The 57,671-nt window shown below is 60.9% G+C and carries 47 protein-coding genes and 1 pseudogene (1 of these 48 running past the window's edge); 23 read left to right on the plus strand and 25 right to left on the minus strand.

Annotated features, from left to right (window positions below):
• Window positions 1-437 precede the first annotated feature (437 nt).
• Entirely contained in the window at window positions 438-2,330 is a 1,893-nt protein-coding gene (gene mrdA / locus JBE38_RS27045) for a penicillin-binding protein 2 (RefSeq protein ID WP_205345551.1), read from the plus strand.
• A 22-nt stretch (window positions 2,331-2,352) separates the two neighbouring features.
• Here mrdA and JBE38_RS27050 read toward each other — a convergent pair whose 3' ends face one another.
• Window positions 2,353-2,751: a GFA family protein gene (locus JBE38_RS27050; RefSeq protein ID WP_090372473.1), complete on the minus strand. Its 399-nt coding sequence runs from the start codon at window positions 2,749-2,751 to the stop codon at window positions 2,353-2,355.
• Between the two features lie 101 nt (window positions 2,752-2,852).
• Between JBE38_RS27050 and JBE38_RS27055 the strand changes: the two genes are divergently transcribed.
• The 5 genes from JBE38_RS27055 (at window position 2,853) to JBE38_RS27075 (ending at window position 7,838) form a co-directional block, all read left to right on the plus strand.
• Window positions 2,853-3,320, plus strand: coding sequence for an SRPBCC family protein (locus JBE38_RS27055; protein ID WP_090372204.1), 468 nt, complete (start codon window positions 2,853-2,855; stop codon window positions 3,318-3,320).
• Between the two features lie 118 nt (window positions 3,321-3,438).
• On the plus strand, window positions 3,439-5,796 hold the full coding sequence (locus tag JBE38_RS27060) for a DNA polymerase II (RefSeq protein WP_205345552.1): 2,358 nt from the start codon (window positions 3,439-3,441) through the stop codon (window positions 5,794-5,796).
• 73 nt (window positions 5,797-5,869) lie between these two features.
• Window positions 5,870-6,448 (plus strand): GNAT family N-acetyltransferase, encoded by a 579-nt coding sequence (locus tag JBE38_RS27065; protein WP_205345553.1) that lies wholly within the window; start codon window positions 5,870-5,872, stop codon window positions 6,446-6,448.
• A 16-nt stretch (window positions 6,449-6,464) separates the two neighbouring features.
• The gene (locus tag JBE38_RS27070; protein ID WP_198763182.1) at window positions 6,465-7,097 is read left to right on the plus strand and encodes a glutathione S-transferase family protein; all 633 of its coding nucleotides are present in this window, start codon (window positions 6,465-6,467) and stop codon (window positions 7,095-7,097) included.
• Between the two features lie 165 nt (window positions 7,098-7,262).
• Entirely contained in the window at window positions 7,263-7,838 is a 576-nt protein-coding gene (locus tag JBE38_RS27075; RefSeq protein ID WP_090372196.1) for a DUF4174 domain-containing protein, read from the plus strand.
• A 59-nt stretch (window positions 7,839-7,897) separates the two neighbouring features.
• On the opposite strand, the gene JBE38_RS27080 is transcribed toward JBE38_RS27075, so the two are convergent.
• From JBE38_RS27080 to JBE38_RS27135, 12 genes are read right to left on the minus strand one after another with little or no spacing between them, the layout of a single operon-like run.
• Complete coding sequence (locus JBE38_RS27080; RefSeq protein WP_446731258.1) at window positions 7,898-8,941, minus strand: acyltransferase family protein; 1,044 nt, start codon at window positions 8,939-8,941, stop codon at window positions 7,898-7,900.
• A gap of 22 nt (window positions 8,942-8,963) precedes the next feature.
• Window positions 8,964-10,373: a murein biosynthesis integral membrane protein MurJ gene (gene murJ, locus JBE38_RS27085; RefSeq protein WP_205345554.1), complete on the minus strand. Its 1,410-nt coding sequence runs from the start codon at window positions 10,371-10,373 to the stop codon at window positions 8,964-8,966.
• A gap of 2 nt (window positions 10,374-10,375) precedes the next feature.
• Window positions 10,376-11,803 (minus strand): O-antigen ligase family protein, encoded by a 1,428-nt coding sequence (locus tag JBE38_RS27090; RefSeq protein ID WP_205345589.1) that lies wholly within the window; start codon window positions 11,801-11,803, stop codon window positions 10,376-10,378.
• Between the two features lie 2 nt (window positions 11,804-11,805).
• Window positions 11,806-12,909: a glycosyltransferase family 4 protein gene (locus JBE38_RS27095; protein ID WP_205345555.1), complete on the minus strand. Its 1,104-nt coding sequence runs from the start codon at window positions 12,907-12,909 to the stop codon at window positions 11,806-11,808.
• Complete coding sequence (locus JBE38_RS27100) at window positions 12,900-14,117, minus strand: glycosyltransferase family 4 protein (protein WP_205345556.1); 1,218 nt, start codon at window positions 14,115-14,117, stop codon at window positions 12,900-12,902. Before JBE38_RS27100 ends, JBE38_RS27095 begins: the two co-directional genes overlap by 10 nt.
• Window positions 14,118-14,125: 8 nt before the next feature.
• Complete coding sequence (locus tag JBE38_RS27105) at window positions 14,126-15,454, minus strand: cellulase family glycosylhydrolase (RefSeq protein WP_205345557.1); 1,329 nt, start codon at window positions 15,452-15,454, stop codon at window positions 14,126-14,128.
• Entirely contained in the window at window positions 15,444-16,634 is a 1,191-nt protein-coding gene (locus tag JBE38_RS27110) for a glycosyltransferase (protein ID WP_205345558.1), read from the minus strand. Before JBE38_RS27110 ends, JBE38_RS27105 begins: the two co-directional genes overlap by 11 nt.
• The gene (locus JBE38_RS27115) at window positions 16,634-18,625 is read right to left on the minus strand and encodes a GumC family protein (protein WP_205345559.1); all 1,992 of its coding nucleotides are present in this window, start codon (window positions 18,623-18,625) and stop codon (window positions 16,634-16,636) included. The genes JBE38_RS27110 and JBE38_RS27115 overlap by 1 nt, the downstream gene beginning before the upstream one ends.
• A 14-nt stretch (window positions 18,626-18,639) precedes the next feature.
• Entirely contained in the window at window positions 18,640-19,416 is a 777-nt protein-coding gene (locus JBE38_RS27120) for a polysaccharide biosynthesis/export family protein (RefSeq protein ID WP_090372180.1), read from the minus strand.
• A 28-nt stretch (window positions 19,417-19,444) separates the two neighbouring features.
• The gene (locus JBE38_RS27125; RefSeq protein WP_205345560.1) at window positions 19,445-20,356 is read right to left on the minus strand and encodes a glycosyltransferase family 2 protein; all 912 of its coding nucleotides are present in this window, start codon (window positions 20,354-20,356) and stop codon (window positions 19,445-19,447) included.
• 1 nt (window position 20,357) lies between these two features.
• Window positions 20,358-21,818, minus strand: a complete 1,461-nt coding sequence (locus JBE38_RS27130; protein ID WP_205345561.1) for a mannose-1-phosphate guanylyltransferase/mannose-6-phosphate isomerase — start codon at window positions 21,816-21,818, stop codon at window positions 20,358-20,360.
• Entirely contained in the window at window positions 21,818-23,257 is a 1,440-nt protein-coding gene (locus JBE38_RS27135; RefSeq protein WP_090372175.1) for an undecaprenyl-phosphate glucose phosphotransferase, read from the minus strand. The genes JBE38_RS27130 and JBE38_RS27135 overlap by 1 nt, the downstream gene beginning before the upstream one ends.
• 515 nt (window positions 23,258-23,772) lie before the next feature.
• Here JBE38_RS27135 and JBE38_RS27140 point away from each other — a divergent pair.
• Window positions 23,773-24,402: a LysE family translocator gene (locus JBE38_RS27140; RefSeq protein ID WP_205345562.1), complete on the plus strand. Its 630-nt coding sequence runs from the start codon at window positions 23,773-23,775 to the stop codon at window positions 24,400-24,402.
• 9 nt (window positions 24,403-24,411) lie between these two features.
• Here JBE38_RS27140 and inhA read toward each other — a convergent pair whose 3' ends face one another.
• Window positions 24,412-25,092, minus strand: a complete 681-nt coding sequence (gene inhA / locus JBE38_RS27145; protein ID WP_205345563.1) for an isonitrile hydratase — start codon at window positions 25,090-25,092, stop codon at window positions 24,412-24,414.
• 90 nt (window positions 25,093-25,182) lie between these two features.
• Here inhA and JBE38_RS27150 point away from each other — a divergent pair, with 90 nt between their 5' ends.
• On the plus strand, window positions 25,183-26,151 hold the full coding sequence (locus tag JBE38_RS27150; protein WP_161550192.1) for a GlxA family transcriptional regulator: 969 nt from the start codon (window positions 25,183-25,185) through the stop codon (window positions 26,149-26,151).
• Here JBE38_RS27150 and JBE38_RS27155 read toward each other — a convergent pair.
• The 4 genes from JBE38_RS27155 to JBE38_RS27170 all read right to left on the minus strand — a co-directional run bounded on the left by JBE38_RS27155 (window position 26,121) and on the right by JBE38_RS27170 (window position 30,937).
• On the minus strand, window positions 26,121-27,047 hold the full coding sequence (locus tag JBE38_RS27155; protein ID WP_205345564.1) for an alpha/beta fold hydrolase: 927 nt from the start codon (window positions 27,045-27,047) through the stop codon (window positions 26,121-26,123). The two genes, JBE38_RS27150 and JBE38_RS27155, sit on opposite strands and share 31 nt — an antisense overlap.
• Before the next feature lie 49 nt (window positions 27,048-27,096).
• Entirely contained in the window at window positions 27,097-28,923 is a 1,827-nt protein-coding gene (locus JBE38_RS27160; RefSeq protein WP_205345565.1) for a glycoside hydrolase family 15 protein, read from the minus strand.
• The gene (locus JBE38_RS27165) at window positions 28,916-29,716 is read right to left on the minus strand and encodes a glucose 1-dehydrogenase (RefSeq protein WP_090372162.1); all 801 of its coding nucleotides are present in this window, start codon (window positions 29,714-29,716) and stop codon (window positions 28,916-28,918) included. The genes JBE38_RS27160 and JBE38_RS27165 overlap by 8 nt, the downstream gene beginning before the upstream one ends.
• A gap of 90 nt (window positions 29,717-29,806) precedes the next feature.
• Complete coding sequence (locus tag JBE38_RS27170) at window positions 29,807-30,937, minus strand: FAD-dependent oxidoreductase (RefSeq protein WP_205345566.1); 1,131 nt, start codon at window positions 30,935-30,937, stop codon at window positions 29,807-29,809.
• A gap of 180 nt (window positions 30,938-31,117) precedes the next feature.
• Here JBE38_RS27170 and JBE38_RS27175 point away from each other — a divergent pair, with 180 nt between their 5' ends.
• The 5 genes from JBE38_RS27175 to JBE38_RS27195 all read left to right on the plus strand — a co-directional run bounded on the left by JBE38_RS27175 (window position 31,118) and on the right by JBE38_RS27195 (window position 37,669).
• Entirely contained in the window at window positions 31,118-31,618 is a 501-nt protein-coding gene (locus JBE38_RS27175) for a sigma-70 family RNA polymerase sigma factor (protein ID WP_090372158.1), read from the plus strand.
• A 26-nt stretch (window positions 31,619-31,644) separates the two neighbouring features.
• Window positions 31,645-32,595 carry a FecR family protein gene (locus JBE38_RS27180; RefSeq protein ID WP_205345567.1) on the plus strand — a complete coding sequence of 317 codons (951 nt, stop codon included), beginning with the start codon at window positions 31,645-31,647 and terminating at the stop codon, window positions 32,593-32,595.
• A 97-nt stretch (window positions 32,596-32,692) separates the two neighbouring features.
• Window positions 32,693-35,098: a TonB-dependent siderophore receptor gene (locus JBE38_RS27185; RefSeq protein ID WP_205345568.1), complete on the plus strand. Its 2,406-nt coding sequence runs from the start codon at window positions 32,693-32,695 to the stop codon at window positions 35,096-35,098.
• Between the two features lie 216 nt (window positions 35,099-35,314).
• Window positions 35,315-36,160 carry a hypothetical protein gene (locus tag JBE38_RS27775; RefSeq protein WP_240202622.1) on the plus strand — a complete coding sequence of 282 codons (846 nt, stop codon included), beginning with the start codon at window positions 35,315-35,317 and terminating at the stop codon, window positions 36,158-36,160.
• Between the two features lie 612 nt (window positions 36,161-36,772).
• Window positions 36,773-37,669 (plus strand): hypothetical protein, encoded by an 897-nt coding sequence (locus tag JBE38_RS27195; RefSeq protein WP_240202623.1) that lies wholly within the window; start codon window positions 36,773-36,775, stop codon window positions 37,667-37,669.
• Window positions 37,670-37,720: 51 nt separating this feature from the next.
• Here JBE38_RS27195 and JBE38_RS27200 read toward each other — a convergent pair whose 3' ends face one another.
• Window positions 37,721-38,872, minus strand: coding sequence for an MFS transporter (locus JBE38_RS27200; RefSeq protein WP_205345569.1), 1,152 nt, complete (start codon window positions 38,870-38,872; stop codon window positions 37,721-37,723).
• Window positions 38,873-39,215: 343 nt separating this feature from the next.
• On the opposite strand from JBE38_RS27200, the gene JBE38_RS27205 reads away from it, so the two are divergent.
• The 5 genes from JBE38_RS27205 to JBE38_RS27225 all read left to right on the plus strand — a co-directional run bounded on the left by JBE38_RS27205 (window position 39,216) and on the right by JBE38_RS27225 (window position 46,163).
• On the plus strand, window positions 39,216-40,202 hold the full coding sequence (locus tag JBE38_RS27205) for a diaminopimelate epimerase (protein ID WP_205345570.1): 987 nt from the start codon (window positions 39,216-39,218) through the stop codon (window positions 40,200-40,202).
• Between the two features lie 307 nt (window positions 40,203-40,509).
• The gene (tssI, locus tag JBE38_RS27210; RefSeq protein ID WP_205345571.1) at window positions 40,510-42,396 is read left to right on the plus strand and encodes a type VI secretion system tip protein TssI/VgrG; all 1,887 of its coding nucleotides are present in this window, start codon (window positions 40,510-40,512) and stop codon (window positions 42,394-42,396) included.
• The gene (locus JBE38_RS27215) at window positions 42,396-43,232 is read left to right on the plus strand and encodes a DUF4123 domain-containing protein (RefSeq protein WP_205345572.1); all 837 of its coding nucleotides are present in this window, start codon (window positions 42,396-42,398) and stop codon (window positions 43,230-43,232) included. Before tssI ends, JBE38_RS27215 begins: the two co-directional genes overlap by 1 nt.
• Complete coding sequence (locus tag JBE38_RS27220) at window positions 43,225-44,019, plus strand: hypothetical protein (RefSeq protein ID WP_205345573.1); 795 nt, start codon at window positions 43,225-43,227, stop codon at window positions 44,017-44,019. The genes JBE38_RS27215 and JBE38_RS27220 overlap by 8 nt, the downstream gene beginning before the upstream one ends.
• The gene (locus JBE38_RS27225) at window positions 44,019-46,163 is read left to right on the plus strand and encodes a lipase family protein (protein WP_090372134.1); all 2,145 of its coding nucleotides are present in this window, start codon (window positions 44,019-44,021) and stop codon (window positions 46,161-46,163) included. The genes JBE38_RS27220 and JBE38_RS27225 overlap by 1 nt, the downstream gene beginning before the upstream one ends.
• Here JBE38_RS27225 and codA read toward each other — a convergent pair.
• The 5 genes from codA to JBE38_RS27250 all read right to left on the minus strand — a co-directional run bounded on the left by codA (window position 46,160) and on the right by JBE38_RS27250 (window position 51,160).
• A complete protein-coding gene (codA, locus tag JBE38_RS27230) occupies window positions 46,160-47,407 on the minus strand; it encodes a cytosine deaminase (RefSeq protein WP_205345574.1) in 1,248 nt (415 codons plus the stop codon). The genes JBE38_RS27225 and codA overlap by 4 nt on opposite strands.
• Window positions 47,408-47,482: 75 nt before the next feature.
• A complete protein-coding gene (gene codB, locus JBE38_RS27235) occupies window positions 47,483-48,751 on the minus strand; it encodes a cytosine permease (protein ID WP_205345575.1) in 1,269 nt (422 codons plus the stop codon).
• 176 nt (window positions 48,752-48,927) lie between these two features.
• Entirely contained in the window at window positions 48,928-49,551 is a 624-nt protein-coding gene (locus tag JBE38_RS27240) for an NUDIX hydrolase (RefSeq protein WP_060752416.1), read from the minus strand.
• 96 nt (window positions 49,552-49,647) lie between these two features.
• The gene (queD, locus tag JBE38_RS27245; protein WP_003190259.1) at window positions 49,648-50,004 is read right to left on the minus strand and encodes a 6-carboxytetrahydropterin synthase QueD; all 357 of its coding nucleotides are present in this window, start codon (window positions 50,002-50,004) and stop codon (window positions 49,648-49,650) included.
• A gap of 76 nt (window positions 50,005-50,080) precedes the next feature.
• Entirely contained in the window at window positions 50,081-51,160 is a 1,080-nt protein-coding gene (locus JBE38_RS27250; protein WP_198763209.1) for a patatin-like phospholipase family protein, read from the minus strand.
• A gap of 148 nt (window positions 51,161-51,308) precedes the next feature.
• On the opposite strand from JBE38_RS27250, the gene JBE38_RS27255 reads away from it, so the two are divergent.
• The 3 genes from JBE38_RS27255 to JBE38_RS27265 are packed head-to-tail and all read left to right on the plus strand — an operon-like array spanning window position 51,309 to window position 53,616.
• Entirely contained in the window at window positions 51,309-51,632 is a 324-nt protein-coding gene (locus JBE38_RS27255; RefSeq protein WP_060752418.1) for a PepSY domain-containing protein, read from the plus strand.
• Window positions 51,632-52,300 carry a response regulator transcription factor gene (locus tag JBE38_RS27260; RefSeq protein WP_205345576.1) on the plus strand — a complete coding sequence of 223 codons (669 nt, stop codon included), beginning with the start codon at window positions 51,632-51,634 and terminating at the stop codon, window positions 52,298-52,300. Before JBE38_RS27255 ends, JBE38_RS27260 begins: the two co-directional genes overlap by 1 nt.
• Window positions 52,297-53,616, plus strand: a complete 1,320-nt coding sequence (locus tag JBE38_RS27265) for a sensor histidine kinase (protein WP_161550180.1) — start codon at window positions 52,297-52,299, stop codon at window positions 53,614-53,616. Before JBE38_RS27260 ends, JBE38_RS27265 begins: the two co-directional genes overlap by 4 nt.
• 34 nt (window positions 53,617-53,650) lie before the next feature.
• Here the strand turns inward: JBE38_RS27265 and JBE38_RS27270 are convergent, their stop codons facing one another.
• Window positions 53,651-55,798, minus strand: coding sequence for a methyl-accepting chemotaxis protein (locus JBE38_RS27270; protein ID WP_205345577.1), 2,148 nt, complete (start codon window positions 55,796-55,798; stop codon window positions 53,651-53,653).
• Between the two features lie 314 nt (window positions 55,799-56,112).
• On the opposite strand from JBE38_RS27270, the gene JBE38_RS27275 reads away from it, so the two are divergent.
• Together JBE38_RS27275 and JBE38_RS28120 are read left to right on the plus strand one after the other, a co-directional pair.
• Window positions 56,113-57,432, plus strand: coding sequence for a Na+/H+ antiporter NhaC family protein (locus JBE38_RS27275; protein ID WP_205345591.1), 1,320 nt, complete (start codon window positions 56,113-56,115; stop codon window positions 57,430-57,432).
• Window positions 57,433-57,504: 72 nt separating this feature from the next.
• Window positions 57,505-57,671: pseudogene (locus JBE38_RS28120) on the plus strand (cache domain-containing protein) (its annotated part continues 655 nt past the right edge of the window); the annotation flags it as partial.

The raw sequence follows: 57,671 nt of genomic DNA on the forward strand, positions 1-57,671 counted from the left end.
GCAGTGAAACGATGCATCGCCGATGGTAGTGTGGGGTTTCCCCATGTGAGAGTAGGTCATCGTCAAGATTAAATTCCGAAACCCCATTTGCGAAAGCAGATGGGGTTTTGTTTTGGGCGATCGAAAAGTGGCAAGCTGGCTGCGGCGCGGCGCCCAGTGGGTTCAAGCTAATTGTCTTGAGCCGCGTGTGTCAGCACAATTACTCATCCCACGAGCCCCGCGCGCCTAACCTATCGGGCATCGGTCGCAAACATGGCCACCTATGGCTTGAAGCCTTTCGAGAGCCAAAGTCCGTGTTCACCTGACAAAACACATGCCGTTGGGGAAATCGATGCAAAGTGTTTCTGCATTTTTGGTATGGTGCAGCACATTTTCACAAGGATTGATCTTTATCCGCAGGATGCGGCGTCGACCCTCTTCAACGAGATGCTGTAGAAATGCCTGAAGCGATACCGATCAAAGATCACGAAAAAGAAAACCGTTTGGTCAACAAGCGTCTGTTCGCCTGCGCGCTGCTGGTGATTGGTATCACCTGTGCTCTGGTGGGCCGCCTGTATTTTCTGCAAGTGGTGCAATACGACTACCACTCCACGATTTCAGAAAACAACCGGGTCCACGTACTGCCAATCACGCCGACCCGCGGTTTGATCTATGACCGCAACGGCGTCGTGCTGGCTGATAACCGCCCCAGCTACAACCTGACGATCACCCGTGAGCGTACTACCGACCTCAAGGGCGAGTTGGATGCCATTATCAATCTGCTGCACCTACCCGCCGAAGATCGTGCAGTGTTCGACAAGGCGCTGAAACAAGCGCGCCATCCGTTTGTGCCCGTCACGCTATTTTATGAACTGACTGAAGAACAGATTGCCGTTTTGGCCGTCAACGAATTTCGTCTGCCAGGCGTGGACGTTGAGCCGCAGTTCGTGCGGCACTATCCGTTGGGCCCGCATTTCGCTCATTCGATCGGCTACGTCGGTCGCATCAACGAAAAAGAATCCAAGTCCCTCGATTCTGTGGAATACCGCGGTACCCAGTCCATCGGCAAGACCGGCATCGAGCGGTTCTATGAGTCTGAGCTGCATGGCCATGTCGGCTATGAGGAGGTCGAGACTAACGCCCAGGGCCGCGTATTACGCGTTCTCAAGCACACCGACCCGATCCCCGGCAAAAACATCGTGCTGAGTCTCGACGTCAAACTCCAGGAGGCCGCCGAAGAGGCCCTGGGCGACCGTCGTGGCTCGGTGGTGGCACTTGATCCACGTACGGGTGAGGTGCTCGCCATGGTCAGCAAGCCGAGCTTCGACCCGAACCTGTTCGTCACCGGTATCAGCTTCAAGGAATACGCCGCGCTGCACGATTCCATCGACCGTCCGCTGTTCAACCGCGTGTTGCGCGGTCTTTACGCGCCCGGCTCGACCATCAAGCCGGAAGTGGCCATCGCCGGTCTCGACAGTGGTGTCGTCACCGCTCAAACCCGAGTGTTCGACCCTGGTTACTATCAGTTGCCCGACTTTGACCACAAATACCGAAACTGGAATCACAGTGGCGACGGCTGGGTGGATATGGACGCAGCAATCATGCGTTCCAACGACACCTATTTTTACGACCTGGCCCACAAACTCGGGATTGATCGGTTGCATGACTACCTGGCGGAATTCGGTCTTGGTCAGAAAGTCTCCCTGGATATGTTCGAGGAGTCTGCTGGCCTGATGCCGTCTCAAGCCTGGAAGCGCGCCACACGTCGCCAACCCTGGTTCCCGGGGGAAACCGTGATCCTGGGTATCGGCCAGGGTTATATGCAAGTCACGCCACTGCAATTGGCCCAAGCCACCGCGTTGATCGCCAACAAAGGTGTGTGGAACCGGCCGCATCTGGCCAAGACCATCAACGGTGTGCCGCCAGTGGATGAACATCCGATGCCCAACGTAGTCCTCAAGGACCCGCGTGATTGGGAACAGGTCAACCACGGCATGCAGCTTGTGATGCACGACCCGCGAGGTATCGCACGGGCCGCGGCGCAAGGTGCGCAATACCGCATCGCCGGCAAGAGTGGTACGGCGCAGGTGGTCGCGATCAAACAAGGCGAACGTTACGACCGTAACAAAACCCTGGAGCGCCATCGCGACAACGCCTTGTTCGTCGGGTTTGCCCCGGCGGAACATCCGGAGATCGTCATTTCGGTCATGATCGAGAACGGTGAGGCCGGTGGCCGAGTCGCCGGCCCCGTGGTACGTCAGATCATGGACGCCTGGCTACTCGATCAAGAGGGGCACTTGAAACCCCAATATGCCGCGCCGGCCAAAGCCCCGGGCGACCCGCACGTCTAAGCCGGGCCAGGACAGGACAGGATCAGGCTGGTCGCGCCACGCACTCCAAACCCTCATGAGCCAGCCACGGCACATCGTGGCTCGTCCAGATATGCGAAGTGGGCCTGACGCCTGGGTCATCATCCAGCGTCGCCACTCGCACGATCACATGGGGCTGATGCCCGCGTTCCGCCATCAGATGTGATCCGCAACGCGAGCAGAAATGTCTCAGCTTGCCCGGCGACGATTCAAACGTCGACAGCAGCTCCTGACCCTGTATCCAGCGAAAGTGCTCACGCATCACCCCGGCAGTGGCGACGAACGCAGCTGCATGGGTTTTGCGGCAACTGTCACAGTGGCAATGGCTGATAGGCATGTCGAGGCTGTCCACCTGATAGCGCACAGCTTTGCAGAAGCAACTTCCGTTCAACGGGTCAGTCATAAAGTACAGCGGCCGTGTCGAGGGTAGGGGCACTATCATCGCGCATAACTCAAGGTTGCGCATTGATCGATGTCGCCTACTGTCAATGGAGGAGGTGACTTATGCTTGTATTAGATCGCATCGAACGGAAAGTCCTGCTCAACGCTTCACGCAAACAGATCTGGGAGGCCCTGACCGACGCCGAAAAGTTTGGCAGTTGGTTCGGCATCGCCCTCAAAGGCAAGAGCTTCGCCGCGGGTGAAACCATCGAAGCCCCGATTACTTACCCTGGTTACGAACATGTGATGTGGAAGGCCAGGATCGAACGCATCCTGCCGCAAACCCTGTTTTCCTTCTGGTGGCATCCTTACGCGGTCGAGCAGGACATCGACTACGACAAGGAGTCCCCGACACTGGTGGAGTTCACCCTAGAGGACCGTGCGCCGGGCATTCTGCTGCGGGTTGTCGAGTCCGGGTTTGATGCTATCCCTGCCGCCCGCCGCCAAAAAGCCTTCAAGATGAACTCCCGTGGCTGGGACGAGCAAATGAACAACATAGAGACTTATCTGGGCCAAGCCCATCGGGCGTGAACCGCACGGGTTGCGGCGGGCTGCCGCCGGCGATGCCTGAATCGCACGTAAACGTGCCGTGTAGAGACGAATGCCGAGTAGAATCACGCTCTGAAAGCGATTCCTGAGGTGCGGTACGTTGGATTTACAGCAGGGTTTTGTCCTGACCCGGCATTGGCGCGACACTCCGGCAGGCACGGAGGTCAGTTTCTGGCTGGCCACGGACCATGGCCCGCGGTGTATTCGGTTGCCCGTGCAGACCTCGGTGATGTTCATTCCTCAGGTCCATCGCAAGCCGCTGGATTGGCTGCTCAAGGGCGAGCGTGATATCGAATTGCGCCCGTTGCAGTTGTGCGACTTTCATCATCGTCCGGTGCTGGGCCTCTACACTCGCCAGCATCGCCAATTGATGGACTTGGAAAAGCGCCTGCGTGCCGCCGGTGTCGATGTCTACGAAGGCGATGTACGCCCACCGGAGCGCTACATGATGGAGCGCTTCATCACCGCGCCCGTGTGGTTCGGTGGCACACCTGAGGCAACGGGCGTGTTGGGCGATGCGCAGATGAAACCCGCGCCCGACTACCGCCCGCCGCTCAAGCTGGTGTCCCTCGACATCGAGACCACCGCCCAGGGCGATCTCTATTCCATTGCTCTGGAAGGCTGCGGCGAGCGTCAGGTGTACATGCTCGGCCCACCCAACAAAACCGCTGCGGTAGATTTCAAGCTCGACTACTGCGAGACCCGCGCCCAACTGCTCGAACGCCTCAACCTGTGGCTTGCCACCCATGACCCCGATGCGATCATCGGCTGGAACCTGGTGCAGTTCGACCTGCGCGTGCTGCATGAGCACGCCCAGCGTCTCAATGTACCGTTGTTGCTGGGGCGCGGCGGTGAAACCATGACGTGGCGCGAACACGGCAGCCGCAATCACTACTTTGCGGCGGCAGCGGGGCGGTTGATCATCGACGGCATCGAGGCACTGCGTTCGGCCACTTGGAGTTTCGAGTCCTTCAGCCTGGAAAACGTCGCGCAAACCCTGCTCGGCGAAGGCAAGGACATCTCCACACCCTATCAGCGCATGGACGAAATCAACCGCATGTTTGCCGAGGACAAGCCCGCCTTGGCACGCTATAACCTCAAGGACTGCGAATTGGTCACGCGGATTTTCGCCAAGACCGACTTGCTCAAGTTCCTGCTGGAGCGGGCCAGCGTCACTGGGTTGCCGGCCGACCGTAGCGGCGGCTCCGTCGCCGCCTTCACCCATTTGTACATGCCGCTGATGCACCGCCAGGGCTTTGTCGCGCCGAACCTGGGCGACAAACCACCCCAGGCCAGCCCCGGCGGGTTTGTCATGGACTCGCGTCCCGGCCTGTACGAGTCGGTATTGGTGCTGGATTACAAAAGCCTCTATCCGTCGATCATCCGCAGCTTCCTGATCGATCCGGTAGGCTTGATCGAAGGCCTCAAGCACCCCGAAGACAGTGCGTCAGTGGAAGGCTTTCGCGGTGCGCGGTTCTCTCGCACCCGCCATTGCCTGCCGTCCATCGTCGCTCGTGTTTCCGAAGGCCGTGAAGTGGCCAAGCGTGAACACAACGCTCCGTTGTCCCAGGCCCTGAAAATCATCATGAACGCCTTCTACGGAGTGCTCGGTTCCAGCGGCTGCCGGTTCTTCGATACGCGGCTGGCTTCGTCGATCACGATGCGTGGGCACCAGATCATGCGCCAGACGCGCAAGCTGGTCGAAGCCCAGGGTTACGAGGTGATTTACGGTGACACGGATTCCACTTTTGTCTGGCTGGGCAAGGCGCATTCCCAGGCCGATGCCGGCCGCATCGGCCAGGCGCTGGTCCAGCACGTCAACGACTGGTGGCGCGAGCATTTACACCGCGAATTCGGCCTGCAAAGTGCCCTGGAACTGCAATACGAAACGCACTTCAGCCGTTTCCTCATGCCGACCATTCGCGGCGCTGAGGAGGGCAGCAAAAAGCGCTACGCGGGCTTGGTCGTGCGCGAGGACGGCAGTGAGGAAATGGTCTACAAGGGCCTGGAAACCGTGCGCAGCGACTGGTCGCCCCTGGCGCGGCAGTTCCAGCAGGAACTCTACCGGCGCATCTTCCATCGCCAGCCCCATCAGGACTACGTGCGCGACTACGTGCGGCGCACCTTGAGCGGTGAGTTCGATGAACTGCTGATCTACCGCAAGCGCCTGCGTCGTCAATTGGATGACTACGAACGCAACGTGCCACCGCATGTACGCGCTGCACGCCTGGCCGATGACTACAACGACCGCATGGGCCGCCCGCGGCAGTACCAACGCGGTGGCTGGATCAGCTATGTGATCACGCTCAACGGCCCGGAACCGCTGGAGGTGCGGCAGGCGGCGATCGACTACGACCATTACGTCACACGGCAATTGCAGCCGGTGGCCGATGCGATCCTGCCGTTCGTCAACGACGATTTCGGCACCCTGGTCGGCGGGCAAATGGGCCTGTTCTAAAACACTTGCCGAAGCGCCGCGCAAGCCTGCACTCTTGCCCTCTGACGACCACTCGCAGACGGCGCAGCTCTCCATGACCCAGATCACCTTGACCGGCACTATCGTCGAACTCCAACCCTTGCAGCTCGAACACACAGCGGCCTTGCTCCAGGCCGCCGCCGACGGTGAGTTATGGAACCTCAAGGTTACCAACGTCCCCGGCCCGGACACCATCGAGGCGTACATGGCGACCGCCTTGGCCGGGCGTCATGCCGGTACGGTCATGCCCTTCACCATCGTGCGCAAGAGCACTGGCGAGGTCGTGGGCAGTACGCGCTTCTGGAAGATCGATCGGGTCAACCGCAAGCTGGAGATCGGCCACACCTGGCTGGCGCAATCCACTCAGAAATCGGCAATCAATACCGAGGCCAAGCTGTTGTTGCTCAGCTACGCCTTCGATGTGCTCGACTGCGTGCGCGTGCAATTTACCACCGACGAACTCAACCAAAACTCTCGCGCAGCCATCCTGCGTCTGGGCGCCGTGCAGGAAGGCATCGTGCGTCACGAACGCATCATGCCGGACGGGCGCAAGCGCAACTCGGTGCGCTTCAGCATCATCGATTCGGAGTGGCCGCAGGTGAAGGCGAACTTGCAGGCCAGACTAGTGCGATAAACCAGAGAGAACGCCCATGTATACGCTCTACGGTACCGACGATTCCGGCTCATGCATGATCGAAATTGCCCTGCAACGTTGCGCGGTGCCGTGGCACCGGGTAGAGGCCAGCTCCTGGCAGGAGGGCGAGGGCACAGAAGCCCTGGCCCGTATCAACCCACTCAAGCAGATTCCCACGCTGGTCACCCCCGATGGGCAGGTGCTGACCGAAAGCGCTGCCATCCTGATCTACCTGGGCCTGGCGTTTCCCGCGTCGGATCTATTGGCCGGCAACCGCGCGCAGATCCTGCGCGGCCTGCTCTACATAACCGCCAATTGCTACTCGGCGATCGGCATCATCGATTATCCGCAGCGCTGGCTGGGTAATGCGGATGAGGCGCTGCAGGCGCAACTGGTCAGTGGTACGCGACGCTATCTGCATCAAGCCTGGGTGGTGTTCGCCGATCAATTTGCCGAACAGTTGTTCGCCCCCGGCAATGTGCCGAACGCCCTGGGCATTATGGCGGCCGCGGTGTCGCACTGGGATGAGGCGCGTGAGGTATTGACCGCCTTGGCGCCAAGCTTCGCCCAGAGCCTGGCGCAAGTGGATGCCGACCCCATCGTGGCACCAGTGTTCGCCCGGCATTGGCCTCTGTGGGAAGTCTCATAATGTTTCCGCAATCAGAAGAAACAATGGCGCCTGACCCCATCCAAGCCCTTGCGTCGTGGGCGTCCTGTCCTACTCTTTCGTAAAGCGGTGTAGGAATCATCCTTGAATTTGACTGTCGCACACATGAAACTCAAGAACCCTGCATGGAACTCAAAGGAGGTGCGCATGCTCATCCGGTCGCTGACCCTGGCTACCTTGATGGCTTTAACGGGGCCGCTGTTGGCCGCTGAGGATATCAACCCGCTCAAGCAAGACATGGGCAAGTCCCGTCCGCTGGTGGTTGTGGAGCTTGATTCCGGAAACTCCACCTTGGCGACTCTCCAGAAACAACTGAGCGAGCCCGCCACCAAACAATCCTTCGAAGAACGCAATATGGTGTTCTACACCGTGAAGTTCGGCAGCATCGGCGCCGAAGGGGAAAAGTTTGCCAAGGAAGCCAAGGACAACAAGAAGCTCACGCCGCCGGAAACCAATGCGTTGATCCGGGCCCTCAAGCTGGGTGCCGGCAGCGGCACCAAGGTGATCCTGATCGGCAAGGACGGCGAGAAAAAAATCGAGAAGACCGTGCCACCGGATACCCTCGACTTGAAGGAATTCTTCAGCGCCATCGACCAGATGCCCCAGGCCGAAAAAGACCTTGCGGCACCGGCTGAACCGGAACCTGCCGCAGCGCCTCCAGCCAAGGGCGCCAAATCGGCCAAGCCCGGCAGTAAGCCCGCCGCGTCACAACTTGATGACTGAACATGCATGACAAGTGTGGGAGCGAGCAAACCCGCTCCCACATCGTATGAGTGGTATTTTCAACTTTTCGGGGCTTTGCGCACCGGAAACGGAAAGTAGAAGAACCGCAAGACCGCCACACGCTTGATCACTTCCCCAATCATCAGCGGTACCACCACCGCGATCACCAGGCCCAGACAGGCCGACATGAACGGATGCAGGCCCAGGCGCTCCATGAGGTCCACGGCCTTGTGCTGGATTTCCCCGTGAAAGATCAACACGATCAGCGTTGACTGGCCGATATACGTCATCATCCGGGTCAATAGAGGCGATACCATCAGCACCCGTGCCAGCGCCCAGCACATATACACGCCGATCACCGCCAGCAGACTGGTCCACAACCAGTGATCATAGCGCCGTTGCGCCAGGTCCATGGTGTCGCGGCTGTAAACAAACACGGCGGCGAACAGGGCGATGGAAATCACCAGGGTCAGCAGCGAGCCCTCATGCCTGCGCAGCCAGTCGCGCAGCAGGTAACCGTAGATAAAATAGGTGCTGCTGATCAGGGTGACTTCGAGGCTGAAGGGCAGGCCAGGCATCGTCCAGGTTTGCCCGCCTATGGTCACCGGTACTTGCCAGAACCACGGCAGTACCCAGATGCCGAGCAACAGTTGCGCGACCATCAGCAGGCAACTCGCTAGCAACGGCAACTTCAGATGCTGGATCAGGCGCAGCATTAACCAACTGAACAGAATCGCCACCCAGAAGTGCGGTAAAAACCACAACGCCTGCCACGGGATCGTGTCCACCGAGGCGTACAGCACACCGCCCACATCCGGCAACAGGGGCTGCCCGCGCAGTAAATCGCGTACGAGCACATACGTCAGCATGGTGAAGAAAAACGGCTTGAGCAGGCCATCGGCCTTGCGCACCGCCATCTCCACAAACGGCTGTTCGGGCTTGAAAAACACGCCGGACAGGAAGAAGAACAATGGCAACACAAACGAGGCGAGTATCGGATAGAGCAGGTCCAGGGAGTTGGCGACAAACCAACTATGGCCATACACGATCACCAGGATGCCGATGCCTTTGGCGATATCCATTTGAATCCAGCGTTGTTTCACGTAACGACTCCTGATCGATCATTCATGCCTTGCGCCACGGCTTCAGCCACAGCCCCATGCCCAGCAACACCACGGTGCCTGCCAGGGTACTCAGCCCCAGTTGCAGCCACACGCCTTCAATTGAAAACAGCCCCAGCGCGGCCGCGCCCATGACCAACGCACTCAGCAGCCACTGCCACGCCCAGGGCAGGGCGGCGAGCAATGCCTGGCGCTGCATCAGCAACAGTGCCGTGCACATCACCCCGGCCAATGCGGCCAGCGGAATGCCCGCCAGGCCAAACACAAAGGGCAAGGCCGCGAGCAACAGCACATTGACCAGGCTACCGAGCAACTCGCACCGCAGCGGCTGTCGCGTGTCGCCGGCGGCGTAGGCATAGCGCGCGAGCAGGGCGTTCCAGGCGCCGAACACCAGCGGTACGGCGAACCAGGCCAGCAGCAATGGCAACGGTGAATCCGCCGACTGCTTGGGCAGCAGCAGGGCGACCAGGCTGGGCGCCGCCGCGACCAGGCCGACGCCGGCCGGCAAGGTCAACACGCTGGCGGTCTCCAGGCCGCGCTTGAGCAAAGCCAGGCGCTCATCGCCCTGGCGGCGGCTCATCATGCCCAGCAGCACCTGGTTGAGGCTCATCAGTGCAATCAGCGGCAGGTTCATCAACTTGCGCGCCAGGTTGACCCACGTTACCGCGCCTTCCCCCAGCAGCGAGGCCACCAGCCGCTCGATCAGCGCCAAACCTTGGCTGGCACCGTTGCTCAGCAGCAGTGGCCCGATGCGTTGCCCCAGCTCCTGCAACGGCGTGATGCTCAACTGCCAGCGCCATGGCCGCCAGCCTTGGCGCCAGATCGACGGCAGCAAGGCCAGTGGCATCAACAGGCTACCGGCCAGGCAGGCCAAGGCCAGTGCGCGAGGTTCAGTCGCGGTGCCTGCCAGCGCGAGGTAAGTCACCGGCGGCAGGTTGAACAACAGCGAGCCCAAGCCCGCCAGCACAAAGCGCTCGCTTGCCTGCAACGGAATACTGAATAGCGCATGCAGCATCAAGCCCGGCACGCACCAAGCCACGACCTGCAAATTACTCGCCGCCAGGGCTGTCGCGCTGGCCGCCAGCCCCGGACCGAGTAGCTGCACCAGCCAGGGGGCCAACAGCGTCAACAACAGGCTGGTCATCAGCGCAATCAGCAGCAACGCGGGAAACAACACCGCCAGCCAATCCAGGCGTTCGCTGTCCTTGCGTTGCAGGTACAGCGGCAACGCAGCGGCGCTCAACACACCACCGGCCAACGACATGCGCAACGCCTCAGGCAAGAACAGCGCGATCAGGAAGGCGTCACTGCGCTCCCCGGCGCCCCAGGCCGCCACCAGCAGCCACTCGCGCGCGAACCCCAGGCACAGGCCCAGCAGGGTCGCCAGGGTCAGCCAGACGGCGGAACCGAGCATGCTTAAGGCCGCACGCCGTCAAGCAACGGTTTGCGATACGCCACGGTCTTGTCCTGCGGCAGGCGTGCCGGAAACAGGCGGCGTGCTTCCAGCACGTTGATGCCCACCATCAGCCAGAACAGCGCCACCATCACCACGGCAAAACTGAAGTAGTGGTCAAACAGACCGCTGACCAACGCTGACAGAATCCCCGCCGTGCTACCCAGCCACAGCGCGTTGTCCTTGGTCAGGCGGATCGGGCCGGCTTCCGGGCGTGCTTCACGCCACCAGCGCACGGTGACCGCTACAAACAGCAGCATGCCGACGATGCCCGTCTTGTAGATGAAGTTCAGCCACAGGTTGGAAATCCCCAGCAGGTGCGTGCCCGGCACGGGCGGATCGACCTTGAAACCAATACCGAACGGATAGGCCGCCACTGCTTGGGGGAACATGCGGTATTCATCGACACGGACCTCGGTACTGGCGTTGCTCGACGAGAAGATCGTCGCCAGGCGGTCCTGCAATGGCGGGTAGGCCATCACCAGCGCCACGGTCAGTACCGCGCCGACCATCAGCAGGCGTCCGGTGTATGGCACGCGGCGCGTGGCCATCCAGATCAACACCAACGCCAGACTGACCATTGCCCCACGGCTACTGGCCAGCAGCAACGCCGCCGCCCCCAGGCATGCCACGCCCAGGCCCAGCGCACGCTTCCAGCCGCGCTCGGTCATGCCGAAGCAAAATGCCAGCGGCAACAGCAGGGCCATGATCCCGCCGATGGCATTGGGGTGCATCCACGGCGAACCCATGCGTGACGACATCGCCTCCAGGCCGAATTTCAACATGTCAAAGTTGCCGTAATTGAGCAGCGCCAGGATCGGCGCAATCCCGGCCCCTGAGCGTGTGCGGATGAACACTGCGATGGACATCACCAGCATTGCCAGGGTGCCCAGCAGCAAGGCCATCACCAAGGCTTCGCGGCGTTTTTGATCCACCAGCAACTTGGCGGTGAGGAACACGCCCGAGAGGTTCAGCAACCAGCGCAACCAGTTGGCCACGCCGCTGCTCTCGGCCTGGATGCTGACCTGGCCGACGATGAACGGGAACACGCTGAACAGCATCAGCCACAGCAGCATCTGGTCCGTCGGCCGGCGTGACAGGATCGGCGTGTCCGGCAGGCGGGCCAGGAAGCTGTGCCACATCACGGCGCCCCAGGTCAGCGCCAGGATCGCTTCGCTCACCGTGCTGCGGATCCCCAGGTTGATGGTCGAATAAGGCATGAACGTCGCCACCAGCGCGAAGAGCAGCAAGCCCCAGAACGGAAATCGCAGGATGGTCACGGCCGCCGCGAGGCCGACCACGGCCAGGAATGCCTTGGCGGGTGAAAGTGCCAGGGCCAGCCCGCCGAACAGCAGGCCGAACAGAATCGCAACGAGGCTTGCCAGGGTTATTCTCACGTGAGTTCCTCGATCAGTTCGGCCACGCGCCGGCGATAGGCATGGTGGTTGAAACGCTGCGCCCAATGGCGATGTTGTTCGGATGAGTCTTCATCGGGCTGTTGGCTCAGGTTCACCATCAAGGCGGTCAGCGCTGCGCTGTCGGTGGGCGAAAAGCGCGCCGCCGACGGTGGCGTGATTTCATCCAGCGACGTACCGCTGGCCACGGCCACCGGGGTGCCGACACTGAGCGCTTCGATGACCGGTAAACCAAAACCTTCGGCATAGGACGGTTGCCACAGGCGCAATGCCTGCCGGTACAACCCATGTAACTGGGCATCCGACACGCCGCTCAGTGCACGAATGCCCGGCAGCGTACGCTGGGCCTCGGGCAGGTGGTCAAGGCTGCCCACCAGCACCAACTCCGGCACATTGGGCGATTGTTGGCGGGCTTTCTGCCAGGCCTCCACCAGGAACGGTACGTTCTTGCGCAGCTCGCGAGTCCCGACCAGCAGCCAGTAGCGCTGCGGCAGTTGATAGGCGCTGAGGTCTGCCGGCGGTTCGCCAAACCCGTCGACTTGATTGGGCAGCACACGAATCTTGCCCGCCGCCTTGGGGAACAGGCGTACGGTTTCATCCGCGCTGTACTGTGAGGGCGTCCACACGCGGTCGGCGCTGTGCACCGCGTAGGCAATCGACACGCGATCACTGGTTTTGTAGATCAAGGCCTTCAGACGGTTGGCGTGGTAGTTGTTCAAGGTAATCTGGAACAGGTCATGCAACAGCACCACGGTACGCATGCCCTTGGGCTTGGGGGGCAATGGCAGGCCCATATTGAAGGTGCTGATGTACACATCGATGTGTTGCTCACGCAAGGCACGCGGCAGGAACCCGGCTTCGAAACGCAGGCGGTTCTGCGGCTGATGCATCGCGGTTTTCGCGCAGCCCCAGGCCGGGCAGTGGGCCCGCAAGCGGGTTTCATCGCCCAGCGGGGCCACCGTGAAACGCTCCAGCTCGATACCCGGCAGGCTGCACAGCGCATTTTCCAGCGCATACACCTGACGGCTGATGCCCGATTGCGGCGAGGTGCCGACGGTGCGGTAATCCAGACCTACACGCATGTGGGCTCCTTTTGATTGAGCGGCGAGAGCGTCGCGTACACCTGCTCCAGCTGGCCGGCGGCGACACTCCAGTCATGGGCCCGGCGTGCATAGGCGCGGCCCGCCTCGCCCATGGGCAGTGCCGCTGCGGGATATTGCAGCAGGCGCACCACTGAATCCGCCAGGCCGCTGGCAGTCTGCCCGCCCAGATAATCCACCCCTTCGACCAGGTCCAGGCCCGATACCCCTTGTTCGGTGCTGGCCAACGGCAACCCCGCAGCCAGGGCTTCGAGTACTTTGAGCTTGGAACCGCCACCATGACGCAACGGGGCCAGGAATACCGAGCAACTCGATTGCAGCGCCAACAGGTTCGGCACAAAACCTTGCCACTCGATACGCGGGTCCTGCCAGCGTTCGCGCCAGCTGCCGGGCATGCCGAAGCCGCACACGCTCATGCGCGCATCCGGGCATTGCTCCCAGACCTTGGGCAGGATTTCATCCAACGCCCATTCGATCGCGTCCACATTGGGAGCGTATTCATAATTGCCGAGGAACAGCACACGGCGCGCCGCGGGATCAGGACGGGCACCGGCGAAATGCGCGCAATCCACGCCGTTGACCACTACGGGCACGGGCTTGCCGGCGATGTTCTCCAGCACCTGCGCGTCGCCGGCGGTGACCGCGACCACCTGGGCGGCCTGGCGCATGACGCGGCGCTCCCAGCGGCTGTATCGCCATTGGTCGTAGTGAATGAAGGGCAGCGCCCAGCGCGGCAGGCGGTCGTACGTCGCTGCGCCCAGCGCCGATTCCACGTTGTGCTCGGTCAGCACAAAGGGTTGGGATTTGCGCGCCAGGGCATCTTCATAGGGTTGGAAGGTGTAGGAGTGCTCGATCTGCACCACGTCCCAATGCTCATTGAGCAACGGGTCGAAGGTATCCTGCAGTGCACCTGACAAGCCATTGACACTGGCCAGCAGCGGGTAGGGCGCAAACAGCCCGGCCACCAGGGTTTTCACGCTGCGCAGTGGGCGGCGCGGCAGGATGATCAACTGTTCCAGGAAGGCTTCCAGCACCTGGCGATCGGTCAGCGACACGGGGTGCTTGTCATGCAGCAACAACGTGATCCTGTGCCCACGCGCGGCCAGGCTGCGCAGCAAGTGGAACTGGCGCGTCTTGCCGCCGCTGGTGGCGGGCCAGGGCGAGTAGGGCAGTATCCATAGAATGCGCATGGCGGGCTTCAATCCCATAACAGAATTTGCAGGTTCGACTTGACCGGCACGGTCAACCCATTGGTGCCGCTCACCGGGGTTTGTGTGCCGCGCAGCGGGTCGTACAGGGTCGCGCTGCTCAGGTTCGGCAGGTGTGCGTTACCGCCCTGTGCCGACCAGAAGTACCACAGCTTATGGCCGTCGGCGCGGGTCCAGCCGATGCTGAACAGGCCGTCGGGTAACTGGTCGGCGGTGGGCGGATCGCCGGGGGTCAGTTGCGGCCCGCTCACATCGAGGAAGTTCTTCAGCGCTGTGTAGGACGGCTTGGGGTTGGCGTTGATGTCGAGCAAACCGTAGGACTGGTCGCGCACGCTGGCCCGCTGGTCAAGGTCACTGAGGGTGAACAGGAAGATCTTGTCAAAGTCCATCGCGCTCATCAGCGCCACCCGGCGTACCACGTAGTCAGCCTGCTGCTGCCGGGTGATGAGGTCTTGCGCCTCTTTGGGCCCCGGGTAATTCGACCAGCCCCACTCGGTGCTCCACAGGGTTTTCACGCCCTCTGCGCGCAGGGACTGGTTGAGTGCCTGGGTCTTGGCGACGAAGTCCAGGTTGGCCGGATCATTGCCCTCGGGCAGCTGGTTGTAGGGGTGATAGGACACCACCGTATTCAGGCGGTTTACGCCCAGGGCGCTGAGGGCGCTGAGCATCGTATTGCCGTTGGGCATTTCGCTGAGGAAGGCCATGCCGGCCGCAACCACGGGTTTGTCCGGGTTGACCGAGCGCAAGGCGTTGGTGGTCGCCGTCAACAGGTTGAAATAGCCTGCGGGGTCGGCTACCGGGCGCCAGAAGCCGAGCAAGTTGGGCTCGTTCCAGACTTGCCAGGCGTCGACGCTTGGGTAGCGCTGGGACAACAGCGCCATGCGGTTGGCGAATACATCCGGGTTTTTCGGCGGGTACTGGTCCTGGTACGGCGCACCGGGCGGCGCAGTGGTGGCAAAGGGCGCCGAGCCCACCAGGTAGAACACCGATTTGAGCTGGTTGGTCTGCAGGTTGCCGACCAGTTGGTCCAGCGTCGCAACCTGATACTGACCTTCTGCAGGCTCCAACTGGTCCCAGTGCAGGTCCAGGCGCACCCACTGCAAGCCCAGGGCTTTGAGTTTGTCGATCTGCTGTTGATACAGCGCGGGGCTGAACCACAGGAATTGCGCGTTCACTCCCAGGAAATCCTTCCACACCAGCACTTTGTTGCCTTTGAGCACATGGCTCTCGGCATCGGCCTGGCGGCCCCACAGAAAAACGCTCAGGCCGAGCGCGACGATCACGAGCAGTGAGGCGAACCAAGTCCGTTTATGCGCCATAGGGTGCTCCTGCAATGGCTTGCTCAAAAAGGTCCTTGAACTTCTGCGCGGTCAACGGCCACAGGCGTGCGCGGCCGATTTGCGCGGCGCGTTCAGCCCAGTCCTGCGCCAGTGTCGGTGTATTCGCCAGACGCAACAGTTGCTCGCTCAATGCGCCCACATCGCCCTGGGGAAAGATCAAGCCATTGCCGCTGGCGACCTCCTCGGCAAACGCGCGCGCATCCGAAGTGATCGCCCCGCGCCCACACGCGGCGGCCCAGGACAGCGCGCCACTGGTGCCGCGCTGGCGGCCCAGCAGGCCGAGTTTTTTCGATTCGCGATACGGCAGCACCATCACATGGTGCGCCTGGATCGTCTGGGCAATCTCGCTGGCCGGCAGGTTCAGCCGCCAGTCGATGGAGCCCGCCAGGCCGAGGTCGGCGATCTGGCTGTTCAACTGCTCCAGGTAATTGCCGCCTGCGCCGAACGCCATTTCGGCGGCAGTGCCACCGGCCAGGGTCAGGCGCACACGGTCACGCAATTGGGGGGCTTGCTTGAAGACGGCGGCCAGGGCCTGCAACAAGTCTTCAATGCCTTTGCCACGGTAGATGAAACCGAAATACAGCAGGCGCAGCGTGTCCAGCGACGGCAAGGCTGCCGGCGCAATCGCCAGGTTGGCGTGGTTGATCACGGCCACTTTGCCCGCAGGTAAGCGCATGCGCTCGCTCAGGCAGTCGGCGCCCAGGCGGGTGAGGGTGACCAGCCGGGTCAGGTCCTGGGCGACGCGGCGTTCTTCGCTCAAGGTCAGCGGGTCTGCCAGCACCACCGCTGCCTGGGGCAGTGGGCTGGGCAAACGTTCCAACAGGTTCAGCGGGAAGGGCAAACGCTCCCGGCGCCAGACCATGCGCTCCGGGTCATGCACGGTTGCGGTCAGCGGTAGCTTGGGGAACGCCTTGCGCAACTCGCGCAAGGCCAGGAATTCTCCCAATCGCCCACCGCCCAGTTCGGCGTGGACCAGGTCCACACCTTGCCAGTCGAACGCGGCGATGGCTTGGCTGATGGCAACGCTGTTGCCTGCCACGCCGCTCAACGGTGTCACCACCGTCACCCCCAGTTGCTCCAAAGCCGTCTTGAAATGGTTCGCGTAGTCGGCGATCCCGTTCTTTTCCGGCGGCAAGGGCGCAAGCAGGGCGATGCGCATCAGAACGCCCCCCGGTACTTGGCGATGTTTTGCAGCACCTTGGCCGGTACTTCGAACTTGCGTCGGTTGATGATGATGCCGTCGACTTTGCCAAACGCCGTGTTGAGGATCGACAGGGCATGTTCCACCACCGGCACCGTGCTCTTTTGCGCTTCCACCACCAGTGCGATCAGGTCGGCGCGGCGCAGCGTGACGAACGCATCGCGGTTATCCAGCAGGGCCGAAGCATCCAGCAGAACCACTTCTCCCTGTGCCGCCGGTGCAGCGCCGCCGACGCGCACGTTGATGCCGTTCTCTTGCAGCAATTGGCGCAATTGTTCCACCACAAAGGTCACGCCTTCACCGTGGCGCGCCGAAGTCAGCCCCAGCGTCATGCCCTGTTCGGCAATGCGCTCCAGTTGCAGCAAACCGTACAGCCGGTAAATGCTCGCATTGAACGCGTTGGTGCCTTGGGCGGTGCTGGTGTCCAGTTCCGGCAGGGTGGTCCACAGCGGCAAGCCGAATTTGCGCTCCACCAGGCCGCCATCGTGAATGCGCTGGTCCAGCAGGTAGCACAGGTAGATCACCAACAGGCCGACGACGATGGCAAACGGGATCGCCAACATCAGCATCACCAGGGTTTTCGGGAAGACGCGGCCCGGGTTCAGGGTGGCTTCTTCGATCACCGCGATGTTGCTGATCTGGCTGTTATCCAGTTCACGGTCGATGCGCGATTTTTCCAGGTTGTCCACATACAGCGCGTAGTTGCGCTCGGTGGCGCTCAACTCGCGAGAAAGGCGCGCCAGCTCCGGCTCAATCTCCAGGGCCTGCTTGCGCTGGGCTTCGAGGTTGACCAGTTGTTTCTGTTGCTGAACCAACTGAGTACGCAGCGCCAGGTTGTTGCTCGACTCATCCAGCAGCACGCGCTGCAAGTGGATTTCCAGGGTGTTCGGCGCACGGTTTTCCGAGCTCTGCACCGTGTTGCTCTCACTGGCGACCTGGGCCTGCATGGCAAGGATCGAGGCGTCCAGCGCTTTGACCGGCGGTGCATTGTCGGTGTAGGTGCGCATCATATCGGCCTTTTCCAGCAGCTTCTGGTTGAGCAGGCGACGCAAATCCTGCTGCTGCGGGTTCAGGGCGATCTGGCGAACCGTGGTCACTTCCTTGGGCTGGGTCTTGAGCTGGTTGCGAGTGCTCTCCAGGGCGCTGTCGGAAGAGGCGATCAGGCGGGTGGTGTTGAAGGTCTCGCCGCGCAGCACGTTGATGCGCTCGGACAAGTCCTCCAGGCGGTCGGTAATGCTCGCCGCGCCGATCTCGTTGAGGTGCGTGAGGATCTGTTGCTTATAGCTCTTGATCTCGTTGGCGCTGGTGTTGACCTGGCCCTCGTAGAACGCGTACAGGCTCTTGCGGCCCAGGGCCTGGGTGCGTTCGCTGATGTAGGTCTCGATCCAGTTTTTGACCACCGCCTGGGCAATTTCCGGGTCGCCCCATTTGAAGCTGATATCCATCACCGTGGACCCCGCGGCGTGGCTCACCTCGAAGTTTTTCTCCAGGCTGGCGGCCAGGCGTTCCACCGGGGTGGTTTTTTCGATGATACCGACGGTTTCCAGCACTACACGCACGCCGTCGAACACGGCACCGATGCCGCTCTTGACGTAGTACTTGGTGCGCTTCCAGAAACCTTCCGGCGGCGGTGCATTTTCAATCACTTCCAGGTAGTGCTCGGCCACCGCGCGCACGATCGGGCGACCGGTCAGCAGGCGCTCTTCGTCGACAATCGGGTCGCGCTGGGTGCTGGGCATCACCAGCGCCTGGCGGTTGCTGATCTCGATCGGCAAGGTCGAGTCACGCCCAGGCTTGACCAGCAGGCGCGCAGTGGACTCGTACTTGGCCGGCAGCAGGAAGGCCCCCAGTAACATGATGACCAGCGCCGCGATGGCCGCCAGCTTGAACTCATGTCTGAAGATGAAGAACAGGCGCAGAAGATCCCGAAAAGAACGGATCTCGATCATGGGATGTCGCTCCTTTAGTTGTTGCTGCCGCTGGTTCGGGTGTAGTTGTAGCCAACCCCGATCGACTTGGTGAACGGAATCAACTGGTTCAAGTAGGTATCCACCCCTTGGATGCGTTCGCCCACGTTGGATTTGGGCACGAACACCACATCGCCGCGTTGCAGGCGCACTTGTTTGCGCCCGTTAGGCCCGGTCTTGAGGTATTGGCTGAAGTCCAGGAAGTAGGCACGGTAGGCGCCCTGGGCATCTTCGCGCAGCAGCGCGACCATGCTTGCGTTGCCGGACGGGTTCACCCCGCCGGCGCCGACAATCGCCTGTTCCAGCGTGTTGGCCGTGCCGATTTGCACTGCCGTCGGGTTGTTCACCGCGCCGCCGACGATCACCGAGTTACCCGGTGCCTGGTTGATGTTCACCGTCACCCGCGGCTCGCGATACACCGGCGCCAGCTTGTTGCTCAGCTCGGTGGCCAGCTCCGAGGGCTGGCGCCCGGCGACCTGAATCGGTCCCAGGAAGGGATAGTTGATCTTGCCGTCGGCCTGCACCGTGTATAGCGTCAGCTCATAGATGGTGCTGACGTTGAACGCTGACAGCGTCGGCATTTCTCCGGCATCGCGCACGATGCGCAACTGGTCGCCGACGCGGATACGTTCCACGGCCGGCGGCAGTTGGGCCAGTTGGTCGAGGGCGCGTTTGCCTTCCTCGACCGTCTTGTCGTCCGGTGGGACGATGCGTGCGGGCGTATTGCAGGCGGCCAATGCCATCATGGCCAGGACGAGCAAGGTTCGTTTCATCAAGGGGGACTTCCTGTGGGTCATGTGCTCACCTCCAATAACCGGGGAACATGCTGATGCGCCGCTTGAGGGCGATGGGTAGCCGGCGTTCCTGATGGCCCAGCCGATAGCCGAGCAACTTGAACGCGCTGCGCACCAGTACTTCGGGTACGCGATGCAATGCACCGGCAGCACGCAATGCTGCGAGCTCCGCCAGTACATAGCGTTTACCTTCTCCGCCGGCATCGCCGAATGCCTCGCGTATCCACGGCTCGCGACCGTAGAACACGCCAATGTCGAAGTAGCGGTGGAACTCATCCATGAGGCGGTAATCGTGGGAGTGATACACCTGCGCGGACGCGGCGTAGCGCACCTGGTAGCCTTCAAGCAGCATGCGTGCGGCCACATAGGCGTCTTCGCTGCCGATCACGTCGGCGGGAAAACCGCCGACGGCCTGCAATGCGCTGCGTCGGTACACAGAAAACGAATCGGAGCTGAAGCAGGTCTTGATCCCCAGCTCCGGAGCATCGGCCAGGCTCTTGCTGCGGCTCTGGTCCGGGTAGTTGAAGTGCCGCGATTGCGCGCCCAGTACCCCGGCGTCCGGGTGCGGCAGTTGGCGGCCATACGCAACGCCGTTGAGCGGGTCTTCCTGCAATTCGCGCAACAGGTTGGCGAAGGTCTCGGGGGTTGCCGGGATTGCGTCCTGGGTCATCACGATCAACGCATCGCCGTCCACTTGCTCGCTGGCCCAGCGCCGGGTGCCGCCATGGTTGAAGTCCCGCGCGTCGATGACCTCGACCCGCGCGCCGAATTCGCGAAACCGCGCCACGGTGTCGTCGCTGGAGGCGCTGTCGACCACCAGCATGTCGTCCGGTTGCAGCGTCTGCATTTTCAGCGCCGGCAGCAGTCGTGCCAGGTGGCTGGAGGCGTTGCGGGTCGGGATGATCAACGAGGTCCGCATGTCACTTTTTCACCTCGACCGGGGCACGCCCATAGATGTCGTCGAAGCGCACGATGTCGTCTTCGCCCAGGTACTCGCCGCTCTGCACTTCGATCATCACCAGGTCGATGATGCCGGGGTTGGTCAGACGGTGTTTGTGCCCGGCCGGGATATAGGTGGATTCGTTGGCGTTGATCAGGAATTCGCGGTCGCCATTGGTGATTTGTGCGGCGCCGCTGACCACCACCCAGTGTTCACTGCGGTGGTGATGCATCTGCAACGACAACGATGCTTGCGGCTTGACCACGATGCGCTTGATCTTGAACCGGCTGCTTTCCTCCAGCACGGTGTAGGTGCCCCAGGGCCGGGTGACCGTGCGGTGCAGGCTGAACGCCGGGTGGTTCTGGCGCTTGAGTTCGGCCACGATGTAGCGCACGTCCTGGCTGCGGTGGGCATCGGCGATCAGCAGGGCATCGGGGGTGTCGACGATGATCAGGTCTTTCACGCCCACGGCGCCGAGTACGCGCTTGGGCGAGTCGATATAGCAGTTGTGCACGTCATGCAGGATCGCTTCGCCGTTGACCTGGTTGCCATGGGCATCACTCGGGGTGAGCTGGCGCAGGGCTTCCCAGGAACCGATGTCGCTCCACCCGATGTCGCAGGGCACCACGGCCACTTGGCTGGACTTTTCCATCAAGGCCACGTCGATGGAAATATCCGGTGCGCTGCCGAACGCTTCAGCGTCCAGTTCACGCTGGCGCGAGGTTTTGTTCTGCAGGTGCTGGCTGTGCTCCAGCGCCGCTTTTGCGGCCGCCAGTACGTCGGGGGCGTGGGTTGCCAGCTCATCCACCAGGGTGCTGGCCTTGAAGCAGAACATGCCGGCGTTCCACAGGTGCTTGCCGCCGTCGAGATAGCCTTGGGCGGTGGCCAGGTCCGGTTTTTCGACAAAGCGTTTGACCCGGTTGCCGGTGCTCAAGGCTTCGCCTTTTTCGATGTAGCCGAAGCCGGTTTCCGGGTGGTCGGGCTGAATGCCGAAGGTCACCAGGTAGCCGGCTTCGGCCAGGTCGCGGGCCTGGGTCACGGCTTGGGCGAACGCGACTTCATTCAAGATCAAATGGTCGGCGGGCATCACCAGCAATTGCGCGTCGCCGCCGAAGTGTTCCTGCACATGCAACGCGGCGACGGCGATGGCCGCCGCCGTGTTGCGGCCGAACGGTTCCAGCAGCAGGTCCAGGGGCAGGTGGGCCTTGTTGACCCCACGGTAGTCATCCAGGGTGCGGAACAGCAGGTCGCGGTTGGTCACCGTGAGCACGCTTTCCACGCCGGGCAGTTTGGCGGCGCGCTGAAAAGTCTTTTGCAACAGGCTCTGGCCATCACGCATGCGCATGAAGGGCTTGGGCATGTTCTGCCTAGACACCGGCCACAGCCGTGTGCCTGAACCACCCGAGATAATGCAGGGAATTAATCCGTTGAGGGTATTCATCAATACACTTCCTTGGTGGAGAGGACGGCCGGGATCGTCATGCAAACGATGTACAAGTCAAACCACACCGACCACTTGGAGATGTACTCCAGGTCGTATTCGACACGCTTCTGGATTTTGACCAGGGTATCGGTCTCACCCCGGTAGCCATTGATCTGCGCCCAGCCGGTGATGCCCGGCTTGACCCGATGCCTTGAGCTGTATTCGCTCACCGCCACTTCAAACGGAATGCCCGCCGCTTTAGTCGCCGTGGCATGTGGGCGCGGGCCGACCATGGACATATTGCCCAGCAGCACATTGAACAGTTGCGGCAGCTCGTCGATGCTGGTTTTGCGGATGATGCGGCCAACGCGGGTGATGCGTGGGTCTTCGCGGGTGGTCTGCTGTTCGGCGGTGAAGTCGCTCTGTTCGGTAAACATCGAGCGGAACTTGAACACGCGAATCTCGTTGTCGTTGTAGCCATAGCGGTTCTGACGGAACAGCACCGGGCCTTTGGAGTCGAGCTTGATCGCAATGGCCGTCACCAGCATCACCGGCGAAAACACCACCAGTGCCAGGCTGGCCAGCAGCAAGTCTTCACAGCGCTTGATAAACGGTGACCACCCGCGCAGCGGCAATTGCGAGGTGTTGAACATCAGGATACCGCCGACGTCGGTGATGCGGCTGTGGCCGTAGCGCAGGGCGGCCATGTCAGGCACCAGCATCACATTCACCGACATCTGCCGCAGGCGATTGACCAGCCCGTGGATACGTTGCTCGGCGGCCCAAGGCAGGCAGATCATCACTTGGTTGACCTGTTCGGCGCGGATCAGTTTTTCCAGGTCGCGGGTGTTGCCCAGCAACGGCAGTCTGCTGAGTTCCTTGGGAATGCGCTCGGTGCGATCGTCGATAAAACCGATCAGGCCGGAGCGGATATCGCCGTTGCGTTGCAGGTGGTCGGCCACATGTACGGCGGTGTCGGTGAAGCCCAGGATCACCGTGCGTTGCAGGTATTTGCCCTTGCGCATCAGGTTGCGATACAGGCGCAGCACCCCCAAACGCTCCACACAGAACAAACCGAGGCTGGCGATGTACCAGACCACCAGGTTGCGTGGGGTCAGTTGCGGGAAGAACTGCAGGATCTGATACATGAACAGCAAGATGCAGAACGCCGCAGACCACGCCACGATGTTGCTGCGCAGGCGCAGGCGATTACTGAAAAGCTCCTCGGAATAAATACCCAGGGCTTGAAACAGAATGATGGTCAGCACCGCAAAAAACAGCAGCAGGCCGAGGAAGTGGGAACGCAATTCATGGGCCATCGGGTCGAGGAACAATACCAGGACCAGAGGCGGCAAGATCGCAGTCAGGCCATGAATCAATTTGACGAATACAACAAAAAACTCAACAAAACCGGCACGGGTCAAAAACAGGCTGTCGACCGATGACTTCTCGCGCATAAAAACATCCCTCATCGCACTCCAAGCTCAATGTTCGAGAGTTGGTCCGATAGGCAGCGGGCTGCTATCAGGGGCAAGTCGAACGACGGCTACTCTGTGTCAAACGCAACCATTCCATTCACGTGGAGTCAGCCAAATGAAGGAGATCGGTGGGGGCAGTCGCTGAAGGATGTTTTATTTTCGAGCATTAGTCAATAACTTGACCATTTTGCATTTTTCAAAAGTTAGGCATTCTAAATAATTTTTATCTGTCATTTTATTGGCGCTCCTTGTCCGATGCCGTCTGATGTCGGGTGTGATTTGGAGTGTAGAAACAAATGTGGGAGTTTTCCTGTACAAGGTGAAAACCTTTTTCCAACTAGAGGTAGGAAAAGGGGGCAGGCGGGAATTGGGGGCGGAGCGCGTTGCGTGTTCTGTCGCCATGACTGGCCGGGAAGAATGTATCCAGCACAATTTTTTGTAGGCGCAAGGTCAGCCACTTAGTCTGTAAGCTTTCCTGACTGGACGGCGTGAGCATGATCGATTTGGCAACCCTGGCGGTTTTTTCAGGCGCGGTCTTACTGTTGCTGTTGTCTCCGGGGCCGAACATGGCTTTTGTGATCAGTCACGGGGTGAGTTATGGCTGGCGCGGTGGCGTGGCGTCGAGCCTGGGGATCTGCGTCGCGGATTTACTCCTGACGGTTTTGACCGCCACCGGCTTGACCGCACTGGTCGCCAGTTGGCCGCCTGCGTTTGATTTGATTCGCTATGCCGGGGTGATCTATTTGTTGTGGCTGGCGTACAAGACGTTGCAAAAAAAGGCCAGCCTGGACTTGGCCCAGGTTCGTCATGTGCGCTTGGGCCACGTGTTCGTGCAGGCCATGCTCAACAGTTTGCTCAATCCGAAGGCGCTGCTGTTTTTCATGGTGTTCCTGCCGCAGTTCGTCAGGCCCGAGGCAGGCTCCATTGCGATACAACTGTTGGTGCTGGGGTGCGTTCTGACCTTGATCGCCGGCGTGTTTCATGGATTGCTGGGGATGTTCGGCGGTGCGCTCAGCCGCTTTTTTGCCGGAGCCGGCCAGAGCGCCAGGCTCCAGCAATGGGGCCTGGCGACGGTGCTGATGCTGTTGGCCGCGCGCTTGGCGGTGATGTCACGTCCGGCCTGAGCACCGCTGTCAGCTCAACCGTGCGGCTGCCCGGGCGACAATTTCACCCCGCACCCGACGCGGCTCCGCCGTGCGTTTTCGGGCTTCCTCCAGCACTGCCTCGGGCGCGGTGTCCGGGCTGCCGGCGTCGAACGGCGGCGCCGGCGCGTATTCAATCTGCAGCTGGACCAACTGGGCGGCGTCCTCGCCGTACAACTCCGCAGCCAGCGTCAGGGCAAAGTCGATCCCGGCGGTGATGCCGCCTCCGGTGAACAAGTTGCCGTCACGCACTACACGTGCCTGCACTGGGATTGCCCCCAGCGGCGCAAGCAGGTGGTGATAGGCCCAATGGGTGGTGGCCTTGCGACCGCGCAGCAGACCCGCCGCACCGAGCACCAGGGAGCCGGTGCACACTGATGTCACATAGCGCGCCGTGTGGGCCTGCTCCTTGAGAAAATCCAGGGTCTGTGGGTCTTCCATCAATGCGCCCACGCCGGTGCCACCGGGCACGCAAATCACATCCAGGCGCGGACAATCGGCATAGCTCATGGTCGGTGTGAAGACCATGCCGGTGCTGGAGGTGACCGGCGCCAGGTCTTTCCACACGAGGTGCAGTTGCACATCCGGCAGTGCGCCCAACACGTCGTAGGGGCCGGTCAGGTCTAGTTGCTGGACGCCGGGGAACAACAGAAAGCCGATCTGCAAAGTCATGGATAAAGCTCCAGAAGAGGGGTGGACGGCTTCACTCTAGAGGCCTAGGCTTTGGCGCATACGCCATTGAGCCCACAGATCACGCCAATCATGCCCAGAATCATCCACGTCCTCGCTTTCGAAAATGCACAGGTGCTTGATGTCACCGGGCCGTTGCAGGTGTTCGCCTCGACCAACGATCTTGCCCGGCAGCGCGGGCTACCGTTGCCCTACGCGGTGTCGGTGATCGCTGCCCAGGCCGCGCCGGTCACGACCTCCGCCGGCCTGGCACTGGTGGCCGAACCGCTGCCGCCGGCCGACACGCCCGTCGATACCCTGGTGATCGCCGGTGGCTGGGGCGTTTACGGGGCTGCCGAGGATCCGGTGCTGGTCGACTGGGTACGCGAAAAAGCCCGACACACCCGACGCATGGCCTCGGTGTGTACCGGGGCTTTCCTGCTGGCCGCCAGTGGCGTGCTCGACGGTCGCCGCGTGGCCACCCACTGGACCCGCTGCGAAGAACTGGCGCGCAAGTTTCCTGCGCTGACGGTGGAGTCCAATCCGATTTTCATCCAGCAGGGCTCGGTATGGACCTCTGCCGGTGTGACCGCCGGTATCGACCTGTGCCTGGCGCTGGTGGAGGAGGACCTGGGGCGCGCCGTTGCCATGGAGGTCGCGCGGCATCTGGTGGTTTTCCTCAAGCGTCCGGGTGGGCAATCGCAGTTCAGCGTGGCGCTGTCCTTGCAAAGAGGCGATAGTCGTTTTGCCGAGTTGCACGCCTGGATCGCGGACAACCTGAACCTGGACCTCAACCTCTCAACCCTGGCCGCCAAGGCGTGCATGAGTGAACGCAGTTTTGTCCGCCACTACCGTGCTGAAACCGGCCAGACCCCGGCGCGCGCGGTCGAACTGATCCGTGTGGAAGCCGCTCGCCGGCAGTTGGCCGATAGCACGCTGCCGATCAAACGCATCGCCGTGCAATGCGGGTTCGGTTGTGAAGAAACCCTGCGTCGCAGCTTTTTACGGGCGCTGGCGGTGACGCCCCAGGCTTACCGTGAACGCTTTTCACCGGTGTCGTAAGCGAGCAATTCCAGCAACGCCGCCAGGGTCGCCTGCGGCGCTTCCTGTGGGATGTTGTGGCCCACGCCGGGCAAGACTTCACGCCGGTAAAAACCGCTGAAGTGCGCCACATCGTCATCCTCCACCGCAGGAGGCCCCACACCATCATCGGCACCGCACAGCGAAATACTCGGCACCGAAATCGGCGGTTGAAGCGTCAGCGCCTGCTCGATGGTTTCCAGCGCCGGATCGCCGGGTGCGTACATGAAACGGTGGCGGTAGGAATGAATCACCACCTCGACAAAGTCCGGGTTATCAAACGATGGCGCGGTCTGGCCGTAGAGGCCCGGACCCTCGGCCCAGGTCGGTGACCACAACCGCCACAGCAGTTCGCACAGCTCGCGGCGATTGGCCGTCAGCCCCTCCACGCCACGCGGAGTGTGAAAATAGTACTGGTACCACAACCGATGCTCCGTCTGCGGTGCTCGCGGCGTAAGCGAGCGGGCGATGTCCTGGATGTTGTAGCCATCCCCCGTCACCAGCCCGCGCACGCGTTCGGGCCATAGCGCCGCGACGATACACGCTGCCCGCCCGCCCCAGTCGTAACCGGCCAATGTCGCTCGCGGGATAGACAATGCATCCATGAAGTCCAGCAGATCCTTGGCCAGCGCCGCCTGCTGCCCGGAACGCATCACCTGATCGTGGATAAACCGCGTCGGACCATAACCGCGCAGGTAGGGCACCAGCACCCGATAGCCGCGCTCGGCCAGTACCGGCGCAATCTCATCGTAGCCGCGAGGGTCATAGGGGAAACCATGCAGCAGGATCACCGGCTCGCCATCAAGCGGGCCCTGGGCTTCATAGGCCACATCGAGCATGGACGTACGGACATAGAACAGCGCAGCGGTCGAGGTCATGGTGGGCTCCGATGAGTGGGCCGAAGGTTTTCAGACTCTAGACGAAACATCAGGGCTGCCAGACGGTTTTCACCCCGCTGAGCTTACGATCCAGAAACGTCGCCGCACTGATCAGCGCCAAATGGCTCAATGCCTGCGGCGTGTTACCCAAATGCCGGGCCTGGCCGTCGAACTCCTCGGCATACAAGCCCAACGGGTTGGCGTAGCGCAGCAATTGTTCGAACTCCAGGTGGGCCTTTTCCACTTGCCCTGCGCGAGCCAAACATTCGACATACCAGAACGAGCACGCCACAAACGCGCCTTCGGTCCCTTGCAGGCCGTCGATCTGGCTGTCGTCGTTGCGATAGCGGTATACCATGCCATCGCGGACCAGGCTTTTCTGGATCGCTTCCAGGGTCGATAACCAACGCGGGTCGGTGGCGGCGACAAAGCGCACCAGCGGCATCAACAGCATCGAACCGTCCAGCGCCGTGCTGCCGATGTGCTGCACAAAATGCCCGCGTTCTTCGTTCCAGAAGTTGCTCCAGATATCGGCGTAGATCGCCTGGCGGGTCTGGTCCCAGCGCGCGAAGGGGGCGGGCAGCGAGCGTTTGGAGGCCAGGCGGATCGCACGGTCCAGGGCGACCCAGCACATCAGTCGTGAATGCAGAAAGTGATGTTGCTCTCCGCGCATCTCCCAGATGCCGACATCCTTCTGGTTCCAGATCTCACAGACCTGATCGACGACTTCCACCGTGTGTTTCCAACCTTCGTGGGAAATGGCTTCACCGTATTTGTTGACCAGGTACACCGCATCCATCAGCTCGCCGTAGATATCCAGCTGGATCTGATCGAACGCTTCGTTGCCGACCCGTACCGGCCTGGCGCCGCCATGGCCACTGAGGTGGTCCAGTTCGACCTCGGGCAACTCCTGGCGCCCGTCGATACCATAGAGGATATTGATTTTGGTCGGTTGGCTGCAGCAATCACTGACCCGGCCCTTGAGCCAGCGCATGTAGGCGTTGGCTTCCTCGACGAAGCCCAGACGCATAAAGGCGTAGACGGTGAACGAGGCATCTCGGATCCAGGTGTAGCGATAGTCCCAGTTACGTTCGCCGCCTGGCGTTTCCGGCAGGCCGAAAGTGGCGGCGGCGATGATTGCGCCGTGTTTGCGCGAGGTCAGCAGTTTCAACGCCAGGGCCGAGCGATTGACCATTTCGCGCCAGCGCCCGCGGTAGTTGGATTGGGCAATCCAACCGCGCCAGAACTTCAAGGTGCGTTCCAGGTACAGGTCGGTACAGCCGTTGGTCACGCGTGGATCGTCAGCGCCGCCCAGCACGAACTCGGCGCCTTGTTCCTGACTGAGGCTGAAGCGGGCGACCGCCGAATCCTCTTCGAGAGTCAACGGGTGGCTGCCGACCAGGCGCAGGTCGGGCTGGCCGTCGGCAGCGAACAGCACGCCGCCCGCTTCGGCGCGGGCGCGTGTCGGCGCCCGGGCATAGTCATGGCGCACGGCGCAGCGCAGGTGAATCGTCGCCGTGCCGCTGACCACCCGTACCCGGCGAATCAGCAGCGGCAAGTCGTTGACCTCTTCACTGACGGTCAACAGATCGGTGATTTCCACCACGGCTTCGTCGCTCAGCCAACGGGTTTGCAGCACGTTGGTGTCGGGCAGGTAGATCTGTTCGCGGCGGGCGTTGGGCAAGTCGGGGGTGAGCTGGAAAACACCCGCTTCAGGCGTACCCAGCAGCGCGCAGAAGATCGATGGGCTGTCGAACTCCGGCCAGCAGAAAAAATCGATGCTGCCCTGGTCGTTGATCAAGGCGGCGCTGCGCATATCGCCAATGATGCCGTGGGCATCGATCGCACTTTGAGGTTCGTTCTGGAAATCAACCATTGCCACGGAACTCCGGATAAAGGCTCATGCCGCCATCGATGAACAGGGTGCTGCCGACCACATAGTCCGACGCATCACTGGCCAGCCAGACCACTGCGTTGGCCACGTCTTCCACGTCGCCGACCCGACCGTAGGGAATCAGCTTGAGCAATTCTTTCTCGGCCGCGCCTTCGGTGGCCGCACGATTGATCGCTGTACGAATCGCCCCCGGCGCGATTCCATTGATGCGGATGCGTTGCTCACTGACTTCCTGGGCGAGGGTGCGCATCAGCATTTCCACGCCGCCCTTGGACGCCGCGTAATTCACATGGCCGGCCCACGGAATGACCTGATGCACCGAGCTCATGTGGATGATTTTACCGGCGGCTCGCGACACGCCCTCACGTACACCCTGGCGATTGAAAATACGCACGGCCGCACGCGCGCAGAGGAACTGGCCGGTGAGGTTGACGCCGATCACGGTGTTCCAGTCGTCGAGGCTCATGTCCACCAGGTTGGCGTCTTTTTGCAGGCCGGAGTTCGCCACCAGAATGTCGAGGTGGCCGAAGGCGTCGAGGGTCTGGGCGAACAGGCGTTCAACGTCGGCCTCCTTGGACACGTCGCCAGCGATGGCCATCGCTCGGCCGCCGCTGGCGTTGATCTGCGCCGCCAGGGCCTCAGCGGGCGCGGCCTGGGAGTTGTAGTTGAGCACCACCGCCGCGCCGGCCTCGGCCAGCGCCTTGGCCGCACCGGCGCCGATGCCGGAACTGGCGCCGGTGACCAGCGCCACTTGTTGCTGCAAGGAAATCTGCATTGCGCACCCACGTTCGAAGAGAGTCCTTTTTGAGGACAGGCTCTGCGGCGTACAAGTTCAGCTTCCAGGAGAAGAAAGCGCTCGCAGCGTCTACGAAGCCCGGGGTGATTCAAACAGGCTGACCAGGCTATGCGGTGTTTCGTTACCAAAGATCAACTCGTGCAGTTCATTGCTTTCAGCCGCTGCTCGTGCGCTGCGCTGGAACATGGTCTGTTCGTATTCATGCAGGGCTGTTTCGACGTCATCAGGGTGTGAAGCAATAGCTTTGCCGAGTTCGGCCCCGTCGTATAAGGCCAGGTTGGCGCCTTCGCCATTCGGGGCGGCAAGGTGTGCGGCATCGCCAATCAGTGTGACTCCAGGCACTCGATTCCAACGGTGCTCAACCGGCAGACTAAAAAGCGGGCGCCATACCCACTCGGTATCGCTTTCTGTGATCAGTGCAGTGAGGGCAGGGGACCAGCCTGCAAACTCCTGTGCGATCCGTGCGGCCGCGCCTGCTCGGTCGGTGAAGTCGATGGCGGCAAACCAGCTTTGCGGTTTGGTGAGCATTATGTAGGTGTGAAGCGTGGCGTCAGGCTCACGGTGTGCCTGGATCCCTTTTCCTGGTTGAAGTGCGAACAGCGCACCGGCACCGACCGCGTTGGCCGTGGCGGGATGCCGGGCGTCGCAGTCATAGAGGTAGGTTTCAATGAGCGAGCGGCCCATGTACTCGGGGATAGCCTTGCTGAGCAGCGGCCTGACCTTTGACCAGGCACCGTCCGCACCTATCAGCAGGTTGGTGACAATGTGAGAGCCGTCGGCGAATGTCACCTCATGCTGGCCTTCGCCGAGGGGACGCACGTTATTGACCTTGTGGCCCCAACGCACGGTATCGGCCGGAAGTGAGCGGAGAAGCATCTTGCGCAGCTCGCCGCGCATGACCTCTGGGCGACCGCCGCTGCCGTCGTCGGGTTGGTCGAATAGAATTGTGCCTGTGTAATCAAGTACGCGAGTCGCCTCGTGCCCCTCCAGGATCAGGGCGCGGAAATCGTCAGCCAAACCCGCAGCCTGCAAGGCCAGTTGGCCGTTGTAGTCGTGGATGTCGAGCATCCCGCCTTGCGCGCGAGCGTTTGCCGATGGCTCAGCTTCATAGACGGTGGCGGTGATGCCGTGGATGTGCAGGACACGGGCCAAAGTGAGACCGCCCAGGCCTGCGCCGATGATGGTGACGGGGATGTGCATAGTGGACCTATTGAATGTGCGGTTTCTTTCAAAAAATTAGACCCAACAGATTACAGAAAAGGACGAACATGCCATTTTTGTCGTTTTTTCTGAAAGCCTACCACTGGGCGAAGGAAGCCATTTGCCCTGTTTAATGGGAAACATTACTATTTACACCCCCGTCTTCCCAGTGCTCACGCGATGATTCCCCAGCCGCCCCGCAGAACAGGCTTTTTCGAGCACTACGAAGAATTGGTCGGCACTTGGACACGTCGCCTGAGAAACCGTCAGCATGCCGAAGACCTGGCCCACGACACCTTTGTGCGCGTGCTCGAGTCAAGTTCCGCCGAGGTTGAGCAGCCGCGTGCCTATCTGCATCAAACGGCGCGCAATATCGCGGTGGACGCCTATCGCCGGGAAGACCGCCGGGAGGCTATGGTCCTGGATGCCTTTGACCAGCCTTCGCCTCATCAGGGCGATCCGGAGCATTACATGCATGCCATCCAGCTGGCGGAGTCCGTCGAGCGGGCCTTGGCCGAGCTGCCGCTCAACTGTCGCAAGATTTTCATCTGGCAGAAAATCGAAGGCCTGACCCAGCAGGAAATCGCCGATCGCCTGGGTTTGTCTAAAAACATGGTGGAAAAGTATATGATCCGCACCCTGCGGCATCTGCGTGATCGCCTGGATGCGTTGGCCCCATGACTCGTTTTGAAACAGGACCTTCAACGATGGATAGCCGTGCTCGCGACGAGGCCGCGCAATGGTTTGTACGCTTGCAAGACGCCGGGCTGAGCCACGAAGAGCGTCAACATTTCGATGCATGGCGAGCACAGCGGCCCGAGCACCAATACGAATTCGATGTGTTGCAAGGGGTGTGGAGCGCTGCGGACCTGTTACCCAAGGCGCGCTTGCAGGCGCTGTGCGACGCCCCGGTGACGCGGCCCAAAGGGCACGCTGCCTGGCGTTATGCGGTGGCCGCGAGTGTGGTGGCGGTCGCCTTGGGGTTGGGCCTGTTCAGCGGGCTCGATCATCCAAAGCCTTACAGCGCCGAGTTCAGCACGCGTGTAGGCGAGCATCGCCAGGTCGCCTTGCCCGATGGCTCGATAATGGACCTGAACAGCCGCAGCGTGGTTGCGGTGCATTATGAAAAGGGCCGCCGCGCAGTGGAGTTGAAGCAGGGCGAAGCGATGTTCAGCGTGGAGCATGACACCAGCCGTCCGTTTGTGGTCGCAGCCGGGGCAGGGCAGGTGACAGTCACCGGTACGCGTTTCGATGTGCGCCGAGATGATGACCAAACCCGCGTGGTGGTCGAGGCCGGTACGGTCAACGTCACAGGGCGTGCGTCGGATCAACTCGTGACGCTGACGGCGGGCCGCGCCACTCATGTCGATGCCCAAGGGCAAGTCGCCACTGCCTACGCTGTGAATGCCGATGAACTGACGGCCTGGCGCAGCGGGAAGCTGGTGTTCAACAACGCCACACTGGGCGATGTGGCGCGCGAGGTATCGCGATACCGCGAGCGGCCGTTGCGGGTCAGCTCGACTGCGGTGGGTAACCTGCGCTTGACCAGCGTGTTCAAGTCCAGCGATACCGATGCCTTGCTCAAAGCCCTGCCGCACATATTGCCGGTGGCGGTGCGCGCTTTGCCGGACGGCAGCCAGGAAATTATTTCACGCTGACATTCAGGTTTTTTTCGAGTTCTTCGTCTTCTCCTGCAACTGCAACTGGTTTGCATTAACGGATGCGCACTCTTCCGATCACAGGACTAGGTTCGACGTGAAAAAACTTGCCGTGAACAACAATAAAATTTCCTGCTGGGCGCCTCTCGCCCTGGCGCTGGCAGTCAGCGCCGCGTTGCCGGCAGCCTACGCTGGCGATGGTATCCACATCCGCGCCCAATCGCTGGGCGCGGCGCTGAGTCAACTGGGCCAGCAGACTTCCCTGCAAGTGTTCTTCAGCCCTGACATGGTCGCGGGCAAACAAGCACCCGCCGTTGACGGCAACCTTTCACCGGAACAGGCCCTGCGCCAATTGCTGCAAGGCAGCGGCCTGGATTACCAGATCGACGCCGGTTCCGTGACCTTGCGCCCAGTGAGCAGCGGCACGGGGGAAGCCGGCTCACCGGTTGAACTGGGTATTACTGATATCAAGGTGGTCGGCGACTGGCTGGGTGATGCCAATGCCGAAGTGGTGCAGAACCATCCAGGCGCGCGCACGGTCGTGCGTCGCGAAGCCATGGTGGAGCAGGGCGCCATGAACGTCGGTGACGTGCTGCGCCGCATTCCCGGCGTGCAGGTGCAGGAAGCCAACGGCACGGGCGGTAGCGATATTTCCCTCAACGTTGGCGTGCGCGGACTCACGTCACGCCTGTCGCCACGCTCCACCGTACTGATCGATGGCGTACCGGCGGCTTTCGCCCCATACGGTCAGCCACAGTTGTCGATGGCCCCGATTTCCTCGGGTAACCTTGATAGCATCGACGTGGTGCGCGGCGCCGGCTCCGTGCGTTATGGGCCGCAGAACGTCGGTGGTGTGATCAACTTCGTAACCCGCGCCATCCCCGAGAAGTTCTCCGGTGATGTCGGCACCACCCTGGAAACCTCGGCACATGGTGGCTGGAAACACATCGAGAATGCCTTCGTCGGCGGCACCGCAGACAACGGCATCGGCGCAGCATTGTTGTACTCCGGCGTCAAAGGCAACGGCTATCGCAGCAGTAACAACTCCAACGATATCGACGACGTGATCTTCAAGACCCACTGGGCGCCGACCGACCAAGACGACTTCTCGCTGAACTTCCATTATTACGACGCCAGCGCCGATATGCCTGGCGGCCTGACCCAAAAGCAGTTCGACGCCAACCCCTATCAATCGGTACGTGACTGGGACAATTTCAGCGGGCGCCGCAAGGATGTTTCCTTCAAATACATCCGTCAGATCGATGACCGTACCCAGGCGGAAGTGTTGACCTACTACTCCGACAGTTTCCGTGGCAGCAACATCGCCAACCGCGACCTGAAGACACTCGGCTCCTATCCGCGCACTTACTACACGTTCGGCATCGAACCCCGGGTTTCGCATGTTTTCGACGTAGGCCCGAGCACCCAGGAAGTCAGCCTGGGTTATCGCTACCTCAAGGAAGGCATGCACGAGCAGGCGACCAGTCTCAACCTGGTCAACAATGTGCCCACGCCAGGCGGTCAAAGTGATGGCCATGTCTATCAGGACCGCACGGGCGGCACCGAAGCCAATGCGTTTTATATCGATAACAAAATCGATATCGGCAAGTGGACCATCACTCCGGGCATCCGCTTCGAAGACATCCGCACCGAATGGCACGACCGTCCGGTTGTCGCCCTCAACGGCAAGCGTACCGAGGAAAAACGCCGCGAGGTGCATAACAACGAACCGTTGCCGGCCCTGAGCGTGATGTACCACCTTTCCGATGCCTGGAAACTGTTCGCCAACTACGAAACCTCTTTTGGCAGCCTGCAGTACTTTCAACTGGGCCAGGGTGGCACCGGCAACCAGACCGCCAACGGCCTGAACCCGGAAAAAGCCAAGACCTACGAGGTCGGCACGCGCTACAACGACAGCGTGTGGGGCGGCGAAGTGACGTTGTTCTACATCGACTTCTCGGATGAGTTGCAGTACGTCAGCAATGACGTAGGCTGGACCAACCTCGGCGCCACCAAGCACACCGGCATCGAAGCCTCGGCCCACTACGATCTGTCCAACCTCGACTCGCGCCTGGACGGCCTGACCGCCAATGCCGGCTTCACTTACACCAAGGCCACCTCCGAAGGCGACGTGCCCTTCAAGGGGCGTGATTTGCCGCTGTACTCCCGTGAAGTGGCTACCCTGGGCCTGCGCTACGACATCAATCACTGGACCCATAACCTGGATGTCTACGCGCAGTCCGGCCAACGTGCACCCGGTACTGGCACCACTTACATCACCCAGGGCACGGCCGATGGCCAATACGGCGATATTCCGGGGTATGTCTCGGTCAACCTGCGCAGCGGGTATGACTTCGGTGAGCAATTGTCCAACCTCAAGCTTGGCGTCGGCGTGAAAAACGTCTTCGACCAGCAGCACTACACGCGCTCCAGCGACAACAATGCCGGGTTGTACCTGGGCGAACCTCGAACCTTCTTCGTACAGGCCAGCGTCGGGTTCTAGAGCTGCATTGAGTGGAAAATCGCCGCCGCCCCGCACTGGGACGGCGGCGATTTGCGTTTTGCTCCTTATCTCCTGAGAGGTTCTTCCTACCGCTGCCTGGAATTCTTCAACGCTGTGAGGAACCGATATCTGTACGCATGCCACACAAGATTGGCCTGCTTGCGATTGACGATTGCAGTGAGGCAAGACGCCCAATACACAGCACTGGAGAACCTTATGTCGATATCCGCATTCAATCAGACAGTCGCTCGTTCACCCGCTCAGGCTGAGCACGAAACTGCCGGTTCCCGCACGCCATCCAGTGCGCGCCGTCCAGGTGGCATGAACTACGCGCAAGCGGGCAAGCATCACGGGCCGGTATTCGATACGCCTGTGCAACGACCTTTCCCTGGTCATTGCCACTCTTCATGCCCGCCCCAGCGACCGCAACCAGAGCCCGGTCCACCTCAGCGCCCGCTGCCTGTGGGCGTACAACCAAACCCGGGGCCACCGCCGCGTCCCAATCCGGCTCAACCCTCGGCCCTGGCGCAACAGCTGTTGGATAATTACAGCGCGTTCAAAATGCCGCCGTTGCAGCGCGTAACGGCCAACGGCGTGCGGGAAATGGCCAAGCAGGCGTTGACGGGGGATCCGGTCAAAGACGCGAATATTCGTCTGGCGCGAGACTTGCTGAGCCATCCTGGCCTGTTGGAGGCCCTTGATCGAAATGGCAAGACTGGCATTGTGAATGGTCATTTGACTAAAGCTGATATTAATAGCTTCATCAGTTCCAGTAATCCCTTGAAGCTTCACAGTGACAAGCAACTTGTCCAGGAATTGCTCGGTCATTTCGATAAGTTGGCGACCGGCTATTTTTCCCGTTCGATCAAGCTCAGCGAGCTTGATCGTTTGGCGAAGCAACCGCTGACGGGCAAGCCATCCCAGGACAAACTCATCCATTTGGCTAAGGAACTGAGTGTGCGTCCTGAACTCAAGGCGGCGATGGATAACCTTTTCCAGTCACAGCGTGACGGTGCGATCTCCCGCAGGGAGTTGAAGAAGTTGCTGAAGTTGCTTGACTAGACCTGTGCAGGACACACCGTTCAATTACACAGGAACCCTTCACCCAGATTTACCACGAAGAGTACATCCAACGGTGGTTGGTCATCGGTGGATGTCCTCATCTATTGAGTCAGGCCCTGGCACATGAACTCGACATCACTTGAACCTCGCCATTCCCCGCACAGTGTTTCGACACTGCCCGCGTCAGCCCAGAAGGCCACCGCTCAAAAGAACTTGAAAGCGCTTGCGGTCAATCTCAGTTCCTCGCCAAAGAGCAGCTTCAAGGCGCCCACCGCCGAAGACTTCGACAGAGGGGCCAGGCCGTTTGCAGATGAGCCGGTATCCCGTCCCGCGGGGTCAATCTTCGCGATGTTCTGGAGCAAATTGTTACGCCATGAGCGCTAGTTGTTTTTGATGCGCAGACGTTATCGAGAGTCAGCCTGGACGGCTTGGGCGGTTACAAATGCTCAAGTTTTACCAGGGATATTCCTCACCGGGAGCGGCGATTTTCCGGAACCATTATTTTTCGGCAACCACACAACCCAGGCTTATGCAGCGCTGGCTCTCAAGGCGTTTGAGACGGTCAAGCACTCGGGCTCAGGTTACGGAATCTAAATAGGGTGGGTATGAAGCATGACTGACGGGATCAACAATCCAGGCCGCCGGCTGCCTTTTTCATGGAGTGCGCCCGCTACGGGCGCGGGTGCCCCGGCGCTGGGACAATCTTTTGCGCCAGGTCTGTCCTCCAATCATTTTTTCATCGGCGGGATGAGCGGGGCCGATCCGCAGGTTGACGGCCCATCTGCCTTTGGGCGTATGAGCCCTGCTGCAAACCCCTACGCCAGCTCCGACGATCATATGTTGGCAACGGCCCTGAAAAACGAATTTTCCATGTTGGACACGTTCAAGAAGGACGGAAAGCTGAGCCAACGTGCATTGCAGCAGATTGCGGGTGAAGCGCCGAACCAGAGCGCAGTAGCCGAGCGCATCATCCTGTTGGCCCGAGAGATACTCAACCGCCCCAGGCTGAACGAGGCGATTGTCGCCAATGGCGGTTTTATCACCACAGACAGCCTTTCCAAGGCAGCCGATTCAAGGGTCGGTAACACCCACCCGGACAGGCATAGCGCAGACCCCTTTCATTCCAAGACCGACGCAGAGGTCGTCAGGGCATTCAGGGCAATGTTCGATGAGCTGCGCGACACAGCCGAGGACTACAGTTTCTTTTTTGAGAAACACCGATATGTGAAGACCGACAAGCTGCTCGAGATGAGCCGGGACCCTGACGAAACCGATAAAAAGGGTGACGTTGTGCGGGATGCGGCCACCGGGTTTCCCAAAAAAAGATACAGCGAGCAGCAGGTGTACCTGGCCAGGAATCTGGTTGAGCGCTCGGGCTTGCTGGCGTCGCTGGAGAGCAGCAAGGCCAACGGCACGCGTTTTTTTGGTAGCCACAACACTGAGGGATGGCTGAAGAACTACAGCATCGATCGGTGGCTGGAAAATGACAGGAAGGAGAAGGGCAACTGAAGGGCGCTGATCAGCGTCTTCAGCGTCCCCCCATTCCTGCCGGTTTTCGCGTTACACCCGCAGTATTTTGCCGCTGACCGCCACCACCGCCAGCAACCCACCGATCAACAGAAAGGCGGTCGCCAGGCTGCTGCCATGGGCAATGAAGCCGATCACGGCGGGCCCTGCCAAAATCCCCGCGTAACCCAGCGTGGTAATCGCGGGCACGGCAATGTGTTCGGGCATGACGTTTTGCTTGCCAACGGCGGTATAGAGCACCGGGACGATATTCGAGCAGCCGGCGCCCACCAGTGCATAACCCAACAGGGCCATTTCCCACGCCGGGGACAGTGTTGCGAGGAACACGCCGGCGGCAGCCAGCGAGCCACCGATCACGATCACCCGGGTGGGCCCCAGACGACGTACGATCGCGTCACCGGTCAGGCGCCCGGCCGTCATCGTCAGGGCAAATGCCGCATAGCCAAGGCCCGCGTAGGCTTCGTCCAGGCCGCGCTCGGCACTGAGAAACACGGCGCTCCAGTCGAGTACGGCGCCTTCGGCGAGAAAAACGATAAAACACAAACTGCCAATAAACAGCACCGCCCCGTGGGGAACGGCAAACGCCGGCCCCGAGCTTTCACTGCCATAGGGCAGCAAATGCGGCCCGGCCTTGAGCAAGGCCAGCCCCATGATGACGATCACCACCAGGGTCGCCTGCAGCGGCGAAAAGCCCAGCCCCAGCAGGCCGGAAACCCCCGCTGCGCCGACAATACCGCCCAGGCTGAACAAGCCATGAAAGCCCGACATCATGGTTTTGCCGCTGGCGCGCTCTACGATGACCGCTTGAAGGTTGACGGTTGAGTCCACGGTGCCCAAGCCTGCGCCAAACAGAAACAGCCCGGCCATCAGCAGCGGAATCGAACTGACCGTGGCCAGTATCGGCAGGGCCAGGCAGATCATGAGCGTGCCGGCGCTGAGTACACGACGGCAGCCAAAGCGTGACGCCAGTACGCCCGCCACCGGCATGGCGAGAATCGAACCCACCCCCAGGCACAACAACAGCAGGCCAAGCGTGCCTTCATTGAGTTGCGCACGTTCCTTGGCGTACGGCACCAGTGGCGCCCAGGCGGCGATGCCGAAGCCGGCAATGAAAAAAGCGATACGGGTCGACATTTGCTCCAGCCGCCCGGGAACCACGGGCGCTGGGGTGGGGATGGCAGTCATGAAGAAATCCTTGGTTTTGCGTTCAATGAACGATGTCCGGCGACACATCCTTGCACATCAAGCCCGGTCGAGCGAGCCGGGCTCGTTCGCATTAGCCCATGGGATATTTTTACAACGATGGAACGCCTTGGACGACGGCGACCACATACAGGCTATCCAGTGTGTAGGAGGTGGTCTGGAAGGTGTGTAATCCCTGTGAGGACTGATGAACCCCAGGCTTCTTGCAGCGGGTTACCACCTTCCAGGCCACTTCCCACACCTGGGGTGTTCTGTAATACGCTGCCGCCCAATCAGTAGGTAACCGTATGGACGAACCGATGAAAACTTCCAGGCAGCTCGCCTCATGACCCAGTTCTACGACGCACGCGGCAATATCTATGGGGTGGTCAGCCCGGCTGACTTGCGCAGCCAGGGCATCGACGTGCCAGGCAGCGCCGAGTTGGCGGCGAACACCCGGCTGGCATGGGCCGCGTCGGCCATCGCATCTGAATGTGGCTGGGGGACGACGCCGCGTCCGGCGGGTGCCAAAGCGCATCGCTGCGATGGTTTGCTGGTCGGACCGTTTCAGGCTGCGCCACCGTTTGACCTGTTGATCGTCAACACTGACGGCACACTCGCGGAGCGCAGTGGCAATGGGCTGACCATTTTTGCCCAGGCGCTGACCGACCAGGGCCTGATGGCTCAAGCGTGTGAACTGCGGGTGCATCACGATCAGCCGGCTGCCGCGTCCCCCGTGACCACTGCTGTCGAGCCGGCGATCTACGAACAGGTCGAGGGCTTTTGGCTGGCCCTGGGGCAGCCTGCGTTCGGACCTGCGGCGGTCGGCGCCAACGACATTCAAGCTGTCTCGGTGCGGCACCGTGAGTTCAGTCGCGTAGCGGCCTTGGCCACCATCGACCCGCAATGGGCATGCAGCCAGTTTGTGCGAGTGGGCAACCCCCATTGCGTGACCTTGGTGGAGCAGGTCTCGGCTTTGCCGGAAAACCCCGCGATGCACCAACCCGTACTGTTTGAGCGCTTGCAAGCGATAGCCTTCGCGCCGCCCGTCGGCAAGGGCCAACCCTGCGTGGCTGGCGTCAACCTGCAATGGGCTGCGCGAGCCTCGGGCAACCGGGTAATCGCACGGGTGTTCGAGCGGGGCGAGGGGCCAACGGCGTCTTCGGGGACCAGCGCCAGCGCGGTGGCCTGCGCAGCGTGGCGCGCAGGTTGGATTGACGCCGCTGAAGTGGCCGTGGTGATGCCGGGTGGCACAGCGCCTGTCCGTTTGCACGCAGAGGCGCAAACACTGGTGAGCGTCAGTCTGTTCGGGGCCGCACACCGGCAGCGGTAAGCAGGGAGTAACAGTAGATAGCTTGGAGTGTTGTCTGCTGTTTCGTAATTGATTAGTTGTATTGGTAAGTTTAGATGTAAGAACTTTCTTGTTTTATAAGGCGTGCTTATTGGTTGTATTAATTGTTTTGTAAAAGTCATTTCCATTTCTGACGTACGAAACTTCTTTTTTATTTTTGAAGAGCCGAATTTTCCCTGAAATCGCTAAGCTTCAAGGCGTTCAGGCGCTTTTTCTCGGCTGGCAATCAGTACTTTCCGGGGAGAGCTTTAAATCAGCGAGTGGGTTTATCAGCGACGGGTAACAACGGATGGTTGACGCGTTTGTTTCGTCACGTTTCAAATTGATTATTCCGGAAGTGACTTCCGACTTTCAGGTGCTTGCCTTCAACGGCTGCGAGTTTATTGACCAACCGTATTTCATTCATATGCAGTTGGTCAGCGAAAACCCCTGTGTGGATCTGGAAGCACTGCTCCACCAACCGGCGTACCTGCATCTGGGGGAAGTGGATCAAGGTCTGCACGGTCAAGTCTACGCGGTAGGGCGTGGCGACCCCGGTGTCCGGCTCACCCGTTATCATCTGACGCTGGCGCCGCGCCTGGCGAGTCTCGCCCACCGCCGTGATCAGCGGGTTTTCCAGCAGCGCAGCGTGCCGCAGATCATCGCGGCCGTGCTTGAGCAACACGGCATCCTGGCCGATGCGTACGTGTTCGAACTGGGCCCCGTGGTTTATCCGCCGCGCGTTTTTTGTGTGCAGTACGCGGAGACCGACCTGCACTTCATCCAGCGGTTGTGCGAAGAGGAGGGGATTCACTACCACTTCCGCCACAGCGCGAACAATCATCTGCTGGTGTTTGGTGATGACCAGACGGTGTTCCAGCGCTTGCCCGTGCAGCGATATCACTCGGCCAACGATCCGCTGGCGGAAGCGGCGGGTATCCAGCGTTTCGATGTGCGCCTGGAAACCCGCAGCCGAAAAACGGTGTGCCGTGATCACGATTTCGAACATCCGTCCTTGCTGTTGCAAGGTGTGGCCGGCTCTGCGACACCGTCTCCTCTTGAAGACTACAACTACCCTGGGGGTTTTTCCGGTCCTGTACGCGGCAGGCAGTTGGCCTGTCGCGGTCTTGAGCGTCATCTGGCCGATCGCTGTCGGGCCTCGGGCACGAGCGACCAACCGCTGCTGCGCAGCGGCCATTTTCTCGAACTGCAGGAACATCCCGATCCCGCCTGTAACGACCTGTGGTTGATCACCTCAGCGCGTCATGAAGGCTACCAGCCACAGGTGCTGGAAGAGGCGGGAGGTGAGGCGAATACCTTCCAGGGTTATCGCAACAGTTTCACCGCAACACCTTGGCGTGCGGTGCACAGGCCACCGCTGAAACACCCCAAGCCAACCATCAATGGCAGTCAGACGGCCACTGTCACCGGGCCGGCCGGGGAGGATGTGCATTGCGATGCCTATGGCCGAGTGAAGGTACGTTTTCATTGGGACCGTCGGGACCCGACGGATGACACAAGCAGCTGCTGGGTGCGCGTGGCGTCCGGTTGGGCTGGTGACGGGTTCGGCGCAACGATGATTCCCAGAGTCGGTATGGAGGTGCTGGTGAGCTTTTTGGAGGGCGACCCGGACCGGCCGTTGATCAATGGTTGCCTGCCCAATGCTTCGCTCCTGCCGTCCTACCCCTTGCCGCAGCACAAGACACGCAGCGTATTGCGCAGCCGCAGCACCCTGGGAGGCACGGGCAGCAATGAATTGCACCTCGAAGACCGCCAGGGTGCAGAACTTGTCTATCTGCGCGCCCAGCGTGACCTGGAGCAGCAAGTGGGGCATGACAGCCGCCTGGAGGTACAAGGCGACAGTTACATGCATGTCGGTCAGACCCTGGTGATCGGAGCCGGGCAACAGGTTCACCTGACGGCGGGTGCCAGCCTGGTGATCGACGGGGGGGCGCAGTTGAGTTTCAAGGCCGGGGGTGAACACCTCGTGATTCAAGCGGGCGGCATTTTCAGCAGCCGGCCCATCACTGTCGCAGGGGCGGCGATGGCCGGCACTTTACCTTCGGATGATCGGCCGAGCCTGTCTGCCGTTCAAGGCACCCTCATGGACATGGCCCGGCAACTGGGCGCGGACTATTGCCCCGTCTGCGAGCGCTGTGGTGAAGGCCTGTGCGATCTCAGCGGGAGGGCTGCGTGATGCAAGGCATGCCTTATCCATGGATGGCCCGACAGCAACAGGCGGGACGCCATTTGTGCTTGATTATCGATGGGGGCGCAGAAGCATGCCAGGCACTGTCGGCGGCTCGCGACACCTCGCGATATTGCACCCTCTATAGCCAGACAGTGTTAGCGGAGTTGGCGCATACCGGCCCGGTGATCCTGTTGCTGGAGCAGGTGGGAGAACCGGCCTTGACCCGCTTGCTGCAACAGCCCGAAACGAACTGCGGGTGGCTGGGCAGCTTGCTCAACGACGATCTGACCGACGTGACCCGGCATTGGCGCGAGCGGATGCTGGTCGGCGCACCGGGGCGCCAGGCCCTCTACCGGTTTCAAGACAACCGCACCCTGGCGCGCGCCTTGGCCTACCTGCCTGCCGAACAGTGGCCGGTGTACCTGGGGCCACTGGCCAGCGTGTGCTACTGGCATGACGAGCGATGGTGCTGCTGCGACAACCCGGCACCGGGTGAATACTCGGTACCGGATCCCACACCCTGGTCGCAGGTCCCCAACCCCCAGGCTGCGGCCATCCTGCACGCCAATATCCTGCGCTACCTGCTGGCGGAGCACAGTGAGGACCTGGTGACGCTGGTGGAGTTTCAAGACCCGAGGATCTGGCTGAGCCAAGTGTTGGAGCAGGCCCATGCCTGGCAATGGTGCGGCCCGCAACAGCTGGAATTCCTGGTGGTGCGACGGCTGGAGGAGGCCACACGAAGCAGTGTGATCCGGTGGCAGCCGATGCAAGGCGAGGCCCCGGCGCAACATTACGAACGGTTGGTGGAACAGTGGCGAAGGGAAGGGGCGGAGCATGTCTAGCTGGATGAAAAACGTGGTGATTGTGCTGGGGGTGGTGGCGTTATCGGGGTGCGCGGGGAAAAGCGCGGACAGCTTTACGCTGGAGGTGGATCTGCCGGCGGATTTTGAACTCAAGACGGCTGCCAATTATCGTCCCGCCACCGGCGCAGCCTGTTCCCTGCCGATGCGCCGAGGCAAAAGGCCAGAGCGCAAGGTGTTTTTTACCGAGTTCAATCCCGTGGCCAATCGGGTGAGCTATGAATTGCCACTCAGCGAAACCATTGAGGGGTGTCCGTCGGTAATAAGCAGTGTGCAATTTGATGTTTATGCGAAATGGGGAAAGCAGGATTGGGATGTGGGAGGGGATCTTGCCGGTATTGGCATCCGAGACCGTTTGGCGGGTGATCTACCTGGAATGCCCGAGGACGGTGTTCAGGAGTTGAAAGGGCAATGCCGCTGGTATTTCCGCACGATAGGACCTATGCACGCGATCATCAAGATTCTGCAATGCCATTCGTTGGATGCAGCCGGTCAGCCGCAAAAGATGCAGGCTGGCGGCGTTGCCCAACGAGATCAGTTGCGAGGGAAAAAGTTAAGAATGGTATTGAAGGTTCTTGATGAAGAGTTACCTGCTTTTGATCACAGATGGATAGCCGTACCGGGAGGGTGGAAGCGCTGCCGAGGTAAAAGCTTTGAGGATATGGCCGCGTACTGCACCGGCAATGACTCGGAGTTCAAGCCTGTAAAGATGCCGGATGGGCGTATCTGTGACGTCTACCCGACATGCAATCCACAAGGAGCGAATTGATGAAACAGGATGCATGGAAGCAGGCGTTTTTCAGCGGCAAGATGCCGGCATGTGCAATGAAAGGGCACTGGGTGAGCTTTTGCCTGGTGGATGAAACGGGGAGTGGGACGGCGTACGGCGGGCTTGCCTATACGGTTCACGACAGTATGGGGTGCGAGTACAACGGTAAATTGAATGGAGAGGGGTTCGCAAATATACAGGGGGTTTACCGCGGTCCTGTCGTTCTCAAGTTCGATGACCCGTATGCCGGGGCACAAGAGCCGTATTACCGATTGAGTGCACGCCTGACGTACAAGCTGCCGATTACCGAGATTCAAGTCCGCGCCGAACAAACACGGTTTTCTGATGCAAAGGGGCAGCGTATTCAGGGGAATCCCGCCATGCAGCGGGCAGACCGGTTTTATCATGTTGAAGTCAGCGATCTGGTCAACCATGTCGCGCACTTGCCGTCGATCGCTCCTGCGATGTTCAGCCCTCATCGGCATGCGTTGAAAATGGTGAACGACCTTGGATTCGGCCCGCCTCTGTCCTCGGGAGTGGTCTTGTTTCCCAATCAGTTCAGTGTGTTGGAAGTACGGCCCTTGCGTGCGCTACGGCCGATGCTTTCCACCGCAGATCATTTCTGTGCCTTGAACTTGTACCAATTGGCGCTGATGTCCGCCTTGAGCTACTGCGATTTTGGTCAGCAACCGCCGAAGAAACCTATCGACAAAGTGACGTTCCCGTTCAACCCTACCGTTGGCAATCTGTTTGCCGAAACGTTATCGGGGTACCACGAAGCCTGGCGAGTGGATCTCGAGCAAACCCAACGCTTTTTTCCCGTATATGAAGACGTTCCTTACTCCCGGCGTTTCGAGATCCTGCCCTTCGATCCCGAGCTGTATCCGCAAAATCATCCGGCTCGCGAAGAGGAGCAGGAGCATCCCTCGAACCTGCACTTTTTCGACGATGAAAAATTTGGTACCGACACTCAGGCGTTTATCTGCCATCACGATGAAGTCGTCCTGATCTCTGTGCGCGGTACCGTCAGCGCCGCCGATGCCCTGCGCGACGCGAACGCCCATCAGGTGGCCTTCGCCGAAGGGGGCGGCAAGGTGCATCTGGGGTTTTATGAGGCTTACAGGGCCATGCGAAACTTCGTGCTGCGCTACCTCAGCCAGTTTTATGAAGGCCAACGAATAGTCATTTGCGGACACAGCCTGGGCGGCGCGATTGCCTTGTTGTTGGCAGAGGGGCTGCGTCGTGTACCTAATCCCAGCTACAACATCCTCCTCTACACCTACGGCGCCCCCCGAGCGGCCGACAGCGAGTTCGTCGACGGCGCTTCAGCCTTGGTCCACCACCGTATCGTCAACCACAACGACCCCGTTCCCAGTGTTCCGGCCACCTGGATGAACACCACCGCCAAACTCTGGATTCCGGGCGCCATAACCTTGTTCAGCGCGCCTGCGCATGGGGGCCTGCTCTTCGCTGCCGGGCTGGTGCGGGTGGGGGGCAACCCTTACCGGCATCACGGCGAACAGCAACACTTCATGCCGATCAAACTCCCGGACGGCAGGCATTCCTCGGTGCTATGGAAGCCAGGTTGTGAGTCGCTCCAGGAAGCAGGCTGCAATCGTGCGTTGCAATTGCATGGCGACATGCCGCAGCGCGACAACCTGCTCAAGCAGCTGTTCCAGGCGCATCAGCACTTCATGACCGCCAGCTACATCCCGGCGGCATGGGCCACCTTGCGGCGCTGGCAGCAGACACTGGATAGCCAGGGCCCTCTGGTTACGCAGAGGGAGTTCGAGCTGCTGGATCGCGCCTTCGAAGACATGCGCGAGCAACTGCGCGCCAAGCGACGCGAGCTTGCCCGACGGCGCCCCGCCAATGATCGCGACTATGAACGCAACGATGCCTTGAATGCCGAGATCGACCGTTTGCATACCAGCCGCGAGCGCCTGGCAACCCTGCGCTGGCGCCGCCTTGAGGCGCGTGATGTCTACGGCAGCCAGGCGTATGGCGCTAACCTGCAACCCAGTCTCAAGCGCTGGTTCACCCATCGGGAAAACCAGGAAGTGGCCCAGCTCGCCAGTATTCCGCCACCGACGCTCAATGATCGGGTGAGGGCGCAAATACTGGACATCGACTCGATCGTCTAGCCTGGCGTGTGCGCAAACTCCACCTGTGCCGGTTGCCGCTTCATCAGCACTTTACCGTTGCGGATCGAATACAACGGCAGGCCCTGACTGCGGATCACCTCATAGTCACTGTTGGCCGAGAGGATCAACAGATTCGCCGGTCGACCGGGCTCCAGCCCGTAGCGGTCCCCGAGGGCCATGGCCTTGGCGCTGTTGTCGGTCACCAGGTCGAGGGCCGATTGCAGGTTGCGGTAACCGAGCATATGGCAGATGTGCAAACCGGCTTCGAGTACACGCAGGATGTTGCCATTACCCAATGGGTACCAGGGGTCGACGATGGAGTCTTGGCCAAAACAGACGTTCATACCGGCTTCGAGCAATTCGTTGACGCGAGTGACGCCGCGCCGTTTCGGAAAACTGTCGAAGCGGCCCTGCAGGTGGATACTTTCGGTCGGGCACGACACAAAGCTGATACCGGAGTGTCCCAGCAGGCGAAACAGTTTGGCGCAGTAAGCGTTGTCGTAGGAGCTCATGGCCGTGGTGTGGCTGGCGGTGACGCGGGCGCCCATGTCGCGGCTGCGAGCTTCTTCGGCGAGTACTTCGAGGAAGCGTGAATGCGGGTCGTCGGTTTCGTCGCAGTGTACGTCCACCAGGCAACCGGTGCGTTCGGCCAGGTCCATGAGGAACTTCACCGAACTGACGCCTTGGTCGCGAGTGTATTCAAAGTGGGGGATGCCACCGATGACATCGGCGCCCAGGCGAATAGCTTCCTCCATCAAGGCCCGGCCATTGCGGAACGACTCGATGCCTTCCTGGGGAAACGCGACGATCTGCAGATCAATCAGGTGCGTGGTTGCTTCGCGCACCTCCAGCATGGCTTTCAACGCGGTGAGGTCGGGGTCGGTGACATCGACGTGCGTGCGCACATGCTGAATGCCATGGGCTGCGAGGGCCTCGATGGTTTTTGTGGCGCGGGCCTTGGTGTCTTCCCGAGTGATGGTAGCTTTGCGTTCACCCCAGCACTCGATACCTTCGAACAAGGTACCGCTCATGTTCCAGCGCGGCTCGCCGGCGGTAAGGGTTGCGTCCAGATGAATGTGCGGTTCGACGAATGGGGGGGTCACCAGGTTACCGGCGGCATCCAAGTCGCCGGGCGATAAAATCGGCGCCGCCGTTTGCGCGGTGATGCTGGCGATCCGGCCGTGTTCCAGGTGCAGATCGTGCAGGCCTTCACGGTTGCGCAGGCGGGCATTGATGATATGCATGGGCAAGTTCCTCTTGGCTAAAAACAATCAGGCAGACAGCGCTGGGCGGCTCAAGGTTAGCATTCCCGGCCGGATTCATGCCGGGGCGTCTGCCAAGGGTGCCCGCGCGCGCAGTGCGGCAGTGAGCGCGATGTAAGTCAGCGATGCCGCGACGATGCCCACCAGTGGCGCGACCCAGGGGGAGTTGAATGCCAGTACGGTACCGACGGCATAGGCGATCAAGCCCGGCCAGTTGAAAGCCGGCAGCTGTACCTCGGCCAGGCGCGGGTATTGCCCGCGATAACGGTAAAAGAAGTCCGCCATGATCACCCCGCCAATCGGCGGTATCACCGTGCCCAGCAGGATCAGGTAAGGCACCAGCATGTCGTACATGCCGAGCAACGCCAGCAGGGTGCCGATCACCGCGCCTGCAAGGGTGACGGTCTTGCGACGCCGGGTGCGCAGCAAGTTGCAACCGGCCACGGCAAAGTTGTAGATGGTGTTGTCCTGGGTGCTCCAGATATTGAGCAGCAACATTGCCATCGCGGCCATGGCGAAACCTTGCAACAGCAGCACTTCCACCACATCGGGCTGTTGATAAACGATGGCGCCGTAAGCGCCGATCAACACCATCAAGCCATTCCCGATAAAGAATCCGATCAGGCTGGCCAGCACTGCAACCTTGGCCGAACGCGAGAACCGGGTCCAGTTGGTGGCCTGGGTTGCGCCGCTGACAAAGGTGCCGAACACCAGGGTGACGGCCGTGGACAGGTCCAGTTGTGCGGTCGGCACCACCGCCAGCAGGCCATTCAAACCACCCACTTTCACGGTGGCGACCCACATGGATAGAAACAACAGAATGCCCATGGCCGGCACCGCGATGTAGGACAGAATCTCCAACCCGCGATAACCCACATAGGCGGTGGCACAAAATACCAGGCCGAACAACACCATCAAGGCCAATACGCTGCCTTGGCTCAACTCGAGATATTTGCCCAGCACCACGGCGGCGGTGGCTGTCCCCCAGGCGTACCAGCCGATCTGGGTAAAACCGAGGATCAGGTCGCTGAGTTTGCTGCCCACTTCGCCGAAGCAGAAGCGCCCCATCAGTACCGAATTCAGGCCACTCTTGAAGGCGATGTAACCCAGCCCCGCAGCGTAAATGCCCAACAGCAAGTTACCCAATACCACGACGCCGAGCATGTCGATAAAGCTGAACGCCACGCCCAGCTTGCCGCCGGCGAACATGGTTGCAGTAAAAAAGGTAAAGCCCAGCAGCACCATGGCGGTGGAAGCCAGGCCCTTGCGCGCATGCAAGGGGACTTCGCTGAGGGGGTAATCGTTGCCCGGTTCTTGCTGCGTCATGTGCCTTGCTCCCTGAATGAATGACGCAGGTCTGTTGCACCGTGCGTGCCAAATCAGTAGTGGTGACCGGCGCACGACCGCAAACGGTCTGTGTCGTCAAATAGCCGCAAAACACTGGGAGGGGCGTGCGGTGCCTTGTCGGGCACGAAAGCAGTGCAGCGATGATACAAATTGGATCAGTCGAACAGCGTGTGTGTGGTCTCGCCACGATGAAACGCAAAAGCCGCCTCAAGATCACTTTCGATGGTGCGCCCACGGGACAGGGGCGGCAGGTCATCCAGGCTGAAAAAGCCCACGTCCGTGGTTTCGAACCCCGCCGCGGGCGCGAGCTGATCCACCCGTTCGCAAAGGAAATACAGCTTGTAGAAGTCCCGCACATCCGGTCGATACAAACCCTTGGCCTTGTGGGTGACGCTGTACAGGGCCCGTGCGGTGACGCTCAGACCGGCCTCTTCGCGAATTTCCTTGACGATATTCTCGGCCGCCGACAAGCCGATATCGGCATAACCCCCAGGCAGCGCCCAACAGCCATCGGTCAGCTCTTTCACCAGCAGAATCCGTTCGCCCTCGATCACCGCACCCCGCACATCGATCATCGGCGTGGAGTAGCGCTTCGCAAAGTCCGGCACCAGCCCAGTGATGCGTTCCAGCGGCACACTGCCCAATTGCGCGAGCATGCTGTGGGCAATCTCGGCGATTTCCTCCAGGCGCTCACGCTCGAAGTCGTCGGTGCAAAAATGCAGCCCGGTGGACGCCAACGCTTGCAAGCGTTTGGCCTGGGCCAGCCAAGTGTTTTCCATGGGGTCTCCTTTGTTCTGCACAGGGCTTGCCGGTTGAAGGGTGCTACGCGGGGTATAAAAAAACCACCGCAAGGGTGGTTTCTTTACATCGCCGGTCTATTCGCCGCGATAGATGCAGCCGCTGGTGCACGTCTCGTGGATGCGGATCGCGCTGAGTTCCGGCAATAGCGGTTTCAACTCGTTCCAGATCCACTTGGCCAGCACTTCACTGGTGGGGTTTTCCAGGCCGGGAATGTCATTGAGGTAGTTATGATCGAGACGTTCGTAGAGCGGCTTGAAAATCGCCTTGATCTCCGAAAAATCGCGAATCCAGCCGGTATGAGGGTCGAGGTCGCCGCTCAGGTGGATGGCCACCTTGAACGAATGCCCATGCAGGCGCCCGCATTTATGGCCTTCCGGTACGTGGGGCAGGCGGTGGGCGGATTCGAAAGTAAATTCCTTGAAGATTTCCACAGTGTTTTCAGCTCGGTCAGGTATCTGGCAGGCGGCGAGTTTAACAGTTTGATCCCTCGCCGCGCATACCGCTCGGTCAAAGCGCCTGCAAGCGTTCGCCCAGGCCGCCCTTATCGACCAGTTCCAGGAACTCATCGCCCAACCGCCGGCTTTCGCTCATTGCCGTTTGCCAATACTTGTTGCGGCTCGGGTCATCGCCCATGAAGCGCTTGAAGTCGCTGCGGTCCGGCAGCTTGCCGTGGGGCAGGCGGGCCAGGTAGTCCTTGGACGGTGCCAGCAGCAACACATCCTGCAAACCCTGCTGATTGCTGCGCCGCCACGGCAGGCCCTTGTCAAACCAGCCAGGGATGACCCGGTCGGTAAAGTGCGGATACAGCACGATGTCGTCGCCGTGGTAGGGCAGGTCGAGGTGGTAGTCCAGCAAGCCGCCGTCGCGGTAGGTGCCGTGGCCGGCGCCGGGCAGGTCGCGTATGCCTTGCATCACCATGGGAATGGAGCCTGAGGCCAGCAAGGCCTGGCGCAGGTTGCCCAGCTCCAGTTGCAGGAAACGCGATGGGAAATCCGTCAACGGATGCAACGGTGGCGCCTGGCGTGGGTCGTGGATGATCAACCGTTCAAAATGCCGCGATAACCGTGCACGACCGCGCAAGTTATCGGCAATCACCGAAGTCAGACCCAGGCCCAGGCGCCCGCGATGGTCATCGGCGAGCAGGCCATGGCTCTTGACCACCATGATGTTCAGGCGATAGTGGGGAGTGGCCAGCACCTGTGCATCACGGCCGGCCAGCAAGTCATCGAGCATGCGCCGGCAGCTTTGGGTGACCTCGGCCATGGTCACGCCTTTAGCGAAGCTCTGTTCGTTGTACAGGCGACCGAGGTCGAGCAGGCCTTGTACCGGGTCGGGCAGGCAGGCACTGGCAAATCGCCAGGAACCGATGGAGGCGCCGATCAGCGCGCGCTCACGGGGCGCGCGAGGCAGCCAGTCGCCGAACAGCGCCAGGTCCAGGCCCTGAATCCCCAAGGCCTTGGGGCCACCGGCCGCACCGGGTAGGATGCCGACATCGGCGGGCTTGAGGCCCTGTTCGCGAATACGCGCCAGGGCGCGCTGGCCGGCCTTGAGGGTCAAGGCGGGAAACTTGATGTGGATGGCTGTCATACCGGTCTCTTTTGAAGCGAGCGGGCAGTATAGGAAATCTGGCCTGGCGATGGGGCCGCTGATCGATGAAAATTGCCATGGTGGCAATTCAGTTTCAGTTAAGTTGCGACGGTTAACGTGGTGACCTCAAGGAACAGCAGGATACGCAATGAAGGTAAATCTACGGGGGGGCGGTCCAATGGCATTGGTGTTGCTATTGACCAGCTCCCACCTGACGGCCCACGACCTCGGCCCGGACGAAGCCTTGCGTCTGCGTCAGAAGGGCGTCATCGCCCCTCTGGAGCACTTGCTGGGCCCGGCGCTGGAACGCTACCCCGGTGCCAAGTTGCTCGATGCCGAGCTTGAGGAGCACAAGGACCGCCCGGTGCCCTATATCTACGAAATCGAGTTGTTGACGGTGGAGGGAGTGGTGCGCGAAATCGAGCTCGACGCGAGCACCGGCGCGCTGCTCAAAGATAAGGAAGACGACTGATGCGCCTGCTTCTGGTGGAAGACAACGTTCCCCTCGCCGATGAGCTGCTGGCCGGCCTGCAACGCCAGGGCTACGCCGTCGACTGGCTGGCCGATGGCCGTGATGCAGCCTATCAGGGCAGCAGCGAGCCCTATGACCTGATCATTCTGGATCTTGGCTTACCCGGCCTGCCCGGGCTTGAAGTCCTGGCGCAATGGCGTGCGGCGTCATTGGTCACGCCGGTGCTGATTCTGACCGCCCGCGATTCCTGGGCCGAGCGTATCGAAGGGCTCAAGGCCGGCGCGGATGATTACCTTGCCAAACCCTTTCATCCTGAAGAGTTGTTCCTGCGCATTCAGTCGCTGTTGCGCCGTTCCCACGGCCAGGCCAACCAGCCGACCTTGCAGGCCGCCGGTCTGCACCTGGATGAGGGGCGCCAGTGTGTGCTGCGCGATGGTGATGAGATCCAGCTGACCTCCGCCGAGTTTCGCCTGCTGCGCTACTTCATGCTGCACCCCCAGCAGATCCTGTCGAAAAGCCACTTGGCTGAACATTTATACGACGGCGAGAGCGAGCGCGATTCCAATGTGCTGGAAGTCCACGTCAACCATCTGCGCCGCAAGTTGGGCCGCAGTGTGATCGAAACCCGGCGCGGCCAGGGTTACCGGTTTGGCGCCAGCCCTGCATGAAGTCCATTCAGCGGCGCCTGAGCCTGGGCCTGGTCAGTGTGATGGTGGTCGTCGGCGTGGTGCTGGCGCAGACCAGCCTGTGGTTGTTCGAAGCCGGGTTGCAACGCTACCTGGAGGCTGGGCTGCGCAACGATAGCGAGAACCTGCTGGTTGCGCTGGTGCGGGGGGCCGATGGCGTGCAACTCGATGAGCACCGTTTGTCACCGGCTTATCAGCGACCGTTTTCCGGGCATTACTTTCGGATTGATTTTGCCGATGTTCACTGGCGTTCCCGCTCGCTGTGGGACCAGGAGCTGCCGCGCCTGCCGCAGACCGGTCTCAAAGGCAACCTGCAATTGGGGCCGGAGGGCCAGCAACTGCTGGTATTGCGTTCGGACTACAAACGTTTTGGGCAGTCGATTTCCATCAGCGTGGCCCAGGACTACACACCTGTGCGGGAAAGCTTTCGCCTGATGCGGCAAATCGGTCTGGTGCTGGGGTTGGCGGCGTTGTTGCTGGTGTTGATCCTGCAACGGGTGACCGTACGTCGTGCGTTGCGCCCGTTGGAGACCGCCCGCGAACAGATCGCCCAGTTACAACAAGGCCAACGCTCGCAGCTCGATACCCAGGTGCCGCTGGAGCTGGAGCCGCTGGTGGCGCAGATCAACCACCTGCTGGCCCACACTGAAGACAGCCTCAAGCGTTCACGCAACGCCCTGGGCAACCTCGGTCATGCCTTGAAGACCCCGCTGGCCGTGTTATTGAGCGCAGCGTCCAGCGAGCCGCTCAAGGACCATCCGCACCTGAGCAAGTTGTTGCGTGAGCAGCTTGAGCAAGTGCAGCAACGCCTCAATCGTGAACTCAACCGCGCACGCCTGGCCGGTGAAACCCTGCCCGGCGCATTGTTTGACTGTGAAAAAGAACTGCCCAGCCTGTTGGCCACGCTCAACATGATCCACGGTGAACATCTGGACTTGAGCTATCAGGTGTCGCCCGGGCTGCAATTACCCTGGGACCGCGAAGACCTGCTGGAACTGCTCGGCAACCTGTTGGACAACGCCTGTAAATGGGCAGACGCCGAAGTCTGCCTGAGCATCGGCGAAACGACGCAGACCTATCGGTTGGCCGTGGAAGACGACGGCCCCGGTATTCCCGAGACCGACCGCGACAAGGTGCTCAGCCGCGGCACGCGCCTGGATGAGCAGATCGACGGCCATGGCCTTGGGTTGGGGATCGTGCGCGATATCGTCGAGGTGTGGGGCGGGGTCTTGCAGTTGCAGGAGAGCCGGCTGGGAGGCCTGAAGGTGCTGGTCGAACTCCCCAAACGCCAGAGCTGACACAGCGCCCTCCATATTGAATCTTCTGCGGTGTTCAGACCCTGAATTGATCCATCAGCCCCTGCTGCTGATTCGCCAGGCTGTTCAACGCCTGGCTGACCCGCGCCGACTCATTGGCCTGCTCCGACAACGACTCGGTCACATCCCGAATCGTCGCCACATTACTGTTGATCTCTTCAGCCACCGCGCTTTGTTCCTCGGCAGCGCTGGCGATTTGCAGGTTCATGTCGCTGATTACGGTGACTGCGTCACCAATCTGGCGCAAGGCAGTCACCGCCTGGCCGACCTGTTCGACACTGCCCTGAGCCTGGCGATGGCTATTGCCCATGGCGCCGACCACCTCGGTGGTGCCGCTTTGCAATTGCTCGATCACCAGGCGGGTTTCTTCCACCGACTCCTGGGTACGTCGCGCCAGGTTACGCACCTCGTCGGCAACCACGGCAAATCCACGCCCAGCTTCACCGGCCCGGGCCGCTTCGATGGCGGCGTTGAGTGCCAGCAGGTTGGTCTGCTCGGCGATGCCACGGATCACTTCCAGCACCGAACCGATTTGTTCGCTGTTGGCTGCCAGGCCCTCGACTTGGGCCATGGCGGTGCTCATGTCGGCGGCCAGCGCACCGATGTTGCTGGTGGTACGGTCGATCACCGTCAAGCCTTCACGCGTAGCCTGGTCGGCATCGCGTGCGGCCTGGGCGGCTTGGGCCGCGCTGCGGGCGACATCCTGGGCGGTGGCGCTCATTTCATGGGAGGCGGTGGCGACCTGATCCACCTGGCGGTATTGCTGTTCCATGCCGGCGCTGGTTTCAGTGGCGATCGCGGCGGATTGGTCGGCGGTGCCACGAGCGTCCTGCACTGAGCGTTTCACTTCGGCAATGATCGGCTGCAGCTTGTCGAGGAAGCGGTTGAACCAGCCGGCCAGTTGGCCCAGCTCATCTTTTTTGTCGTAGGCCAGGCGGCGGGTCAGGTCGCCTTCGCCACTGGCGATGTCTTCGAGCATGTGCGCCACGCCGAGAATCGGACGGGTCACGCTGCGCGCCATCAGCCACACCAGCGCCAGGCCCACCACCGCAGCCAACAGGCCCAGGCTCAGTTCCAGCAGGGTGCCCTTGGCATTGTCGGCATCCAGTTGCGCTTTCAGGGCTTCGGCAGGCGCGACCAAGACTTTCTCCGGCACGTCGAGCAACACGCCCCAAGGCTTGCCCCCCGGGATCGGTGTAAACGGCGCCAATACCTTGAGTTGCTGGCCGGTGCGCAGGCTGCGGGTTTGCGTGCTGCCGGCGAGGGCGCTGATCAACTGCGCGCCGCTGGCAGTGTCGACCTGGTCCAGGCGCTGGCTGAGTTTGCTCGCGTCCGGGCTGTAGCCGGCGAGCAAGCCGGTCGGGCTGAGGATGCTGACCTGGGTCTGGCCGTCATACAGCTTCTGGCTCGCCTGTTGGCTGACGGCCTGCAAGCTGTTGAGGTTGATGTCCACCGACAGCGAGGCGATGACTTTGCCGTTGACGATCAAAGGGAACACGATACTGGTCATCAGCACGTTCTGCCCGTCGATCACATAAAAATACGGTTCGATCACGCAGGGTTTGAGGGTTGTGCGTGGGCAGGTGAACCAGGCGTTGGCTTTTTCGCCACTGGGGCCGACGCTGGTGTCGGCCATGTCGCTTTCGGGCAGTGCCATCGAGGTCAGTTTGCCCGGCGTGGGTTGCGACCAGTACAGGGCAAAGCGGCCTTTTTCGTTGCTGCCCAGTTCTTTCTGATTGGCGAACAACTCGTCCTTGCCGTCCAGCGCATTCGCTTCGAACACCAGGGACAAACCGAGCAGGTCCGGGTTGGCCTGCAACGCGGCCTTGACCTGGCGAGTCAGGTCTTCGCGGGTGTCGAAGGCATCGAGAAAGCGCTTTTCAGCCTGTTCGCGCAGAAACAGCACTTGGCGGGAAAAGCCATGGCCGTACTGGTAGGCGTCCATGAACTGCTGGCGAATGCCCAATGCCTGCCCTTCACCCTGCGCTTCGATGCGCGTCTGGGCGGCTGCATCAAGCATCTGCATGCTGGACGCTTTGACCTGCTCGGAACTCTGCGCCATGCGATACAGCGACAAACCCACCAGAAGGGTCACGATCCCCAGCAGGCAAAGGCCGGCGAGCAGGGTGATTTTCCATTGAATGGAGAGCTGTCTGAGCGACATCGGGACATCCTTACCTGAAAACACATAGAGACCCGTTATCGGCGGCACGTCTGATTTCTTTATTTGCGGGGCCCGGGCTTGCCGTAATGCCAGTCAGTTAAATGGTGGATGTAGAACACAGCGTTTGGTCGCGGCAGGTTCTTTTAACTGACTGGCATTAGGACTTGCCCGGGTTTTTTGACATGCCCGCCCACCTGCTGCAAAGTGCCCGCCCTCTAATAAGACCTCCTCAGCCTGCACGCCGGCCACCCTGTTCCATGGCCGCCTGGGCGACGTATGCCTGTTCTTTTGTTTTCTGTCTTGAGGTAACCATGATTAACGCAGTAATCGCCGCGGTCGGCACCATGCTGGTGCTCAGCCTGTCCCGCGTGCATGTGGTCATCGCCATTATTGTTGGTGCGCTGGTGGGCGGCTTGACCGGTGGCCTGGGTATCGAGGCCACGCTCAAAGCGTTTAACGGTGGTTTGGGCGGTGGTGCAACCGTGGCTTTGTCTTACGCTTTACTCGGCGCTTTCGCTGTGGCGATTGCCAAATCCGGTCTGGCCCACGCCCTGGCGGACAAAGCGTTGCTGCTGGTGGATCGCCAGGAAGCGACGGGCGGCAATCACGTCAAATGGTTGTTGATCGGCCTGCTGTGGAGCGTCGCGATTGCCTCGCAGAACATCCTGCCCATTCATATTGCCTTTATCCCGCTGTTGGTCCCGCCGCTGTTGTACGTGCTGACCAAATTGCAACTGGACCGCCGCCTGATCGCCTGCGTGATGACCTTCGGCCTGATCACGCCCTACATGTTCCTGCCGGTAGGCTTCGGCAACATCTTCCTCAACCAGATCCTGCTGGCCAACGTCGCCAAGAGCGGCGTAGACATCAGTCAGGTCAACGTTACCCACGCCATGGGCTTGCCGGCGCTGGGCATGGTGGTCGGCCTGTTGGTGGCGGTGTTCGTCAGCTACCGCAAAAAGCGTGTGTATGACCTGGAGAAAATCGAGCGGGTCGAGCAAGTGGCGGTGCAATACAACCCGTTGACCCTGCTGGTGGCCGGGCTGGCGATCGCTGCGGCATTCATCATCCAATTGTGGCTGGACTCGATGATCATCGGCGCCCTGGCCGGGTTCCTGATCTTCTCGGTGTCCGGCATCGTGCGCTGGCGCGAGACCGACGACCTGTTCACCGAAGGCATGAAGATGATGGCGATGATTGGCTTCATCATGATCGCTTCGTCGGGTTTTGCCGAAGTGCTCAAGGCCACCGGCGACGTGCGCTCGCTGGTGGAAGCGTCGGCGGCGTTCATCGGCCATAGCCGGGGTGTGGGCGCGTTGCTGATGTTGCTGGTGGGCCTGCTGGTGACCATGGGGATCGGTTCGTCGTTCTCCACGGTGCCGATCCTCGCCGCGATTTTCGTGCCGCTGTGCGTGCAACTGGGCTTCAGCCCGTTGGCTATCGTGTGCATCGTCGGTACGGCGGGGGCCTTGGGCGATGCCGGGTCGCCGGCGTCGGACTCCACCCTCGGCCCGACCTCCGGCCTGAACATTGACGGCCAGCATCACCATATCTGGGACACCGTGGTGCCCACGTTCCTGCACTACAATATTCCATTGTTGGCGTTTGGCTGGATTGCCGCGATGACCCTCTGACAGGGTTGTCCTACAGAAATCGGACAATTGGCCGTTAACTTCTCAAGTCGCCACGAATAAGAGAGAAAAGCCATGCGTCTGAGTTTGAAGGCCAAAGTCCTGGCCCTGGCCGTCGTGCCGGTATTGCTGTTTGCCGTGGTCATCAGCCTGACCACGGTGTGGATCCTGCAGGGGCAGGCGCGCAACGAGGTGGACGAAACCCGCCAGCGCCTGCTCAACGACGCCAAGACGACGCTGCG

It is taken from the genome of Pseudomonas sp. ICBG1301 (assembly GCF_016918385.1).
Taxonomy (GTDB): domain Bacteria; phylum Pseudomonadota; class Gammaproteobacteria; order Pseudomonadales; family Pseudomonadaceae; genus Aquipseudomonas; species Aquipseudomonas palleroniana.

What these genes read in the sequence shown, in the direction of transcription:
- mrdA (WP_205345551.1), top strand. Translation starts at nt 438, where the DNA reads ATGCCTGAAGCGATACCGATCAAAGATCACGAAAAAGAAAACCGTTTG.
- JBE38_RS27050 (WP_090372473.1), bottom strand. Translation starts at nt 2,751, where the DNA reads ATGACTGACCCGTTGAACGGAAGTTGCTTCTGCAAAGCTGTGCGCTAT.
- JBE38_RS27055 (WP_090372204.1), top strand. Translation starts at nt 2,853, where the DNA reads ATGCTTGTATTAGATCGCATCGAACGGAAAGTCCTGCTCAACGCTTCA.
- JBE38_RS27065 (WP_205345553.1), top strand. Translation starts at nt 5,870, where the DNA reads ATGACCCAGATCACCTTGACCGGCACTATCGTCGAACTCCAACCCTTG.
- JBE38_RS27070 (WP_198763182.1), top strand. Translation starts at nt 6,465, where the DNA reads ATGTATACGCTCTACGGTACCGACGATTCCGGCTCATGCATGATCGAA.
- JBE38_RS27075 (WP_090372196.1), top strand. Translation starts at nt 7,263, where the DNA reads ATGCTCATCCGGTCGCTGACCCTGGCTACCTTGATGGCTTTAACGGGG.
- murJ (WP_205345554.1), bottom strand. Translation starts at nt 10,373, where the DNA reads ATGCTCGGTTCCGCCGTCTGGCTGACCCTGGCGACCCTGCTGGGCCTG.
- JBE38_RS27095 (WP_205345555.1), bottom strand. Translation starts at nt 12,909, where the DNA reads ATGCGTGTAGGTCTGGATTACCGCACCGTCGGCACCTCGCCGCAATCG.
- JBE38_RS27100 (WP_205345556.1), bottom strand. Translation starts at nt 14,117, where the DNA reads ATGCGCATTCTATGGATACTGCCCTACTCGCCCTGGCCCGCCACCAGC.
- JBE38_RS27105 (WP_205345557.1), bottom strand. Translation starts at nt 15,454, where the DNA reads ATGGCGCATAAACGGACTTGGTTCGCCTCACTGCTCGTGATCGTCGCG.
- JBE38_RS27110 (WP_205345558.1), bottom strand. Translation starts at nt 16,634, where the DNA reads ATGCGCATCGCCCTGCTTGCGCCCTTGCCGCCGGAAAAGAACGGGATC.
- JBE38_RS27115 (WP_205345559.1), bottom strand. Translation starts at nt 18,625, where the DNA reads ATGATCGAGATCCGTTCTTTTCGGGATCTTCTGCGCCTGTTCTTCATC.
- JBE38_RS27120 (WP_090372180.1), bottom strand. Translation starts at nt 19,416, where the DNA reads ATGAAACGAACCTTGCTCGTCCTGGCCATGATGGCATTGGCCGCCTGC.
- JBE38_RS27125 (WP_205345560.1), bottom strand. Translation starts at nt 20,356, where the DNA reads ATGCGGACCTCGTTGATCATCCCGACCCGCAACGCCTCCAGCCACCTG.
- JBE38_RS27130 (WP_205345561.1), bottom strand. Translation starts at nt 21,818, where the DNA reads ATGAATACCCTCAACGGATTAATTCCCTGCATTATCTCGGGTGGTTCA.
- JBE38_RS27135 (WP_090372175.1), bottom strand. Translation starts at nt 23,257, where the DNA reads ATGCGCGAGAAGTCATCGGTCGACAGCCTGTTTTTGACCCGTGCCGGT.
- JBE38_RS27140 (WP_205345562.1), top strand. Translation starts at nt 23,773, where the DNA reads ATGATCGATTTGGCAACCCTGGCGGTTTTTTCAGGCGCGGTCTTACTG.
- inhA (WP_205345563.1), bottom strand. Translation starts at nt 25,092, where the DNA reads ATGACTTTGCAGATCGGCTTTCTGTTGTTCCCCGGCGTCCAGCAACTA.
- JBE38_RS27150 (WP_161550192.1), top strand. Translation starts at nt 25,183, where the DNA reads ATGCCCAGAATCATCCACGTCCTCGCTTTCGAAAATGCACAGGTGCTT.
- JBE38_RS27155 (WP_205345564.1), bottom strand. Translation starts at nt 27,047, where the DNA reads ATGACCTCGACCGCTGCGCTGTTCTATGTCCGTACGTCCATGCTCGAT.
- JBE38_RS27160 (WP_205345565.1), bottom strand. Translation starts at nt 28,923, where the DNA reads ATGGTTGATTTCCAGAACGAACCTCAAAGTGCGATCGATGCCCACGGC.
- JBE38_RS27165 (WP_090372162.1), bottom strand. Translation starts at nt 29,716, where the DNA reads ATGCAGATTTCCTTGCAGCAACAAGTGGCGCTGGTCACCGGCGCCAGT.
- JBE38_RS27170 (WP_205345566.1), bottom strand. Translation starts at nt 30,937, where the DNA reads ATGCACATCCCCGTCACCATCATCGGCGCAGGCCTGGGCGGTCTCACT.
- JBE38_RS27175 (WP_090372158.1), top strand. Translation starts at nt 31,118, where the DNA reads ATGATTCCCCAGCCGCCCCGCAGAACAGGCTTTTTCGAGCACTACGAA.
- JBE38_RS27180 (WP_205345567.1), top strand. Translation starts at nt 31,645, where the DNA reads ATGGATAGCCGTGCTCGCGACGAGGCCGCGCAATGGTTTGTACGCTTG.
- JBE38_RS27775 (WP_240202622.1), top strand. Translation starts at nt 35,315, where the DNA reads ATGTCGATATCCGCATTCAATCAGACAGTCGCTCGTTCACCCGCTCAG.
- JBE38_RS27195 (WP_240202623.1), top strand. Translation starts at nt 36,773, where the DNA reads ATGACTGACGGGATCAACAATCCAGGCCGCCGGCTGCCTTTTTCATGG.
- JBE38_RS27200 (WP_205345569.1), bottom strand. Translation starts at nt 38,872, where the DNA reads ATGACTGCCATCCCCACCCCAGCGCCCGTGGTTCCCGGGCGGCTGGAG.
- JBE38_RS27205 (WP_205345570.1), top strand. Translation starts at nt 39,216, where the DNA reads ATGACCCAGTTCTACGACGCACGCGGCAATATCTATGGGGTGGTCAGC.
- tssI (WP_205345571.1), top strand. Translation starts at nt 40,510, where the DNA reads ATGGTTGACGCGTTTGTTTCGTCACGTTTCAAATTGATTATTCCGGAA.
- JBE38_RS27215 (WP_205345572.1), top strand. Translation starts at nt 42,396, where the DNA reads ATGCAAGGCATGCCTTATCCATGGATGGCCCGACAGCAACAGGCGGGA.
- JBE38_RS27220 (WP_205345573.1), top strand. Translation starts at nt 43,225, where the DNA reads ATGTCTAGCTGGATGAAAAACGTGGTGATTGTGCTGGGGGTGGTGGCG.
- JBE38_RS27225 (WP_090372134.1), top strand. Translation starts at nt 44,019, where the DNA reads ATGAAACAGGATGCATGGAAGCAGGCGTTTTTCAGCGGCAAGATGCCG.
- codA (WP_205345574.1), bottom strand. Translation starts at nt 47,407, where the DNA reads ATGCATATCATCAATGCCCGCCTGCGCAACCGTGAAGGCCTGCACGAT.
- codB (WP_205345575.1), bottom strand. Translation starts at nt 48,751, where the DNA reads ATGACGCAGCAAGAACCGGGCAACGATTACCCCCTCAGCGAAGTCCCC.
- JBE38_RS27240 (WP_060752416.1), bottom strand. Translation starts at nt 49,551, where the DNA reads ATGGAAAACACTTGGCTGGCCCAGGCCAAACGCTTGCAAGCGTTGGCG.
- JBE38_RS27250 (WP_198763209.1), bottom strand. Translation starts at nt 51,160, where the DNA reads ATGACAGCCATCCACATCAAGTTTCCCGCCTTGACCCTCAAGGCCGGC.
- JBE38_RS27255 (WP_060752418.1), top strand. Translation starts at nt 51,309, where the DNA reads ATGAAGGTAAATCTACGGGGGGGCGGTCCAATGGCATTGGTGTTGCTA.
- JBE38_RS27260 (WP_205345576.1), top strand. Translation starts at nt 51,632, where the DNA reads ATGCGCCTGCTTCTGGTGGAAGACAACGTTCCCCTCGCCGATGAGCTG.
- JBE38_RS27265 (WP_161550180.1), top strand. Translation starts at nt 52,297, where the DNA reads ATGAAGTCCATTCAGCGGCGCCTGAGCCTGGGCCTGGTCAGTGTGATG.
- JBE38_RS27270 (WP_205345577.1), bottom strand. Translation starts at nt 55,798, where the DNA reads ATGTCGCTCAGACAGCTCTCCATTCAATGGAAAATCACCCTGCTCGCC.